This window comes from Picosynechococcus sp. NKBG15041c (assembly GCF_055380235.1).
Genome location: NZ_AP040363.1, coordinates 2,696,433 through 2,753,456 on the forward strand (window position 1 = coordinate 2,696,433; position 57,024 = coordinate 2,753,456).

54 protein-coding genes and 1 tRNA gene (2 of these 55 running past the window's edge) are annotated in these 57,024 nt (G+C 49.6%); 35 read left to right on the forward strand and 20 right to left on the reverse strand.

The annotated features are described in order from the left end of the window. The 10 genes from nuoF to hypF all read left to right on the forward strand — a co-directional run. Positions 1 to 1,208 carry the 3' portion of an NADH-quinone oxidoreductase subunit NuoF gene (gene nuoF / locus ACZ45B_RS12950; RefSeq protein WP_464674881.1) on the forward strand. Its footprint begins 397 nt before the window's first position, so 1,208 of the gene's 1,605 nt are visible here — the last part of the coding sequence; its start codon lies off the left edge, out of view; its stop codon occupies positions 1,206 to 1,208. 74 nt (positions 1,209 to 1,282) lie between these two features. Next, a complete protein-coding gene (hoxU, locus tag ACZ45B_RS12955; RefSeq protein WP_024546836.1) occupies positions 1,283 to 1,999 on the forward strand; it encodes a bidirectional hydrogenase complex protein HoxU in 717 nt (238 codons plus the stop codon). Continuing rightward, the gene (locus ACZ45B_RS12960) at positions 1,999 to 2,565 is read left to right on the forward strand and encodes an NADH-quinone oxidoreductase subunit B family protein (RefSeq protein WP_464674882.1); all 567 of its coding nucleotides are present in this window, start codon (positions 1,999 to 2,001) and stop codon (positions 2,563 to 2,565) included. Before hoxU ends, ACZ45B_RS12960 begins: the two co-directional genes overlap by 1 nt. Positions 2,566 to 2,571: 6 nt before the next feature. Beyond that, positions 2,572 to 3,216 (forward strand): CP12 domain-containing protein, encoded by a 645-nt coding sequence (locus ACZ45B_RS12965; RefSeq protein ID WP_236612444.1) that lies wholly within the window; start codon positions 2,572 to 2,574, stop codon positions 3,214 to 3,216. Positions 3,217 to 3,300: 84 nt separating this feature from the next. Then, positions 3,301 to 4,725 (forward strand): Ni/Fe hydrogenase subunit alpha, encoded by a 1,425-nt coding sequence (locus tag ACZ45B_RS12970; RefSeq protein WP_024545803.1) that lies wholly within the window; start codon positions 3,301 to 3,303, stop codon positions 4,723 to 4,725. A gap of 4 nt (positions 4,726 to 4,729) precedes the next feature. Further along, positions 4,730 to 5,161, forward strand: coding sequence for a hydrogenase maturation protease (locus ACZ45B_RS12975; RefSeq protein WP_024545802.1), 432 nt, complete (start codon positions 4,730 to 4,732; stop codon positions 5,159 to 5,161). 70 nt (positions 5,162 to 5,231) lie between these two features. After that, positions 5,232 to 5,870 carry a Uma2 family endonuclease gene (locus ACZ45B_RS12980; RefSeq protein ID WP_024545801.1) on the forward strand — a complete coding sequence of 213 codons (639 nt, stop codon included), beginning with the start codon at positions 5,232 to 5,234 and terminating at the stop codon, positions 5,868 to 5,870. 5 nt (positions 5,871 to 5,875) lie between these two features. Continuing rightward, positions 5,876 to 6,217: a hydrogenase maturation nickel metallochaperone HypA gene (gene hypA / locus ACZ45B_RS12985; RefSeq protein ID WP_024545800.1), complete on the forward strand. Its 342-nt coding sequence runs from the start codon at positions 5,876 to 5,878 to the stop codon at positions 6,215 to 6,217. Positions 6,218 to 6,219: 2 nt separating this feature from the next. Continuing rightward, entirely contained in the window at positions 6,220 to 7,032 is an 813-nt protein-coding gene (hypB, locus tag ACZ45B_RS12990; RefSeq protein WP_024545799.1) for a hydrogenase nickel incorporation protein HypB, read from the forward strand. Between the two features lie 20 nt (positions 7,033 to 7,052). Further along, entirely contained in the window at positions 7,053 to 9,332 is a 2,280-nt protein-coding gene (hypF, locus tag ACZ45B_RS12995) for a carbamoyltransferase HypF (RefSeq protein WP_024545798.1), read from the forward strand. A 9-nt stretch (positions 9,333 to 9,341) separates the two neighbouring features. Here hypF and ACZ45B_RS13000 read toward each other — a convergent pair whose 3' ends face one another. Continuing rightward, complete coding sequence (locus ACZ45B_RS13000) at positions 9,342 to 9,923, reverse strand: Uma2 family endonuclease (RefSeq protein WP_024545797.1); 582 nt, start codon at positions 9,921 to 9,923, stop codon at positions 9,342 to 9,344. Between the two features lie 117 nt (positions 9,924 to 10,040). Between ACZ45B_RS13000 and ACZ45B_RS13005 the strand changes: the two genes are divergently transcribed. Together ACZ45B_RS13005 and hypD are read left to right on the forward strand one after the other, a co-directional pair. After that, positions 10,041 to 10,286, forward strand: a complete 246-nt coding sequence (locus tag ACZ45B_RS13005; protein WP_024545796.1) for a HypC/HybG/HupF family hydrogenase formation chaperone — start codon at positions 10,041 to 10,043, stop codon at positions 10,284 to 10,286. Then, positions 10,286 to 11,389, forward strand: coding sequence for a hydrogenase formation protein HypD (gene hypD, locus ACZ45B_RS13010; protein WP_024545795.1), 1,104 nt, complete (start codon positions 10,286 to 10,288; stop codon positions 11,387 to 11,389). The genes ACZ45B_RS13005 and hypD overlap by 1 nt, the downstream gene beginning before the upstream one ends. Here hypD and ACZ45B_RS13015 read toward each other — a convergent pair. Together ACZ45B_RS13015 and ACZ45B_RS13020 are read right to left on the reverse strand one after the other, a co-directional pair. Continuing rightward, positions 11,386 to 11,760 carry a DUF948 domain-containing protein gene (locus ACZ45B_RS13015; protein WP_236612443.1) on the reverse strand — a complete coding sequence of 125 codons (375 nt, stop codon included), beginning with the start codon at positions 11,758 to 11,760 and terminating at the stop codon, positions 11,386 to 11,388. The two genes, hypD and ACZ45B_RS13015, sit on opposite strands and share 4 nt — an antisense overlap. Positions 11,761 to 11,817: 57 nt before the next feature. Next, positions 11,818 to 12,174, reverse strand: a complete 357-nt coding sequence (locus ACZ45B_RS13020; RefSeq protein WP_024545793.1) for a YtxH domain-containing protein — start codon at positions 12,172 to 12,174, stop codon at positions 11,818 to 11,820. Between the two features lie 72 nt (positions 12,175 to 12,246). Between ACZ45B_RS13020 and dtd the strand changes: the two genes are divergently transcribed. Together dtd and ACZ45B_RS13030 are read left to right on the forward strand one after the other, a co-directional pair. After that, the gene (gene dtd, locus ACZ45B_RS13025) at positions 12,247 to 12,696 is read left to right on the forward strand and encodes a D-aminoacyl-tRNA deacylase (RefSeq protein ID WP_024545792.1); all 450 of its coding nucleotides are present in this window, start codon (positions 12,247 to 12,249) and stop codon (positions 12,694 to 12,696) included. 283 nt (positions 12,697 to 12,979) lie between these two features. Further along, entirely contained in the window at positions 12,980 to 13,948 is a 969-nt protein-coding gene (locus ACZ45B_RS13030; RefSeq protein ID WP_024545791.1) for a protochlorophyllide reductase, read from the forward strand. A 134-nt stretch (positions 13,949 to 14,082) separates the two neighbouring features. Here ACZ45B_RS13030 and ACZ45B_RS13035 read toward each other — a convergent pair whose 3' ends face one another. Together ACZ45B_RS13035 and ACZ45B_RS13040 are read right to left on the reverse strand one after the other, a co-directional pair. Beyond that, positions 14,083 to 14,970 carry an acyl-CoA desaturase gene (locus ACZ45B_RS13035; protein ID WP_024545790.1) on the reverse strand — a complete coding sequence of 296 codons (888 nt, stop codon included), beginning with the start codon at positions 14,968 to 14,970 and terminating at the stop codon, positions 14,083 to 14,085. A 219-nt stretch (positions 14,971 to 15,189) separates the two neighbouring features. Further along, entirely contained in the window at positions 15,190 to 15,690 is a 501-nt protein-coding gene (locus ACZ45B_RS13040; RefSeq protein ID WP_038027871.1) for a TolB-like translocation protein, read from the reverse strand. Positions 15,691 to 15,918: 228 nt separating this feature from the next. Between ACZ45B_RS13040 and ACZ45B_RS13045 the strand changes: the two genes are divergently transcribed. The 5 genes from ACZ45B_RS13045 (at position 15,919) to ACZ45B_RS13065 (ending at position 22,222) form a co-directional block, all read left to right on the forward strand. Continuing rightward, complete coding sequence (locus ACZ45B_RS13045) at positions 15,919 to 16,854, forward strand: LysR family transcriptional regulator (protein ID WP_024545788.1); 936 nt, start codon at positions 15,919 to 15,921, stop codon at positions 16,852 to 16,854. Positions 16,855 to 16,971: 117 nt separating this feature from the next. Next, the gene (locus ACZ45B_RS13050) at positions 16,972 to 18,822 is read left to right on the forward strand and encodes an NAD(P)H-quinone oxidoreductase subunit F (protein ID WP_024545787.1); all 1,851 of its coding nucleotides are present in this window, start codon (positions 16,972 to 16,974) and stop codon (positions 18,820 to 18,822) included. Between the two features lie 55 nt (positions 18,823 to 18,877). Then, positions 18,878 to 20,368 (forward strand): NADH-quinone oxidoreductase subunit M, encoded by a 1,491-nt coding sequence (locus tag ACZ45B_RS13055; RefSeq protein WP_024545786.1) that lies wholly within the window; start codon positions 18,878 to 18,880, stop codon positions 20,366 to 20,368. A gap of 60 nt (positions 20,369 to 20,428) precedes the next feature. Next, positions 20,429 to 21,712 carry a CO2 hydration protein gene (locus ACZ45B_RS13060; protein WP_029681786.1) on the forward strand — a complete coding sequence of 428 codons (1,284 nt, stop codon included), beginning with the start codon at positions 20,429 to 20,431 and terminating at the stop codon, positions 21,710 to 21,712. Positions 21,713 to 21,820: 108 nt separating this feature from the next. Beyond that, on the forward strand, positions 21,821 to 22,222 hold the full coding sequence (locus tag ACZ45B_RS13065; RefSeq protein ID WP_024545784.1) for a fasciclin domain-containing protein: 402 nt from the start codon (positions 21,821 to 21,823) through the stop codon (positions 22,220 to 22,222). Positions 22,223 to 22,347: 125 nt separating this feature from the next. On the opposite strand, the gene ACZ45B_RS13070 is transcribed toward ACZ45B_RS13065, so the two are convergent. The 3 genes from ACZ45B_RS13070 to mutS form a co-directional block, all read right to left on the reverse strand. Continuing rightward, positions 22,348 to 23,151, reverse strand: a complete 804-nt coding sequence (locus tag ACZ45B_RS13070; protein WP_096415433.1) for a DsbA family protein — start codon at positions 23,149 to 23,151, stop codon at positions 22,348 to 22,350. Between the two features lie 36 nt (positions 23,152 to 23,187). Further along, on the reverse strand, positions 23,188 to 24,336 hold the full coding sequence (locus ACZ45B_RS13075) for a pyridoxal-phosphate-dependent aminotransferase family protein (protein ID WP_024545782.1): 1,149 nt from the start codon (positions 24,334 to 24,336) through the stop codon (positions 23,188 to 23,190). A 106-nt stretch (positions 24,337 to 24,442) separates the two neighbouring features. After that, on the reverse strand, positions 24,443 to 27,088 hold the full coding sequence (gene mutS, locus ACZ45B_RS13080) for a DNA mismatch repair protein MutS (RefSeq protein WP_024545781.1): 2,646 nt from the start codon (positions 27,086 to 27,088) through the stop codon (positions 24,443 to 24,445). A gap of 167 nt (positions 27,089 to 27,255) precedes the next feature. On the opposite strand from mutS, the gene ACZ45B_RS13085 reads away from it, so the two are divergent. Continuing rightward, a complete protein-coding gene (locus tag ACZ45B_RS13085; protein WP_236612442.1) occupies positions 27,256 to 28,506 on the forward strand; it encodes a DNA cytosine methyltransferase in 1,251 nt (416 codons plus the stop codon). Here the strand turns inward: ACZ45B_RS13085 and ACZ45B_RS13090 are convergent. Together ACZ45B_RS13090 and ACZ45B_RS13095 are read right to left on the reverse strand one after the other, a co-directional pair. Continuing rightward, positions 28,503 to 28,766: a glutaredoxin family protein gene (locus ACZ45B_RS13090; RefSeq protein WP_024545779.1), complete on the reverse strand. Its 264-nt coding sequence runs from the start codon at positions 28,764 to 28,766 to the stop codon at positions 28,503 to 28,505. The genes ACZ45B_RS13085 and ACZ45B_RS13090 overlap by 4 nt on opposite strands. A gap of 134 nt (positions 28,767 to 28,900) precedes the next feature. After that, complete coding sequence (locus ACZ45B_RS13095; RefSeq protein WP_024545778.1) at positions 28,901 to 29,446, reverse strand: tetratricopeptide repeat protein; 546 nt, start codon at positions 29,444 to 29,446, stop codon at positions 28,901 to 28,903. Between the two features lie 79 nt (positions 29,447 to 29,525). On the opposite strand from ACZ45B_RS13095, the gene ACZ45B_RS13100 reads away from it, so the two are divergent. The 8 genes from ACZ45B_RS13100 to ACZ45B_RS13135 all read left to right on the forward strand — a co-directional run bounded on the left by ACZ45B_RS13100 (position 29,526) and on the right by ACZ45B_RS13135 (position 38,566). Continuing rightward, complete coding sequence (locus tag ACZ45B_RS13100) at positions 29,526 to 29,663, forward strand: hypothetical protein (RefSeq protein ID WP_158505984.1); 138 nt, start codon at positions 29,526 to 29,528, stop codon at positions 29,661 to 29,663. A gap of 364 nt (positions 29,664 to 30,027) precedes the next feature. Further along, positions 30,028 to 30,501 (forward strand): Hsp20/alpha crystallin family protein, encoded by a 474-nt coding sequence (locus tag ACZ45B_RS13105; RefSeq protein ID WP_464674883.1) that lies wholly within the window; start codon positions 30,028 to 30,030, stop codon positions 30,499 to 30,501. Positions 30,502 to 30,859: 358 nt separating this feature from the next. Further along, positions 30,860 to 32,104: a hypothetical protein gene (locus tag ACZ45B_RS13110; protein ID WP_148293426.1), complete on the forward strand. Its 1,245-nt coding sequence runs from the start codon at positions 30,860 to 30,862 to the stop codon at positions 32,102 to 32,104. 86 nt (positions 32,105 to 32,190) lie between these two features. After that, entirely contained in the window at positions 32,191 to 33,876 is a 1,686-nt protein-coding gene (ilvD, locus tag ACZ45B_RS13115) for a dihydroxy-acid dehydratase (protein WP_024545776.1), read from the forward strand. 273 nt (positions 33,877 to 34,149) lie between these two features. Continuing rightward, positions 34,150 to 34,449 carry a hypothetical protein gene (locus ACZ45B_RS13120; protein WP_038027867.1) on the forward strand — a complete coding sequence of 100 codons (300 nt, stop codon included), beginning with the start codon at positions 34,150 to 34,152 and terminating at the stop codon, positions 34,447 to 34,449. Positions 34,450 to 34,589: 140 nt separating this feature from the next. Further along, positions 34,590 to 35,153, forward strand: a complete 564-nt coding sequence (locus ACZ45B_RS13125) for a Uma2 family endonuclease (RefSeq protein ID WP_024545775.1) — start codon at positions 34,590 to 34,592, stop codon at positions 35,151 to 35,153. A 162-nt stretch (positions 35,154 to 35,315) separates the two neighbouring features. Beyond that, positions 35,316 to 37,013 carry a DNA mismatch repair endonuclease MutL gene (gene mutL / locus ACZ45B_RS13130; protein ID WP_024545774.1) on the forward strand — a complete coding sequence of 566 codons (1,698 nt, stop codon included), beginning with the start codon at positions 35,316 to 35,318 and terminating at the stop codon, positions 37,011 to 37,013. Between the two features lie 26 nt (positions 37,014 to 37,039). Next, on the forward strand, positions 37,040 to 38,566 hold the full coding sequence (locus tag ACZ45B_RS13135; RefSeq protein WP_024545773.1) for a bifunctional ADP-dependent NAD(P)H-hydrate dehydratase/NAD(P)H-hydrate epimerase: 1,527 nt from the start codon (positions 37,040 to 37,042) through the stop codon (positions 38,564 to 38,566). Positions 38,567 to 38,752: 186 nt separating this feature from the next. Here the strand turns inward: ACZ45B_RS13135 and ACZ45B_RS13140 are convergent, their stop codons facing one another. Further along, positions 38,753 to 40,981, reverse strand: coding sequence for a glycoside hydrolase (locus tag ACZ45B_RS13140; protein WP_024545772.1), 2,229 nt, complete (start codon positions 40,979 to 40,981; stop codon positions 38,753 to 38,755). A 155-nt stretch (positions 40,982 to 41,136) separates the two neighbouring features. Next, the gene (locus tag ACZ45B_RS13145; RefSeq protein WP_024545771.1) at positions 41,137 to 41,712 is read right to left on the reverse strand and encodes a TFIIB-type zinc ribbon-containing protein; all 576 of its coding nucleotides are present in this window, start codon (positions 41,710 to 41,712) and stop codon (positions 41,137 to 41,139) included. A gap of 117 nt (positions 41,713 to 41,829) precedes the next feature. Here ACZ45B_RS13145 and ACZ45B_RS13150 point away from each other — a divergent pair, with 117 nt between their 5' ends. Continuing rightward, positions 41,830 to 42,528 carry a sirohydrochlorin chelatase gene (locus tag ACZ45B_RS13150; protein WP_029681782.1) on the forward strand — a complete coding sequence of 233 codons (699 nt, stop codon included), beginning with the start codon at positions 41,830 to 41,832 and terminating at the stop codon, positions 42,526 to 42,528. Positions 42,529 to 42,766: 238 nt separating this feature from the next. Then, positions 42,767 to 43,279 carry a photosystem II cytochrome c-550 gene (psbV, locus tag ACZ45B_RS13155; RefSeq protein ID WP_024545769.1) on the forward strand — a complete coding sequence of 171 codons (513 nt, stop codon included), beginning with the start codon at positions 42,767 to 42,769 and terminating at the stop codon, positions 43,277 to 43,279. Positions 43,280 to 43,581: 302 nt separating this feature from the next. Here psbV and ACZ45B_RS13160 read toward each other — a convergent pair whose 3' ends face one another. Both ACZ45B_RS13160 and ACZ45B_RS13165 read right to left on the reverse strand, forming a co-directional pair. Beyond that, positions 43,582 to 44,895 (reverse strand): dihydrolipoamide acetyltransferase family protein, encoded by a 1,314-nt coding sequence (locus ACZ45B_RS13160; RefSeq protein WP_024545768.1) that lies wholly within the window; start codon positions 44,893 to 44,895, stop codon positions 43,582 to 43,584. Between the two features lie 123 nt (positions 44,896 to 45,018). Further along, a complete protein-coding gene (locus tag ACZ45B_RS13165; RefSeq protein WP_024545767.1) occupies positions 45,019 to 45,573 on the reverse strand; it encodes a peroxiredoxin in 555 nt (184 codons plus the stop codon). 71 nt (positions 45,574 to 45,644) lie between these two features. Here ACZ45B_RS13165 and ACZ45B_RS13170 point away from each other — a divergent pair, with 71 nt between their 5' ends. Both ACZ45B_RS13170 and ACZ45B_RS13175 read left to right on the forward strand, forming a co-directional pair. After that, positions 45,645 to 46,517: an S-methyl-5'-thioadenosine phosphorylase gene (locus ACZ45B_RS13170; protein ID WP_024545766.1), complete on the forward strand. Its 873-nt coding sequence runs from the start codon at positions 45,645 to 45,647 to the stop codon at positions 46,515 to 46,517. A gap of 229 nt (positions 46,518 to 46,746) precedes the next feature. Next, on the forward strand, positions 46,747 to 47,091 hold the full coding sequence (locus ACZ45B_RS13175) for a hypothetical protein (protein ID WP_024545765.1): 345 nt from the start codon (positions 46,747 to 46,749) through the stop codon (positions 47,089 to 47,091). 127 nt (positions 47,092 to 47,218) lie between these two features. Here ACZ45B_RS13175 and ACZ45B_RS13180 read toward each other — a convergent pair whose 3' ends face one another. Next, entirely contained in the window at positions 47,219 to 48,235 is a 1,017-nt protein-coding gene (locus ACZ45B_RS13180; RefSeq protein ID WP_024545764.1) for a type I glyceraldehyde-3-phosphate dehydrogenase, read from the reverse strand. A gap of 289 nt (positions 48,236 to 48,524) precedes the next feature. On the opposite strand from ACZ45B_RS13180, the gene murC reads away from it, so the two are divergent. From murC to ACZ45B_RS13195, 3 genes are all read left to right on the forward strand, one after another. After that, entirely contained in the window at positions 48,525 to 49,985 is a 1,461-nt protein-coding gene (gene murC / locus ACZ45B_RS13185; RefSeq protein ID WP_024545763.1) for a UDP-N-acetylmuramate--L-alanine ligase, read from the forward strand. 40 nt (positions 49,986 to 50,025) lie between these two features. After that, positions 50,026 to 50,970 carry a UDP-N-acetylmuramate dehydrogenase gene (murB, locus tag ACZ45B_RS13190; protein WP_024545762.1) on the forward strand — a complete coding sequence of 315 codons (945 nt, stop codon included), beginning with the start codon at positions 50,026 to 50,028 and terminating at the stop codon, positions 50,968 to 50,970. Between the two features lie 140 nt (positions 50,971 to 51,110). Continuing rightward, positions 51,111 to 51,443, forward strand: a complete 333-nt coding sequence (locus tag ACZ45B_RS13195) for a YbaB/EbfC family nucleoid-associated protein (protein WP_024545761.1) — start codon at positions 51,111 to 51,113, stop codon at positions 51,441 to 51,443. A gap of 145 nt (positions 51,444 to 51,588) precedes the next feature. On the opposite strand, the gene ACZ45B_RS13200 is transcribed toward ACZ45B_RS13195, so the two are convergent. From ACZ45B_RS13200 to lysA, 5 genes are all read right to left on the reverse strand, one after another. Beyond that, positions 51,589 to 53,484 (reverse strand): caspase family protein, encoded by a 1,896-nt coding sequence (locus ACZ45B_RS13200; protein ID WP_024545760.1) that lies wholly within the window; start codon positions 53,482 to 53,484, stop codon positions 51,589 to 51,591. 209 nt (positions 53,485 to 53,693) lie between these two features. Next, positions 53,694 to 53,767, reverse strand: a tRNA-Asp gene (locus ACZ45B_RS13205). 90 nt (positions 53,768 to 53,857) lie between these two features. After that, positions 53,858 to 54,595: an isoprenyl transferase gene (locus ACZ45B_RS13210; RefSeq protein ID WP_024545759.1), complete on the reverse strand. Its 738-nt coding sequence runs from the start codon at positions 54,593 to 54,595 to the stop codon at positions 53,858 to 53,860. A gap of 15 nt (positions 54,596 to 54,610) precedes the next feature. Then, complete coding sequence (gene cdaA / locus ACZ45B_RS13215) at positions 54,611 to 55,492, reverse strand: diadenylate cyclase CdaA (protein WP_024545758.1); 882 nt, start codon at positions 55,490 to 55,492, stop codon at positions 54,611 to 54,613. Positions 55,493 to 55,653: 161 nt separating this feature from the next. Then, positions 55,654 to 57,024 carry the 3' portion of a diaminopimelate decarboxylase gene (lysA, locus tag ACZ45B_RS13220; RefSeq protein ID WP_024545757.1) on the reverse strand. It continues 18 nt past the right edge of the window, so the window shows 1,371 of its 1,389 coding nt (coding positions 19-1,389); the start codon falls outside the window, past its right edge; the stop codon is at positions 55,654 to 55,656.

The window sequence follows — 57,024 nt, forward strand, 5'->3', positions numbered from 1 at the left end:
GGATCGAAGCCTACATTGCCCGGGGTGGCTATCGGCAGTTACACCAAGTGCTCGAAGACATGACGCCCACGGAGGTGGTGGCAGAAATCACCCAGAGCGGCCTGCGGGGACGGGGGGGCGGTGGCTATCCTACGGGCCTGAAGTGGGCGACGGTCGCGAAGATGCCCGGCGACCAAAAATATATTATTTGCAACGCTGACGAAGGGGATCCAGGCGCTTTTATGGACCGGGCTGTGCTCGAAAGTGACCCCCACCGCATCCTCGAAGGGATGGCGATCGCCGGTTACGCAGTCGGGGCGAACCACGGTTATATCTATATTCGAGCGGAATATCCCCTGGCGATCGCCCGCCTCGAAAAAGCAATTAAACAGGCCAAAAGCAAAGGACTCCTCGGTAGCCAAATTTTTAACTGTCCCTTCAATTTCACCATCGACATCCGCATCGGGGCCGGGGCTTTTGTCTGCGGTGAAGAAACCGCCCTGATCGCCTCCATCGAAGGAAAACGGGGCACTCCCAAACCCAGGCCACCCTACCCGGCCCAGTCCGGTCTCTGGGGTCATCCCACCCTGATTAACAATGTGGAAACCTACGCCAATATCGTGCCGATCATCCGGGAGGGGGCAGACTGGTTTAGCAGTATTGGCACAGAAAAAAGCAAAGGCACTAAGGTTTTCGCTCTCACCGGCAAGGTTAAAAATAACGGCCTGATCGAAGTGCCCATGGGAACCCCCGTCCGGCAGATCGTCGAACAAATGGGCGGTGGCATTCCTGACGGCGGCACGGTCAAATCGGTACAAACCGGCGGTCCTTCGGGGGGTTGCATTCCCGCGGCGTTTCTCGATACTCCCATCGAATATGATTCTTTGCTCAAGCTAGGCACCATGATGGGTTCTGGGGGCATGATCGTCATGGATGAAAGCACCAGCATGGTGGATGTGGCGAAATTCTACATGGAGTTTTGCCAATGTGAATCCTGCGGTAAATGTATCCCTTGCCGGGCGGGGACAGTGCAAATGTCGGGCCTCCTCAGCAAACTCCTCAAGGGAGAAGCAGAACCCCAAGATATCGAACTGCTGGAAAGTCTTTGCTATATGGTCAAAGAAGCCAGCCTCTGCGGTCTGGGCCAGAGTGCCCCCAATCCGATTCTCAGTACCCTGCGCTATTTCCGACCGGAATATGAAGCGCTTTTGGGGAGGAGTCACCGTTAAATTTTCTAGGCGATCGCCTGACCTCCAACCCACCCAATTTTCCACAAGCCCTTTTCCAATAACCAGCAAAGTCCATGGCCGTTCATACCCTCACGATAAATGACCAATTGATCAGCGCCCGCGCCGGCGAAACGATCCTTGATGCGGCCCGGGATGCCGGCATTCATATTCCCACCCTCTGCCACCTAGAGGGAGTCAGTGACGTGGGGGCTTGTCGCCTCTGCCTCGTGGAAATCGACGGGAGTAATAAGTTACAACCAGCCTGTGTGACGGAAGCAGCGGAGGGGATGGTCGTTCACACCCACACCGAAAAGCTCGCCGATTACCGCCGCATCACAGTGGAGCTGCTTTTTGCCGAGGGTAATCATGTCTGCGCCGTCTGTGTGGCCAATGACCACTGCGAGCTCCAGGATATGGCCGTGGAGGTGGGCATGGATCATGTGCGTTTCCCTTATCAGCATCCAGAACGGGAGGTGGATATTTCTCACCCGCAATTTGGCATTGACCATAACCGCTGCATCCTTTGTACCCGCTGCGTCCGGGTTTGTGACGAGATCGAAGGGGCCCATGTGTGGGATGTGGCTAACCGGGGCAGTGACACCAAAATTATCTCAGGATTAAATCAGTCCTGGGGCGAAGTGGAAGCCTGCACCAGTTGCGGTAAATGTGTGGATGCTTGTCCGACAGGTTCCATCTTTCATAAAGGGGCCACGGTCGGCAGTAAACAAGGCGATCGCCAAAAACTCGAATTTTTAATTAACGCCCGTACCAAAGGGGAATGGACAAGATAATGGCACAAGAAACCCAAGGGAAAATCAGATTGGCCACCATTTGGTTGGCGGGCTGCTCCGGCTGTCACATGTCATTTTTAGACCTGGATGAATTTCTCATCGACCTGGCCCAAAAAGTCGAGGTGGTCTTTAGTCCCGTTGGCTCTGATATCAAGGACTATCCCGAAAATGTTGATGTCTGCCTGGTAGAAGGGGCCGTCGCCAATGAGGAAAACTTAGCGCTACTTAGGCAGGTGCGAGAAAATACCAAGCTTGTGATCGCCTTCGGGGACTGCGCTGTGACCACCAATGTCACCGGGATTCGCAACCAAAAAGGGGATCAAAATGAAATTCTCCAGCGGGGCTACGGGGAACTTACAGACGAGCACCAATGGCCCCAGCAAATTCCCGGTGGGATTCTCCCTCCCCTTTTACCCAAGGTTTTACCCATCAGTGCCGTTGTGCCTATTGATATTTACTTGCCTGGTTGTCCCCCCAGTGCTGAACGGATCAAAGCGGCGATCGCCCCGCTACTAGAGGGAAAATTACCCGCAATGGTCGGGCGCGAAATGATCAAATTTGGTTAAATTTCTATGTCCCAAAGTCTCACGATGCTTACCGCTGCCGCCATCATGAACCCTAAGGTGATCACCGTCAAAGGGTTGGCTACCGTCGCCAGCGCGACCCAATCTATGCGCGCTCACCACACCCAGACTCTCATTGTCGATCGCCGCCATCCCCACGATGCCTACGGTATTGTGACGGCCACTGATATCAGCAGTAAGGTGCTCGCCTATGGCCGCGACCCCCGCACGATCCGCGTCTACGAAATTATGACGAAGCCTTGCATCTCGGTGAATCCAGACCTCGCCGTAGAATATGTGGCCCGTCTTTTTGGCCAGTGGCAGATCCACAGTGCCCCGGTGATTAAAGACGCACTGCTAGGAATCATCACTGTCACGGATCTGATCACAAAGAGCGATTTTTTAGAAAATCCCAAGGCGATCGCCCTCACGGCGGAAATGCAGAAAGCGATTCACCGGGCGAAATTAATCTGCCAAACCCAGGGTCATGATTCCAGCGCTTGTGCTCAAGCCTGGGCAGCGGTCGAGGAGTTAGAAGCAGAGGTTGCCTACCAACAGGCCACCAAAGTTCCTAAAACCGCCCTGGAGGAATACCTCGAAGAAAATCCCAAGGCGATGGACCATCTGCTCATTGACAATTGGTGTAGTGGCTAGTTGAGCTGGATCCAAAAACCTTTTTTCACCTCTATGTTTTTCAATTTCCCCAATAACATTTCGTCTTAATTGCTGAGGCCCCAAATGTCCAAAACCATCGTTATTGAACCCGTTACCCGCATTGAGGGCCACGCTAAAATTTCGATTTTTCTCGATGACCAAGGGGAAGTGGCCGAAGCGCGCTTTCATGTGGGGGAATTTCGCGGCTTTGAGAAATTTTGTGAAGGTCGCCCCTTTTGGGAAATGCCCGCTTTGACATCGCGGATCTGTGGCATTTGCCCGGTGAGTCACTTGATTGCTTCCTCGAAAACGGGCGATCAATTATTGGCAGTAAAAATTCCCCCTGGAGCCGAGAAGCTGCGGCGGCTACTCAATCTCGCCCAAATTACCCAATCCCATGCCCTGAGCTTCTTTCATCTCAGTAGCCCGGATCTGATTTTTGGCTGGGATGGGGACCCGCAAACCCGCAATATTTTTGGACTGATTGCCGCTGATCCAGACCTGGCCCGGGGAGGGATTCGCCTACGCAAATTTGGCCAAGATATTATCAAAATCCTCGGGAGCCAAAAGGTTCACCCCGCCTGGTCTATTCCTGGGGGCGTGCGATCGCCTTTAACCCAAGCAGGGCATACCTATATCTGTGAGGGCTTACCGGAGGCGAAAAATACGGTGAGAAATGCCTTGGCATTATTTAAAACGATTCTCGATTCTCACCAGGAAGAAGTTGAAGTTTTTGGTAATTTTCCAAGTTTATACCTCGGTCTTGTGGGGGAATTTGGCACTTGGGAGCATTACGACGGCAGTTTAAGGATGATCGACAGCCACGGCAATATCGTCGGCGATAACCTCGACCCCAACCAGTACCGCGAATTTCTCGGGGAAAAACTGCAAACAGATTCTTACCTCAAATCCCCCTATTACAAACTCTTTGGGGAAACAGGCATCTATCGAGTCGGCCCCCTAGCCCGAGTGAATATCTGCGATCATTTCGGTACGCCCTTAGCGGATGAGGAGCTGTTGGAATATCGTCAACGGCATGGACGCATCGTTCATTCTTCGTTTCTCTATCACCATGCCCGCTTACTCGAAATCCTCGCTTCCCTCGAAAGAATTGAAAATATGCTCGATGATCCGGATTTATTTTCCTCGCGTTTAAAGGCTGAGGCGGGGGTCAATCAAACGGAAGCGGTAGGCGTTAGTGAAGCGCCGCGGGGAACCCTCTTTCACCATTACCAAGTGGATGAAAATGGCCTATTGCAAAAAATCAACTTGGTGATCGCGACGGGGCAAAATAATTTCGCCATTAACCGCACTGTCACCCAAATCGCCCAACATTATATCCATGGGGAGAATGTCGCCGAGGGCATTTTAAATCGGGTCGAGGCGGGGGTGAGAAATTATGATCCCTGCCTGAGCTGCTCTACCCATGCGGCCGGACAAATGCCGATGATCCTCAAGTTAATCGCGCCTGATGGGGCCGTCATTCGGGAAATTCGCCGGGATAGTTAACGTGATGGCTCCTATTCTTGTAATCGGCTATGGCAACACCCTCCGCTCCGATGATGGGGCCGGGCCAAAGGTGGCAGAAGCGTTTTCGGCACAGGAAAATGTGCGGGCGATCGCCACTCACCAGCTCACCCCAGAATTGGCTGAAGATCTCATCCAGGCAAAGCAAGTTTATTTTGTCGATGCGGCCCCTGTAAAGCAAGTCACTTTGCAGCGGATTCACCTCCAAGATTACCAAGAAACCTTTAGCCATTTTGTGACGCCCCAGGGCTTGCTAAAACTGATCAAACACCTCTACCAGCGGCCATTACCAGAAGCCTATTTTCTCTTGATTCCTGCCGAGAATTTCACCATTGGAGAAACTTTTTCTGACTTGACCCAAGCGGGGGTATTAAAGGCGATCGCTCTTCTGCAAGCTAGAATTAAACTGTGTGGGTAATCTATGGCGTAAATAAAGGCGATCGCCTATGTTTTCTTTTTCAACCAAATATAATTACTGATTTAAAATAATGCTTTTAGCACTAGATCGCATCCAAATCCCCCCAGGCCAGCATGTTATTTTGCGAGATGTTAGCTGGCAAGAATTTGAGCAAATCTTGGTAGAACTAGGAGACCGCCGTGCTGCCCGCATTGCCTATCAAAACGGCTATTTAGAAATCATGACACCATTAGCAGAACATGAAGACAACAAAGAAATAGTCAGTGACTTAGTGAAAATTCTCCTAGAAGAAGCCAATGTAGAATTTCGCAGTCTAGGATCTACTACTTTTAGAAAACAAACCTCTCAAGGCTTAGAGCCTGACCAGTGTTTTTATATTGAAAATGAAGCAAAAATTCGCGGCAAAAAACGGATTGATTTAGCTATTGATCCACCGCCAGACTTAGCTATTGAGATTGACATTACTTCTCGCACTTATCCTGAGATTTATGCGGCCCTCGGCGTACCTGAGCTATGGCGCTTTGAAAATAACCAATTGCAAATCAATGTTCTTTTGGACGGAATATATCAAGAAGTGCAGGAGAGCCCTCATTTTCCTGGGATGAAGCTCACCCAGGTGATTCCCCAGTATTTAGCAGACAGCAAAGTTCAGGGACGAACAGCAATACTGCGGCAATTCCGGCAATGGGTTCAAGTACAGCAACCATAGTTACCATGCATGAAGTTGCAATTATGGAAGAAACAGTGGCGATCGCCTGCCAAGCGGCTCAACGGCAAAACGCCCATAAAATTCTCAGCTTAACCATGCGCATCGGCGACCTCAGTGGGGTTGTGCCCGAGGCCTTAGAATTTGCCTTTGCTGCTGTAACCCAGGGAACTCCCGCTAAACAAGCGACCCTGAAAATTGAGCGCGTCCCCATCGTTTGTCATTGTGACCCGTGCGATCGCCCCTTTAGTCCTGCAGATCTGTATTGTGAATGTCCGCAGTGTGGCCACTTCAGTCAACATATTATCAGTGGCAAAGAAGTTGAATTAAAATCTTTGGAGGTTATTTAAATATGTGTGGAAATTGCGGCTGTAGCGTCACTGAAAAAGAAGTAGAGATTCATACCCATACTCATGATCATAATGGGTATACCCATGCTCACATTCATGACCATGAACATCATCACCATGATCATAATGGGCATCCCCACAGTCATTCCATTGAGATTAAACAGTCGATTTTTGCCAAAAATGATCAACTAGCAGAACGTAATCGGGGTTATTTTCTCGCAAAAGATTTATTTGTGATCAATGTTGTTTCCAGTCCAGGTTCCGGAAAAACTGCATTACTTGAAAAGACAATTGATCAGCTACAAACTCAACTTAATTTAGCAATAATTGTTGGCGATCTAGAGACCGACAATGATGCTCAAAGATTACGCAAAAATGGTATTTCTGTCGCTCAGATTACAACGGGAACGCTTTGTCATCTTGATGCGGCAATGGTGTTACAGGCAGCCCGTAAACTCCCCCTTGATGCAGTTAATTTATTGATTATTGAAAATGTTGGTAATTTAGTTTGTCCAGCAGCCTATGACCTTGGTGAACATAAAAGAATTGTGCTCCTGTCTACCACTGAAGGGGAAGACAAGCCACTAAAATATCCGACGATGTTTAAATCTGCGGATGTGGTCATTATCAATAAAATTGATATTGCTGAAGTTGTGGACTTCAATCGAGCATTAGCTCTGGAAAATATTAAAAAAATGTGTCCCCAAGCAGAAATTTTTGAGCTTTCAGCTCGCACAGGAGCAGGAATGAAGGCTTGGTTAAACTATCTACAAAACCAGCATCAAACAACCATTGCTCAAGCAGTTGAAAATTAGGTTTAATCGAGAAAATAGTAGTGCAACAACGGCGACGATTGACGATTACAGGGACCGTCCAAGGTGTCGGTTTTCGTCCCTTTGTCTACCAAGTAGCCCAGGAATTGGGGTTAACAGGTTGGGTCAGTAATTCTGCCGCAGGCGTGGTGATTGAGATCGAAGGTGGGCGATCGCCTTTAGATTCGTTTTTCGAAAGACTCCAGACAGCATTACCCGTCAATGCCCGCATTGATACTTTGACCAGTCAAACGATAGAGCCCGTTGGCGATCGCACCTTTTCAATCCGCACCAGTCAAACGGGGGAAAAAACAGCGCTGATTTTACCGGATTTGGCCACCTGTAGCGCCTGTCTTAGGGAAATTTTTGATCCAAACAATCGCCGCTATCAATATCCTTTCACGAACTGCACCCACTGCGGCCCCCGCTACAGCATCATTGAAACCCTACCCTATGATCGCCCCCGCACGGCCATGGCTCAGTTTCCGATGTGTACTGCCTGCCAACAGGAATATGAAAATCCAGGCGATCGCCGTTTCCATGCTCAACCGAACGCCTGTCCTGACTGCGGTCCTCAACTGACATTTTGCGGCAATGATGGCGTGGTCATTGCCAGAAAAAATGAAGCTCTCCAGGCAGCAGTTGAGGCTCTAAAACAGGGAAAAATCGTTGCTCTTAAAGGGTTAGGGGGCTTTCAGTTATTGGTAGATGCCCGAAATTTTCAGGCAGTACAAATCCTACGCGATCGCAAAGGCCGACCGCATAAGCCTTTTGCCGTCATGTATCCAGATTTAAACAAGCTCAAACAAGATTGCTTAGTTTCGGAAGTAGCAAAAACAATATTAGTATCTGCCGCTAGTCCGATTGTTTTATTACCCAAAAAAGAAACCATTTTATTGGCTCAAAATGTTGCTCCCGATAATCCTTATTTGGGCGTGATTTTGCCCTACACCCCGCTCCATCATTTATTGCTAAAAAAGCTTGATTTTCCTGTGGTGGCCACTAGCGGAAATCTTAGTAATGAACCCATTTGTATTGATAATCAAGCGGTCATGGAGCGCTTACAGAATATTGCTGACTACTTTTTATCGCACAATCGACCTATTTTGCGGGCTGTAGATGATTCCGTTATCCAAATCATTCATCAAACCCCAGTTATTCTGCGGCGAGCAAGAGGGTATGCCCCAGAACCAATCTATCTTAAAAAGTCCTTGCCGAAAAAGATATTGGCAGTAGGTGCTCACCTGAAAAATACCGTTGCCATTGGTCAGGATCGGCATATTTTCTTGAGTCAGCATATCGGTGATTTATCAAACCCGATTACTTTAGAGACTGCGGTACAAACCCTGCAGAAACTCAGTCAGATTTACGATTTTCAGCCGGATATTATTGCCTGCGATCGCCATCCCGATTATCTCTCTACCCATTACGCAAAAAACCTAGCTGAAAGCCTTAGTCTTCCTTTGATTCAAGTGCAACACCACGAGGCCCATCTCTATGCCTGTATTGCGGAGTATCAACTAGAGCCCCCAATATTAGGCATCGCCTGGGATGGTACTGGTTATGGCACAGATGGAAGCATTTGGGGTGGTGAATTTTTCCGGGTAACTGCCCAGGGCTGCGATCGCCTGGCTCATTTCAAACCTTTCCCCTTACCGGGGGGCGATCGCGCAACTCGTGAACCCCGTCGCAGTGCCTTGGGGTTTTTATCCCAGGGGTTTAATTTACCAGAATTAAAAAGCTTAAAGTTATCCACTCTCCAAGCTTTTACTGAGACAGAATTAAATGTCCTCTGGTCAATGCTGGAGAAAAAAATCAATAGCCCATTAACCTCAAGTGCAGGACGAATATTTGATGCGATCGCCTCTATTCTAGACGTGCATCAATGCATTACTTTTGAGGGGCAAGCGGCCATGGCCCTAGAATTTCTTGCTCAAACAATCAGAATAAATGAAGCCTATAATTTCACAATTGATAATCAAAATTTTCCCAGAGAGATTAGTCTTGAAATAACCATTCGAGAAATTCTCCAAGACTTCACCCAAGGCATTTCTAAGACAGTAATCACTGCCAAGTTTCACAATACCCTAACTGAAATAATTCTTACCCTTGCCCAACAAACCAGAATAGAGCAAATTGTTTTAACAGGGGGCTGTTTTCAAAATAAATATCTTTTAGAACGGACAATTCAAAAATTAGAACAGACGCAGTTCAAAGTTTACTATCCTCAGAAAATCCCGCCCAATGATGGCGCGATCGCCCTAGGGCAAATCATCGCAGTGGCCCGGGGTTTACCGGATTGAGATTCGAGATTAAACCTTGGCCCGTCTAAACAGTTCCGTCATCGTGAAAGTCAGTTGGGGAAATAAATCATCTGCGATCGCCTGGTCACCGCGATAGGTCATGGGGGGTAAATCCGGCGCAAAAACCGTTAAACTGCGCTCCCGGTCACTGACGAGCCAGACCCGCGCCACCCCCGCCGCCAGATAATCGAGGGCTTTATGAGTCATTTCCTCGAAAGATTGCCCAGGGGAAAGGATCTCCACCACCAACTCCGGCGCCACAGGACAGGCCTCATTGCCCAGGTCTAAATCAGCTAACTTGCTATCGGACACATAGCTCACATCGGGCACTGGACACCAATCTGCACCATTTCGTTTAAGGGCGATCGCCCACTCAGGGTAAGCATCTCCCACCAAGGGCGACTGATCATCATTGCCCCATTCCGATAACGTGATCAAAATAGTGCGTTGTAAGCAGGAGTGAATACGTTTGGGTGACATTTTTAGAATCGCTTGACCATCTTGGAGTTCATAGGGCCGCTCTCCTTCTGGTAAGGCGAAAAACTCTTGCAATGAGAGAGAGGAGGTTGATGTTGTTAGGCTGGCAACCATAGGAAAACCTCAAGTCTGTAGCTCTAGTGTAGGCAATTTTTCGGCAAACCAAGTGGTTTTCGCTACGATCAAAATAGGTGAAATTGACCGATAAAAAATACCTCAACAAAGAACTTCATGTGTCTTGCAGTACCCGGAAAAATTTTAGCAATCACTGGTGATGATCCTCTCCTAACCATGGGCCGCATTAGCTTCGGTGGCGTGGTGCGAGAGGTGAGTCTGGCCTATGTGCCCGAGGCCCAAGTAGGCGATTACGTGATTGTTCATGCCGGATTTGCTTTGAACCTCATCGATGAAGCTGCTGCTACAGAGACCCTAGCGACCTTCGCCGAAATTGCAGCATTTTCTGAGGGGGAGTCCTGATGAAATTCGTTGATGAATTTCGCGACCCAAAGGCAGTCCATCGCTACATCCAGGCGATCGCCCAAACGGTCACCCAACCCTGGACGATTATGGAGATCTGTGGCGGTCAGACCCACAGCATTATGAAATATGGCCTCAACCAACTGCTCCCTCCAGAGATTCAGCTGATCCATGGCCCTGGTTGCCCCGTCTGTGTCACCCCCGCTGAGTTAATTGATCAGGCGATCGCCCTCGCCCAGTTACCCGGTGTGATTCTCTGCTCCTTTGGGGATATGCTGCGCGTGCCAGGGACAACCTCAGATCTGCTCTCGGTCAAGGCCCAGGGGGCGGATGTGCGGATGGTCTATTCTCCCCTCGACGCGCTGCAATTGGCCCAGGCGAATCCAGCCAAAGAAATTATCTTTTTTGCGGTGGGTTTTGAAACCACAGCTCCCACCACAGCGATGGCTGTCTACCAAGCAGATAGATTGGGCCTCAAAAATTTCTCTCTACTAGTAGCCCATGTCTTAGTGCCGCCGGCGATAGAAGCAATTCTCGCTGCCCTTAATTGTCAGATCCAGGGCTTTTTGCTCGCTGGTCATGTGTGTACTGTGATGGGCTACGGGGAATATCAGGCGATCGCCCAAACCTATCAAATCCCCCTAGTGGTGACGGGGTTCGAGCCCCTGGATATCGTCCAGGGCATTTATCTCTGTGTGCAGCAACTAGAGGCCGGCCAGGCAGAAATCAAAAACCAATATCAGCGGGTCGTCCAGGCCCAAGGGAACCCCACAGCAAAAAAAATTGTGGCGGAAGTCTTTACCACCGTCCCAAGAATGTGGCGCGGTATCGCCGAAATTCCGCGCAGTGGTCTGGGTTTGCGAGAAAAATACCAAGCCTTTGATGCCAGTCGTAAATTTAAACTCGATTCAGGATTGTCCCAGCCCCAAGAACCCTCCCCCTGCATCAGCGGCGCAATTCTCCAGGGCCAGAAAAAACCCCATCACTGCCCCGCCTTTGGTAATGCCTGCACCCCAGAGCATCCCCTAGGTGCACCGATGGTCTCCTCCGAAGGGGCCTGCGCCGCCTATTATCGCTATGGAAAATTTCTTGCCATGGCCTAGCGATCGCCCCGAGAACGAAGATGACGACCCTTGGGCGTTTTCCGGGAACTTTGGGATTTTTGTTGAAATGTCTGCCAAGCAGCCTGAATGCCAGTCCAAGTGATATGACTGCGTCGCTGTACCCGCTGAATTTGGTGCTGGGTCTGCTTCAACCCTTTTTCTGTTTGCTGAAGGATCCCCCGGGCACTCTTAAAGCTCGCTTCTAGTTCATCGGTTAGCTCAGTAATATCGCCCCCAGTACGGCGGAGGGCAGCGAGGGTGCGGGGGATTTCTCGGTTGAGAGTGTCGAGGAGTTTTTCGGCGCTACGGGCAGCACGGCCTAGTTCTAGAAACGCGGGGAAGGCTGCCGCTAAAACAGCAGTCAGACTCACGGCAACCAGGAGAAATGATAAGAGTAACCAAAATAACGGATTTTGCACGGGGATGGACTAGTTTTGGGCGGCGTTACTATCTGGCATGGAACGTAAATCTAGATCGTCTGGATCTTCCGTTTCGAGGCGTTGGGCTTCGGTTTGGCTAGCTTCAATGCCGGCGGCGATCGCCTCCCGCAACCGTTGCAGGGTATCGGCCCAATTATGGCGAGCGGTTTCCGACAGTTGGTCGGTGTGGAGCTGTAAGCTGTCGGCCAGATCCTCAGCTAATTCCGGTAGCGCTTCGAGGGATTTTTTTAAAATTTTGCGGGTATCTCTACCAGAGCGGGGGGCCAACAGGAGCGCGGCGATCGCCCCGACCGTTCCCCCCAGGAGTAAGCCCCCCACAAAGGCGCCTTCTTTTCGTTCAGCCATGGTTCTAATGCTCCTCGCCGTGACACAAATCGCCTCTATTGTAGTATTCATCCCCACTTCTACCGAAATCCGATGAAAATTGTCCTCCAACGGGTTAACCATTCCCAAGTCCTGGTCGCGGGCCAGATTGTGGGCCAAATTCAGCAGGGCTACACGCTCCTCGTGGGCTTTACCCCCAGTGATACCCAGGCCGAATTACAATGGCTCGCCCGGAAATGCCTCGATCTACGACTTTTTCCGGACAGTGCAGGCAACCCCTGGCAATGTTCAATTCAAGACATCCAGGGAGAAATCCTGGTGGTCAGCCAATTCACTCTCTATGGCGACTGTCGCAAGGGGCGGCGGCCTTCCTTTAGTGCGGCGGCGGCCCCGGAACAGGCCGAGATTCTCTATGAACAATTTGTGACATTGTTGCGCGAGAGTGGCCTCAAGATTCAAACGGGCAGATTTGGTTCGATGATGCAGGTGGAAATTAGCAACGATGGCCCCGTTACCCTCGTGCTGGAGCGAGAAGCTCTGTGACGTTTTTTCGGGATTTTTTGCGGAAAATGGGTTTTTGTAAAGCAATAGGCAACATTGAGACACAAATATTAAAAGTTAAGCCCCCCAGGGAAACGCTTGGGTTCATCCTGGGCGATCGCCCCACCGCATAAGCTTTTTCCTGAGTTGGAAGATAAGTCACTGGGGAAGAAAAATTCAGCCAAATTCCCCTAGACGGACTCCCCCGAAATTAACACTGGGGAACAATAGTAAGATTTTCAACGAGCAGTTTTTAAGTGATAAACTTCCGCCAAAGCATAGAACCATGACAGATCAACAGAAAACCGCGATTATTACTGGGGCCTCATCGGGGGTCGGCTTGTACGGGGCCAAAGCCCTTGCTGCGAAAGGTTGGCACGTGATCATGGCCTGCCGTAATCTGGAAAAGGCCGAACGGGTCGCCAAAGAAGTGGGCATCCCTGCAGAAAGCCGCACAATCATGCACCTGGATCTGGCCGATTTCGACAGCGTCCGCAAATTTGTGGCAGACTTCCGCGCCACTGGCAGAACGCTCTATTCCCTCGTCTGCAATGCGGCGGTTTATCTCCCCCTCGCCAAGGAACCCCAGCGCAACAAAGACGGCTACGAAATTTGTGTGGCCACCAACCATCTGGGTCATTTCCTTCTTTGTAACCTGATGCTGGAGGATTTAAAAAATTCCCCCGCTGAAGATAAGCGCCTGGTGATTCTCGGCACAGTCACCGCCAACCCGAAGGAAGTGGGTGGCAAGATTCCCATTCCTGCGCCCCCAGATTTGGGCGATCTCCAAGGGATGGCCGCTGGCTTTAAGCCCCCGGTGGCGATGATCGACGGCAAAGTCTTTAAGCCAGGTAAAGCCTACAAGGACAGCAAACTGTGCAACATCCTCACCATGCGGGAGCTGCACAACCGCTACCACAAGGAAACGGGCATTGTCTTTAACTCCTTTTACCCCGGCTGTGTTGCAGAAACGGGCCTGTTCCGCAATCACTATGGGCTGTTCCGCACGATTTTCCCCTGGTTCCAGAAAAATATCACCAAGGGTTATGTGACCGAAGAAGTGGCAGGCGATCGCCTGGCAAAAGTTGTTGCCGATCCAGGCTTTGATGTGTCTGGTGTGTATTGGAGCTGGGGTAACCGCCAACAGCAGGGTCGTGAAGCTTTCATGCAAGAGGTTTCTGATGAGGCTCTCGATGATAACAAAGCGGATGTACTCTGGGATCTCAGTGCAAAATTAGTCGGTCTGAGCGCCTAATTCCCAAGGGTTATCTTGCTAAAAAAACGGGGGCGGTCAGTGAAAAAATTCATTGACCGCCCCCTTGGCGTTTTTGAACCGTATTCTACCTAGAGGCAAGGTTGTTGGGGGTTCTCTGGAAAGTTGCTAATTACTTAGCGATTGGCTGCAGCCTGGAGTGCATCTTTGCTGGGCTGTTTCAACTTACTAGCCAAGCCCCACCGTTCTAGCAGACAGATAAAACTATAGGTAAAGTCAGGTAGATATCTCACTTGGCCCCGATCAAAAGTAATACCATGACGCACTGACCAGCCAAAGGCATGGTGCAGATTATGCCACCCTTCTCCTAAAGCTAGAACAGCCACTAGTACATTGTTGCGACTGTGGTCTGTGGTGATAAAGGGTTGACTGCCCCACTTGTGACAGACAGAGTTCACTAGGGCGACCCCATGGAATAGTAAGGTAGTACTCACGAAAAAGGCAGCTAGGTACTCTAGGCCACCAACACCATAGGAGAAGACTCCCAGGGCTATGAGGGGGACAAAATGAAGGCGATCGCACAACTTCATCACCAGATCACGCTCGATGTCAGCGGGGAGTTTCGTCGGAAAGGTATTTGGTGAGATCAGCCAGCGGTAATGGGCCCACCAAAATCCTTTCACGGAGCTATGGGGATCTGCGGGTTGATCGCTGAAGCGATGGTGCGCTTCATGGTGTGCTTTCCACCAGCTCGGCCCCATCTGGCCAGCGGAGGCAGTGATCAAGCTACCAATCCACTTCACCCAGCGGTTCGCCTGGTAGGATTTGTGCGTTAAAAGGCGGTGATAGATAGCCGTCGTACCAAGCATGCGTAGCCAGTACCAAAAGGCCACCCAAAGCCAAGCGCCCCAACTAAGACCCGTAAAAAAAGCAAGAATCACACCAAAATGACACAAAATGATCCAAAAAGGGCCAGTTGCATAACTAAGTTGGGTGAGCTTGCCATAGTTCCGAGTCGGCGGTGTTGTGGTTAGCGGCTTGGGAAGAGTAATGTGGTCAATCAAAACTTTTGTCTTTTTGTAAAGAGTAACCCCTCCATGAAAGCGTATTTTTGTGTATCGGGGGTTTATTGGGGGTTGCCTCTAAGCCATCCTCCCTTGGAGAGCTGCTGAAAAGCCCAAAAAAAGTGATGCCAATTAGCACAACGAACTCCCCTGATCACTCCCTTCGGGACAAGATTCTGAGAATTTTGCTGGGTTCGACTACGGCGATCGCCTAATTGCCTAAAACGTCACTTCCACTAGCATTAAATTCCACTGGCCCTGTTCATTGCTCTGGAATGCCACTTGTTGCCCATTGCCGCTAATGGTCGGGTTTTGGACAGAGCCGCGTAAATTGACCGTAAGGAGCTGCGATCGCCCCCGCTCACGGTCATAGACAAACACGTCTTGGCGGCCCCGCTCGGTGGAAATATAGGCAATAAAACGGCCAGTTTCACTAAGATCCGGTTGGTCTTGGCTCGAATCACGCCGATTCAAGTTGGGTAAATTAACCAACTGGTTGGTCTGTAAATCGTAGAGAAAAATATTGCGGCGGCCATCCCGCTCTGAGGCAAAGGCGAGGTAGCGTCCATCACCGCTATAGCTGGGAAATTCTTCGGCAAAGTTGCTGTTAATGCCCCCTGTGGCGATTTGGGGTTGATAAAATAGCGCCTGTCCACAGCCCCCCAGACTGAGGGTTAAAGCAATCAATGCTAAGGAAAACAGCGTATTCATCGTCGTCATCTGTGGGGATCGGGTGAGCAAAAAAAAGGCGATCGCGCCCGCGCAAAAAAATGCCCTTTAACTGTAGGGCATTCTTTGGGTCGTAACACTTTCTCACAGAGGCCTAGGACGGGAATTATAAAATTTCCCTATATAGCATTGAAGCTATGACAATATTTTGATGTATTGACTGTAGTCTATGAGCATTGCTAAACTCAGGCATAACATCACAACTTCAGGAGTAGACCCTTGATCCCTGCGACCCTCCATCAATTGAAGGTGTTTGAAACAACCGCCCGGCACGGTAGTTTTACCAAGGCGGCGGAGGAATTGTCGATCACCCAACCGACGGTTTCTGGGCAAGTCAAACAGCTCACCCAAACCATTGGGATGCCTCTATTTGAACATATTGGCAGAAAGCTATACCTCACGGAAGCGGGAGAAGAATTACTAGCTACCTGTCAAGAAATTTTTGAACGGTTAGACAATTTCGAAATGAAATTGTCGGCGTTGCAGGGGGCGAAGCGGGGGCAACTCCGCTTGGGTGTCATTACAACGACCAAATATTTTGTGCCGCGTATCTTGGGAGAATTTTGCCAAGATTACCCAGATATTGATGTGTCATTGCAGGTGATTAACCACCAGCAACTCCATGACCGGATGGCAGACAACCAGGATGATCTGTATATCTTGAGTAATTTGCCGGACGATCTCGAAGTACACGCAGAGGCATTTTTAGATAATCCGCTGGTGGTGGTGGCCCGAGCTGACCATCCCCTCGCCCAGCGCAAAAAGATTGCTCTTTCTGCTTTGCAAGGGGCAGATTTTATTACGCGGGAAGTGGGTTCTGGGACCAGGCGGGCTGCAGAAAAATTACTGGCAGACCATGGGGTTTCGGTACAGGTGCGTCTAGAACTGGGCTCGAACGAGGCGATCAAACAGGCGATCGCCGGCGGCCTTGGGATCTCTGTGCTATCGCGCCATACCTTAATCACAGAACCGCCCAACGGGGAACTGACAGTTTTGGATGTGGAACATTTTCCGATTCGTCGCCATTGGTATGTGGCCCACCTCGCGGGCAAACAGTTGTCGGTGATTGCCCAGGCTTTTCTGGCATTTATGCTCAAATCTAGTCAGAAAACCCTGGAAAATTCGGCGCGGCGATCGCTTGCTTTACAACCCTAAAGGCGGCATCTTTCTAGCTTTTTCCTTTGCCCAAGGGCATTAATTGCGATCAACTCAAACAGGTGATCACCACTGACCTTCTTTTAACTCAGTCAATCATTTCAGCGTCATCGTCCTATGCATACTTTTTTTAGTCAGAGTGTCTGGCTTGTTCCTTGCTATCCCCTACTGGGTATGGGGTTATCGGCTCTATGGATGCCCGGTATCACCCGCAAGACTGGCCCCCGCCCCGCTGGATACGTCAATATTTTTTTAACGTTCACTGCCTTGGTGCACAGTTGTTTGGCTTTTCTTGAAACTTGGCAGCAACCGGCCCTTAAGCCTTCTTTCACTTGGCTCCAGGCGGCGGATCTGACCCTCGCCATTGACCTGGATATTTCGAGTATTACGATTGGGGCGTTGATCCTCATTGCTGGGATTAATTTTCTGTCACAAATTTATGCGATCGCCTACCTGGAGATGGATTGGGGTTGGGCGAGATTTTTCGCGACGATGAGCCTATTTGAGGCGGGGATGTGTGCCCTGGTGCTGTGCAATTCCCTATTTTTTAGTTATGTGGTGCTAGAAATTCTCACCCTGGGGACCTATCTGTTGATTGGCTATTGGTTTAACCAATCCCTGGTGGTAACTGGCGCCAGGGATGCCTTTTTGACAAAACGGGTGGGGGATCTTTTCTTGCTCATGGGCGTGGTTGCGCTGTTACCCCTGGCGGGCACTTGGAATTTTGATGGTTTGGCTCAGTGGGCCGCCACGACCGATCTCGACCCTACCTGGGCCACCTTACTTTGTTTAGGGTTAATTGCCGGGCCCCTGGGAAAATGTGCCCAGTTCCCTCTGCACCTCTGGCTCGATGAGGCGATGGAAAGTCCCGTCCCCGCAACGATTGTCCGTAATAGTTTGGTCGTTGGTACGGGGGCTTGGGTGTTGATTAAATTGCAGCCGATTTTTGCCCTCTCGGATTTTGCGTCCCTGTTTATGGTCGCCATCGGCGCCACGACGGCCTTGGGGGCGGCAATGGTGGCGATCGCCCAGATTGATATCAAGCGCTCCCTGTCCTATTCCGTCAGTGCTTACATGGGCATGGTGTTTATGGCAGTGGGTTCCCAGCAAGATCAGACGACCCTGATTTTGTTGCTCACCTATGGGGTGGCGATGGCAATTTTGGTGATGGCGATCGGCGGTGTTGTGCTGACAAATATCACCCAAGATTTAACGAAATATGGCGGTCTTTGGTCCCGGCGGCCCGTTACGGGGATTTGTTATCTGGTGGGCGCTGCTTCCCTCGTTGCCCTGCCTCCCTTCGGTGGTTTCTGGAGTTTGGCCCAGCTCACCAGCAATTTTTGGAAGACCAGCCCGCTGCTCGCCGTGGTTTTGATTGTGGTCAATGCTCTTACTTCCTTCAGTATCATGCGGGAGTTTAGTTTGATCTTTGGCGGCAAACCCAAGCAAATGATGGTGCGATCGCCCGAAGGATTATGGGCCTTGGTCTTACCGATGGTAATTCTCACGGGGTTTGCCCTCCATAGCCCCTTTATCCTCGCAGAACTAGACTTTTTACCCGATTGGCACCAACTCAATTTAGCCGTGGCAGCGGTATTGATCAGCTCAACGATTCTTGGCGGCGGGTCAGCGATGTATCTCTACCTCAATGACAAGATTAACAAGCCGATCCACGTATTACCGAGCCCGATTCGTGACTTTTTTGCCAAGGATTTGTATACCGCAGAACTCTACAAGAATACGGTTATTTTTGCTGTTGCTTTAGTGGCGAAAGTCATCGATTGGCTCGATCGTTTCTTTGTCGATGGGGTCATCAACTTTTTAGGTTTAGCAACCCTATTTGGGGGGCAAAGCTTGAAATATAACAACTCCGGCCAAAGTCAGTCCTATGCCCTTTCGATTATGGCGGGGATTCTGTTGCTCATTGCCGCTCTGTCCTATCCGATCCTGCAACATTGGCAATTCTAAGCGGTGATTCGATTACCGACTTGCTCGCAAATCCCAAGACTTTTCTGAAATGATTATGTTGACTCTTCTTTTGTTTTTACCGCTAGTCGGGATTGGGGCGATCGCCCTGCTGCCGAGACCTATCACCCGCATTGTCGCGACGGTTTTTACGATTATCACCCTGGGCATCAGTAGTGGGTTATTGCTTAACCTCAACCTGCAAGATGCCCAGATGCAATATGTCGAATTTCACAATTGGCTCAGTATTCTGGGGTTAAACTATAACCTTGGTGTTGACGGCCTTTCTTTGCCCTTGATTGTCCTAAACAGCTTGCTGACTTTAGTGGCAATCTACAGCATTGGCGAAAGTAACCACCGACCAAAGCTCTATTATTCGTTGATTTTGTTAATCAATAGCGGCATCACTGGGGCGTTGGTGGCGAATAATCTCCTTTTATTCTTCCTGTTTTATGAAATCGAGTTGATTCCCTTTTATCTGATGATCGCCATTTGGGGCGGCGAGAAAAAAGGCTATGCTTCCACAAAATTTTTGATTTATACGGCCATTTCTGGCTTGTTTGTGTTGGCGGCTTTCCTGGGCATCGTCTGGCTGAGTCAATCTCCGACCTTTGACTTTGAAAAATTAACCCTCGAAAATCTTTCGTTCAACGCCAAAATTGTTCTCCTCACGATTCTGCTCATTGGCTTTGGGATCAAAATTCCTTTAGTGCCCCTCCATACCTGGTTACCCGATGCCTATGTGGAAGCAAACCCGGCAGTGACGGTCCTCCTCGGCGGTGTTTTTGCAAAATTGGGTACCTACGGTTTGGTGCGCTTCGGTTTACAACTGTTCCCTGAGGTGTGGTCTACCGTTGCTCCAGCTCTGGCGATTATTGGAACGGTCAGTGTGATGTATGGTTCCTTGGCGGCGATCGCCCAACGGGATCTCAAGCGAATGGTGGCCTATAGCTCCATCGGTCACATGGGCTATATCCTCGTCGCCACCGCCGCCGGCACGGAGTTGAGCATCCTCGGGGCTGTGGCCCAGATGATTAGCCATAGTCTAATTCTGGCGCTACTGTTCCATCTGGTGGGAATTATCGAGCGCAAAGTGGGTACTCGGGATCTCGATGTTCTCAATGGGTTAATGAATCCGGTGCGGGGTTTACCCCTCACCAGTAGTCTGCTGATTTTGGCAGGGATGGCCAGTGCCGGAATTCCCGGTCTGGTGGGCTTTGTCGCAGAATTTCTCGTATTCCAAGGGAGCTTTAGCCGTTTCCCAATCCCGACTCTGTTTTGCATTATTGCCTCCGGGTTAACGGCTGTTTACTTCGTGATTTTGCTTAATCGCACCTGTTTTGGGCGCCTCGATAGCCATAGCGCCTATTACCCAAAAGTCTTTGCCAGTGAAAAAATTCCGGCGATCGCCCTCACCGTGCTCATTCTCTTTTTAGGGTTACAACCAGCTTGGCTTACCCGTTGGATCGAACCGACCACCAGTCAATTGAGCACAACGCTCCCCTCCCCGGCGATCGCCCTCAATGCCCCCGTCTTTCCTGACCACTAACCCCCAAAAAGTCTCCCCAAAGGAGGACTTCTCTACCCTACTCAACTGACCAAAAGCTCTATGATCACCACGAAACTTCCCCCATCAACCCACCCCTATGCCGATGTCATTCATCGCCTCGAATCGGGGGGCTCCATGCTACCCGACACCCCCGAAAACCTGATGCAAATCATCGGCATTTATAAAGCCTATGCCGTCCCGATGGACTTCTACTGGCGGGATTTACTCTATATTGCCGAGCAGGTTTTTCTTGAACCACTGCCCTTCTTCAAATACTTTATTTCCCCAGAATATTTAGATCGCCAAAACCATTACGCCGGTGATAGAGCCGATCTCAGAATTTGGCGCGGTACGGGTTCGGCTCACCCAGAACTCCTGGAGTTTATGAAAAAGGGAGAAACATTTAAAGCATCTAAACTTTTTCATCACCTTTTCCATGACCGCATTAACATGGAATTTGCCGAAGCTTGTATGCGTGCAATGTTTTGGCATGGGCGCGATATGGGCATGGGGCAATTTGATGCCTACCTCGATTCAGATGAATACAGAGCCAACGCAGATCGAGCAATCAAGGCCTATTTCAAAAAGAACCCGGTCATGTTGGGGCTTTATAAATTATTCCCCGAAATGTTCCTCGAAAAAGTACGCGAACTGTCCTACTACGCCAACCTTGGCTTGTTTTGGGAAGTGATGGCGCCTGTTTTCTTTGAAATGTCTGATATCTACGATGAAGGTGGTTTTAAAGGCGTCCCCGATGCGATGAATTTTTTGGTGAATGGGATTTTTGCGATCGCCGGCCGTCCTATTTATCATCACGTCTACATCGATGGAGAATGCTTTGAGATTATCCCCAAATCCAAGGGATTCACTTGGCTCTATGAAGCTGCCTTACCCTATGTAGAAGCAGTGTTCTACCGCACTTCACCATTCCGGGGCACAAAATCCTACAATGCCCAAGCCCATGAAGTGCCCGATGAACAAAAAGATTTTCACTACGGCATTTTGTACGCGGATGTATTTCCCGTGGGTACAGCTGGCATTCCCCCCACATTGCTGATGGATGACATGTATCATTTCTTGCCCCAATACCTAAAGGACTATTACAAAGCCCATTGCCGGGGCGAGGATGATGAACTGATCCAATTAGGAATCACTTTCCAGCGTTCTATGTACAACGTGACTTCTGCGGTGATCCAAGCCCTACGGACAGCCTTACTCTATCCTCTCGATGATCCGAATCCAAGGCATTTACAAAAAAACCGCGAATTTTTTGAAGCGCAAATGGATCGATTTCTTCGTCCAGAAGCTCGTCTCAATGATATTCAAAATCAAGAATATCGTTAACCTACGACAGCCAAAGATGAGTCTGTAATTTATAGATTTTTCTTGTGATTACAAAATCACCTAGATTGTCTCGATTTATATCAATTATTTCATCACCAAACAATTACCATGCCAGACATTGTTGATATTGCTGTGGGAAATGAAGATTTTTCGACCCTTGTTGCTGCCGTCCAAGCCGCAGGATTAGTCGAAACCCTCAAAAGTCCAGGGCCATTTACTGTCTTTGCTCCCAATAATGCGGCCTTCGCAAAATTACCCCCAGGAACCATCACTACCCTATTGCAAAATATTCCTCAGCTGACCCGAATACTCTGCTATCACGTTGTTCCTGGTAAGCTAACGCAAAGTGATTTGGCAAAACTAGAGATTGTTAATTCTGTTGAAGGTTCGCCAATTCGGATTGATTGTAGTGAAAGTTTTGAAGTGAAAAACGCCACTGTTCTTGCTGCTGATATCGAAGCAGACAATGGTATTATTCATGTTCTTGATACAGTGATTTTAATGGGATAAATTGATTGTAAATTGTGCGGCTTGATCGCCCTATTTTATAATCCTAATTTCATGTTCAATTTGCCTAATAAAAAAACAACTTTTCCCAGAGAAAAGTTGTTTTTTTATTGAATGAAGTCGAAAAATTAAGGTGTGATCACCGCGGCTAATTTTGCTTCATATTCTTGTAAGTCTAAGGCTCCAGAAAAGGTTTCGACGTTTCCTGTTTCCGTAGAGGCCAAAATAAAGAAAGGTGTGCCGTTGAGTCCAAGGCTTTGGGCTAAGGTTAGATCTTCATCGATCGCTGGTCTTGCCCGTTGGCGATCTGCTTCAAATTGCTCTAGATCTAAGCCCAGATCTTGGGCAATGCGTTGGTAAAGTTCCTCGTTAAATTGGCCCTGATTTTCAAAAAGTTGATCATGGTACTCCCAAAATTTTCCCTGCTGCTGGGCGGCCCAAGACGCTTCAGCGGCGGCGATCGCCTGGGGGTGAATCTGCACGAGTGGTAGGTGTTTATAGGCAAGCGTTACCGTGTCAGCATTTTGTTCGATAAAGGTTTTCAGGGTTTCGCTGGCCCGGGCACAGAAAGGACATTCAAAGTCTGAAAATTCGATCAATACTACGTTGAATTCCTCAGAACCCAAGGTGGGCGAGTCCCCGATTACCGCTTCGGGATTGCTGGTAAGCTGCGCTTGAAAATCCGTGGCTGTCTGTTGTTGAGCTTGTTGCTGAGACAGTTGATAAGCCTGCACCGAATCAATGAGCACCTGGGGATTATCACGAATCACCTGGAGAATTTGGGCTTCTAATTCCGCATCAACACTGACATCTGCCTGGGCTTGTTCTTGGTCACCACTACAACTCCAGAGGCTGAAGCTCAACATGAGGACAGAAAAAAAGGCAAGCGTTCTTTTGGGGAGACGTTGCCGAGTCAAGGAAAAAAATGTCATCGGGTTCGAGATAAAAAGAATTTGTTTCTAGTCTAACTAAAAGAGCACTTTTTTCAGGGCAGCCAACAGTAAGGTGACGTTTTCGGTGCGGGCGTTATACCCCATCAGACCAATTCGCCATACTTTTCCGGCGAGATCTCCTAGACCCCCGGCGATTTCGATGTTGTACTCCTTCATCAATTGGCTGGCCACAGCAGCGCCATCGACCCCATCGGGAATGCAAACCGTGGTGAGGGTCGGTAGGCGAATTTCACGGTCCACATGACACTGGAGGCCCAGATCTTCGAGACCAGCCCAAAGAAGATCCGCTGCTTCTTGGTGGCGCTGCCAACGGGCTTCTAAGCCTTCTTCGGCTACGAGCATCAAGGCTTCCCGGAGGGCATAGTTCATATTAATCGGCGCGGTGTGGTGATAAACCCGCTTCCCAGTGCCCCAATATTTACTGACCATGGACATGTCCAAATACCAGTTTTTCACCGGTGTTTTGCGATTATTCAGGACATCCAGAGCACGGGGACTGAGGGTCAGGGGGCCAAGGCCAGGGGGACAGGCGAGGGCTTTTTGGGTGCCGCTATAGGCCAGATCCACACCCCATTCATCGAGAAATAAGGGCACACCACTCAAGCTGGTGACGGTATCGATTAAGAGCATTGTGCCATGCTTTTCACAGATTTCCTTGACACCTTCGAGGGGCTGTCTGGCCCCTGTGGAAGTTTCAGCATGAACCAGGGCGAGAATTTTTGGCTCATGTTGGGCGACGGCGGTGGTAATTTCTTCGAGGGTAAAGGCTTTTCCCCAAGCGGTCGAGAAGGTATGGACCTCGGCATCATAGCGGTTGGCCATATCCACCAAGCGGTGGCCGAAGTAGCCATTGATGCCGATCAGCACTTTGTCACCAGGTTCGACCATATTTGCCAGGGTTGCTTCCATGGCAGCGCTGCCAGTGCCACTGACAGAAATGGTAAAGGGATTTGCGGTCTGCCAGGTGTAGCGGAGGAGGTCTTTCACTTCCTCCATGATTTCAAGATATTTGGGGTCAAGGTGACCGATAGGGGGCATCGCTAGGGCGCCAAGGACCCTAGGGTGAGCATTAGAAGGGCCGGGACCGAGGAGCAGTCTGGGGGGAAGATCAAGTTGTTTGACGGCTTTGCGGTAGGTGTTTTGGACAGTGGGGCGATCGCTCATGGAAAATAAAACCTTGGGGGGTGTTCTGGGAAAATTTTTTTATCGCGTTTAATTTTCCCACATTGCCGGAGGGGGCAAACGCGATGGGGGAATTTGTTAAAGGAATTTAAACTTTAAAGATATTTAATTGTTCCGAGGCAGATTGGCTTTTTTGCGATTCAGTGATGACGGACTTTTGGGGGATGCCTTTGCGCAGACCGACAGCGATTTTACTGTGCTTTTCAATTTGGGTCATTACCTGTTTTGCCCGCTGAATCACTCCCTTTGGCAAGCCGGCTAAACGGCCCGCTTCGATGCCATAGGAGCGGTCTGCACCACCGGGCTGGACTTGATGCAAGAAAATAATTTCTTCGGGCATTTCTTGGACCGTTACTTGGTAATTGGCAACATTATCCAAGAGGGAAGCTAATTCATTTAACTCGTGATAATGGGTGGCAAAAATTGTTTTTGCTTTGATTTCTGTGGCGAGATATTCTGATACGGACCAGGCGATCGAAAGACCGTCAAAAGTGGCGGTACCCCGGCCAATTTCATCGATTAAAACCAATGATTTCTCCGTGGCGTGATTTAAAATATTCGCGGTTTCATTCATTTCCACCATAAACGTGGATTGGCCCGTGGCCAGGTCATCGACGGCACCGACCCTGGTAAAAATGCGATCGCAGATGGGAATGACTGCCCTTTGGGCGGGGACAAAGCTCCCCACCTGGGCCATTAGTTGAATCAGCCCCGTTTGCCGCAGGTAGCAGCTTTTGCCGCTGGCGTTGGGGCCAGTGAGAATAATCAAATCAGGATAGGTATTGTTGGCACGGCCCAGATAAGTGGAATTGGGCACAAAGAGGCCCATGCCCAGGGATTTTTCGACGACGGGGTGACGACCCGCTTCAATTTCGAGGGTTTTTGCGGTGGTAATCTCAGGGCGACAATAGCCCTGGTAAATGGCGGTTTCAGCAAAGCTTGTGAGGACATCCAGGGCGGCGATCGCCTGGGCGGTGGTCCGAATTTGTTCTGTGTGCTCGGCCACCTTGGTCCGGAGGGTGGTGAAAATTTCGTATTCCAGGCTGCAAATGTCGTCCTTGGCGGTGAGGATGCGACTTTCTCGCTCCTTTAATTCTGGGGTGATGTAGCGTTCCTCGTTGGCAAGGGTCTGTTTGCGCAGATATTCGTCGGGGGCCTTATCCGCCTGGGAACGGGGCAAACTGATGTAATAGCCAAAGGTCTTGTTATAACCGACCTTGAGCTTGCTGACCCCCGTCCGTTCCCGTTCAGTGACTTCCAGGTTCGCCAGCCATTCCCGGTCTTCTACCTGGGCGCGGCGCAGAAAATCTAGGGCTGCATCGACGCCATCGCGGATTAAGCCTCCCTCTTTGATGTGAATCGGCGGTGAATCCACCAGATATTGCAAAACATGTTTTCCCAAGTCTTCCAATGCTGTGGGAAAGTCTTTGACGGCCTGGAGGTAGGGCGATCGCCCCTCAGTGGCCAGGTCTGCCAGGTAGGTTAATTTCGTTAAGGATTCGGCTAAGGCATACAAATCTCGGGCATTGGCACTACCAGAGCCAATTCTCCCGGCAATGCGCTCTAAATCATAGATTTGCTTGAGCAACTGCCGGATATCTTGGCGGAGATTTGTATTTTCTACCAGTTCCGTCACGGAATCTAACCGCTTGGCGATCGCCTGGGGATCTAATAGCGGTTGCAGTAACCAGCGGCGCAGGGCGCGGCCCCCCATATTGGTGCAGGTCACATCCAGGGCCCAGAGCAGAGAACCGTAAAAACTGCCATCCCGCACTGTCTGGGTAATTTCCAGGTTGCGCCGGGTCTGGTAGTCCAGTTGTAAAAAGGCATCGATGCTATAGGTTTTCAGGCTTTCAAAGGGCACTTTGTAGGACTGTTGGGTTTCCTCCACATAGGCCAGCAATCCCCCCGCCGCCCGCACCGCCAGGGGCAAATGTTCGCAGCCGACCCCCTCTAGAGAGCGCCATTGGAAGGTCATCAGGAGCCGGGGTTTCGCTTCATTGAGGTCAAATTCCCTGGGCGATCGCAGCGCATAACAAAACTCCGACGGCAGGCAAGCGGGCAAATGATTTTGTAATAATTTTTGGCGATCGCCTGGGCGCATTAAACGGTTTAAATCCGGTGCATCAGTGGGATAAAGCACTTCCGAGGGTTGAAGCCGTAGTAATTCCAAGTTCAACGCCGCCAGATCCTGGGCCTGGGTGGTGCAAAATTCTCCGGTAGAAATGTCTGCATAGGCCAAACCCCAATGGTTGCCGGCGATCACCACCGCCGCCAGATAATTATTCTGCCGCGCCCGCAACATCCCATCATCGGTGAGGGTACCCGGCGTCAAAACCTTTTGTACTTCCCGTCGTACCATGCGCTTTTCGGCGTGGGCGGTGGCGGCATCCTCCACCTGGTCGCAAATAACGACCCCATAGCCTTTTTCTAGAAGCTGGGTGCTGTAACGCTCCAGGGCGTGGTGGGGGACCCCCGTCATCGGCACCCGGCCAATCCCTTTACCCGATTCCTTGCTGGTGCAGACCAATTCTAGTTCCCGGGAAACGGCGATCGCATCCATAAAAAAGCATTCAAAAAAATCCCCGACCCGGTAGAGCAAAATATTGTTGGGATACTTGTCTTTCAGTTCTGCATAATGCTGCATCATTGGTGTGAGGAGTTCCCGATTCAGCTGGCGATAATCTGCGTTGGGAATTACTTCGGCGATCGGGTTACGGTTAGCAGCGGGCATGAAACTTTGCTTTAGGTCACGGACAGGTATTCTATCTTAACGGCAATGACGCTGAAACTAAACAATGATGGGCCTCGACTCTCCCCCCAAATCACTAAAATTTCAGGGCTCGTAAATTTGGGTACTGCGTGCAACTAAGGAAGAAAATGTATTCAATCAAAAGACCAATGGCCATTGATTTATTTGCCGGGGCAGGGGGCCTCAGCCTAGGTTTAGAACAGGCAGGTTTTGATGTGGTCGCCGCCGTAGAAATCGACCCAATTCATGCCTGTGTACATCAATATAATTTTCCCCAGTGCCATGTGTTAGCACAACCCATCGAAAAAGTATCTGGCAAAGATATTCGTACCCTGGTCGGTTTGACGTCGGAACAATCGATTGAATTAGTAGCAGGTGGCGCTCCTTGTCAGGGTTTTTCCTTGATTGGACAACGTCTTTTAGATGACCCAAGAAATCATTTGGTTAAAGAATATCTCCGGTTGATCAAAGAATTAGAACCGACCTATTTTTTGTTTGAAAATGTTAAAGGTTTAACCGCGGGAAAACATCGACAATTTCTCGAAGAATTAATTCGAAGTTTAGAAACACTGGGTTATCGGGTTGTGCAACCCTGGCAAGTGCTTAATGCCAAATTTTTTGGTGTACCCCAGAGCCGGGAACGTTTATTTCTGATGGGGGCCAAAGAAGGAGAAGCACTACCGCATTATCCTGTCCCGACAACGTCCCAACCGATCACTTGTGGGGAAGCCTTGGGGGACTTGCCGGATGCCGAACTTTTTAGAGAGCTGATCGATAGTGATGAAGTCGATTTTATCTACCCACAGCCCCTGGGTAACTATGGGGCGATGCTCCGTTGCCTTTCCCGGGAGGCTTGGCAATGGGGCTATCAGCGGCAATGGGATCGCGAAAAATTAACCAATAGTATTCGGACAAACCATAGCGATCGCGCAAGGCAGCGTTTTTTAGAGACAGCGCCTGGAAGCATCGAGAAGGTCTCGCGTTTCCTGAAATTATCGCGCCATGGCATTGCAAATACCCTCAGGGCTGGGACAGATGCGGCGCGGGGTGCTTTTACCAGCCCTCGGCCAATACATTATCAGTTTCCTCGGTGTATTACTGTGCGCGAAATGGCGCGCTTGCATGGTTTCCCCGACTGGTTTCGCCTCCACCGAACGAAATGGCATGGGGCAAGGCAGATCGGGAATTCGGTGCCGCCACCTTTGGCCTATGCGATCGCCAGCGCAATCATGGCTGCCTCGCGCTACACTCCGCAGCGACCCAATCAGGTGCTTACGTTGGGGGATCCGCAGCTACTAAAAACAACAATGTCTACGGCTTCCCATTACTGGGGCATAGAGCCACCGATCCAAAAACGTAACCGCAGAAATCGAGATCTGCCCGCCCACCGATCTGCTTAGGCGAGGTACTGGGCTAATTTTTCTTCAAGTTTGGCAACAGCCAGGCGGGGGGCAAATCGGGGTAATTCTTTTTCGATGCCATTTTCTAGGAGGCAAAGCACAGGAATTTCATACTGATATCGCGCAAACCATTCGGAATTTGTGGTGATATCCCGCATCTCTAGTTGGTAGGGGAGGCTACTCACCTGGGCTAGTTTTTCGGCCAGACCTTCGCAGAGGTGACAGCCGGGTTTGCTATAAAAAATCAGGGTTTTCGGCATGGTCCAACAAAGCGGGAGGGGATCAAGATTTTTTTGGGAAGGGGCGATCGCCACTACAAAAATGTTTTAGGAGAATCATTGATCTTGGCCAAAACAGTTTTTTGCCGCAGCGATCCATTCCCTGGGGAGATTGATTAGAACTGAGGCCGGGTAAACTCGTTGGTCACAAAACCGATCTCCAAAAGCTGCTGATAGGCTCTTTCCCCAAGATCACTTGTGGGTGTTTGGGAGCGGATCACCTGGATCAGCAGAGGCACGGCTAATTCTGGTTTTTCCTGAGCCCGGTGCACCAAAGCCAAGCGATAGGTGGCAGTATCGCGCATTTCCCCAGCGGCGATCGCTGCCCGACGTTCAGCATTGTGGACGGTGTTATCTAGGCCCTGAAAACTGTTGGCGAGATCGAGGTGGAAATTAGAAAGCTGGTTGTAGACCTGGCGAGCTTCCTGGAGTTTTGTTACGGCCACATCATAATCTTGGGCAGAAATGGCGGCGATCGCCTCATCCATCACTCTAGAAGCCCCAGCCATGCTGAGAATACTACTGCCTTGGAGGGGGCGGAGGTCACTGATGTTGTCTTGGATTGCTTCTGGCTGTGCTGAAACTGGCGGCATCATGGCCAAGGAACACCCCATTGCCAAACTAGCGAGTGGAATCAAACGATGGCTGTCAATAAATTTCATAGTGCTTCGTCAAGGTTTGTTTTGACACGATAACGGTACTGATTATGTTTTCCATCTCGATTCCCCAACGGGAACGGATATGGAGAGCTTTGGCCTATGGCAAGTCCAAGGGAGTACCACAGCAACAAGGTTTTATTCTACAACGGGGACATCCGGAACTTGGGCATCTACCCATGAGATCATCCCGGCGGCCCGGTCTGTTGCCGCTCTGATGTAGATCTTGCCAAGATTGTTCCAAGGCGACGGGCACCGGTGTTTTTTTGCCTCAGGGCGACCCAATTGTGACTGGACCAATGACCTGCTTGTGGCCATGAGTGCCTAGCGCCCGAAAATATATCGCTGACCTTCCAGTCACAAAAATAGATCCATGTCCATATTTAACGATGATTCTCGAGCGGAAAATTTTTTTCTTACTTGTTTAGCTTATTTCCTCTCTTTCCAGCCTTCACTTTTATGAAAATGCTTCAAGAATTTGCGGAAATCTCGCCTTAAAGATACGGTTTCTGGCATTTATAGATTCCCAAGAAAAAATCCATAATAAAAATGTCTCTGAAAAGTGCATAAATTTAGGAGGTTGCGTGATGTCATTAATACGCTTTTCTCCCTTTTCTGAACTGGAAACTGTACAAACCCAAATGAACCGTTTCCTGGACGAACTGGCCGCCTGGCCAGGGGAACATCGCTTTCCCTGGCGTCCCTCGATTGAACTGTTGAATGGCGACAATATCCTCACCCTAAAAGCGGCGCTGCCAGGAATTACAGTAGAAGATATTGATGTACAGTTGACCCGCGAATCAGTTCATCTCACTGGCGAATATAAATATGAAACAGAACGAGAAGATGCTGGTTGCTACCATTCTGAATTCCGCTATGGCAAGTTTGAACGCACCGTTGCTCTTCCTGTCGCCATTGACCCCGAAAATGTTACAGCGGAATTTAAAGATGGCATTCTGACTCTCACAATGCCGAAAGCTTCACCGGTTACCCAAAAAACCGTAAAACTTCAATTGGGTAAATCTACAACCGAAAAAGCTCCGGAAAAAGACTCTGAATAAAGCAGCTCATCAAGGGGGATTTAGAGAATCCCGACTAAAACAACTTACGACTTACTAAAAAAGAATTGTAAAGACTTTTCTGGTATCAGAAAAGTCTTTTTTTCTTGTATAAAGCATCATTGATCGACCTCAAAATTGACATAATGTTTTTGAGACAAGTGTAGATTATAAAGTTTTCCTGCGAATTTTTGATCTATTGTTTTCCCCGATTTTAGGAGGCATAAAATAAAAGGTGTCACTGTTAGGGAAGTCAATGGTGGGACGTATAATTGCAGCCTCAAAAACAAAGATGCGCCAAATAGTCGGCCCTGGGAATGGAAGCTCTGCCGTTCAATCAATGCATAATTGGCAAGAGCCAATGGATATGTCCCTGGAAACAAATCAGGCGATCGCTACCGCTGACATGGAGCCATCGGGAGAACTAGAAGTCTTAGAGCAACAGATTTTTGATTTTTTTGCCCAGGAGCTTCAAGCAAAATCCTTAGGGGCCTTTTTATCGCTTTTTCAAGCCTTTTTCATTGACCATAACGAAGCCCAGCTTCCTGAACGCCTCAGGGAACTAGGGGCACAAATGATGCTTGAAAACCAGCACGCCGGGTTTATTCGAGTCCTCAAGCGATGTTGCTATTTATTTATCGAGGCTTGTTTCCTAGAGGATAAACCGGAGCAAATTCGGCAAATTGTCCAGTTGTTGATGCTGCCCCCAGAACAGACAGGGGCTGCCTCTGCTTCCATTACCCATGCACGGTTTCGGGACTGGCTGCGGGGATGTGTCTATAGTGGGGAATGCCGTGTGTTTAGAGCTCTCGCTCCCTCCAGTGAGACAAATCCCTATGCCTGGGGCGATCGCTACATTATGTTTACCCTGTTCGCCCAATCTATCGACCCAGATGTTTCCCCAGAACAGCAGCGGGCTTCGGGGATGCTTTATCAATTTTTTCGAGCCCGTTATCGCTTTCAATTGGCCATGTACCTGTCTACCCAGGGCAACATGACCCCCAGTGGCGTGGTCACAAAAAATCCCACCCTCATCGAAGACGTGACCTTAAATCTAATTCGTCGCCTGGTACTGAGAAAAAAGCCGAGTTATCCGGAGCTTGCAACCCAGTTCACTGCCCAGATAACAAACCAGACCCTCGCCAGTTGGCAGACCCAATTCATAGATTATCTATTTTCTGGAATGACTTCTCCTCGGCGCCTCAAATGGTTGCCGGAAAAATTTACGCAATATCTCAAACAACGCTATCCCCATGGGGAGATGATTCACCTCGAACCAGCGGTGGTGAACCATATTTCGATGAATCTCATTGATTACCTGCTTGATCCCAGTTGCCTACAAGATTTGTCTCACCCCCTGCCAGTATTGATGATTCAGCGGGAATATTTGACCCTCAGTATCCTGTTACTGAAGTTGGTGCTCTTGGCCCCAGAAAACCATGGCCGACTTTTGTGGCGCTTAAATATTCTCCTAGAGCAATATCGTGAACATCCGAAGGCGGAGTGTCAGTGGTTGAGAGGTTTTTTTGAAACGATTCAAGTGGTCTTAGTTTTGGTATTACCGAGCCCAAGATCTTGCCCGATGGTCACTGCCTCTGGGTTATAAACTTTGCTTGGTTTCTCTATCCAAAAGCTCGAAAACAAAGGACAATAGACAGGTTAGTTTGATGTAAATCTTGATTTCTATTTGTTATGAGCGACAATCGACGTAGCCGAGTGGTCACTGAAGGTCATCAGCGGAGTCCAAACCGGGCCATGCTCCGGGCAGTGGGCTTTGGGGATGATGATTTTACGAAACCCATTGTGGGTTTGGCGAATGGGTACAGCACGATTACGCCATGCAACATGGGGATCAATGACCTCGCCCAGCGGGCGGATAAGGCGATCCGGGAAGCGGGCGCGATGCCGCAGATGTTTGGGACGATCACGATCAGTGATGGGATCTCCATGGGGACAGAGGGAATGAAGTATTCTCTAGTGTCGCGCGATGTGATCGCTGACTCCATCGAAACAGCCTGTAATGGTCAAAGCATGGATGCGGTACTGGCCATCGGGGGTTGTGACAAGAATATGCCAGGGGCAGTGTTGGCGATCGCCCGGATGAATATCCCCGCAATTTTTGTCTATGGTGGCACGATCAAGCCCGGCCATCTAGATGGCGAAGACCTCACCGTTGTGAGCGCCTTTGAAGCTGTCGGTGAATTTAGCGCCGGTAAGATCGACGAAGAAAGATTATTGGCCGTTGAGAAAAATGCCTGTCCAGGGGCCGGTTCCTGTGGCGGTATGTTTACGGCAAATACCATGTCCTCTGCTTTTGAAGCGATGGGAATTAGTTTGCCCTACTCTTCCACCATGGCCGCTGAGGATGAAGAAAAAGCCCTTAGTGCAGAAGAGTCGGCCCGGGTCTTGGTTAATGCAATTAAGAAGCAAATCCTGCCCAAGGACATCCTCACCCGCAAGGCTTTTGAAAATGCGATTTCTGTGATTATGGCGGTGGGCGGCTCCACAAACTCGGTGCTGCACCTGTTGGCGATCGCCAATACCATCGGCGTTGATCTCTCTATCGACGACTTTGAAACCATCCGCCAGCGAGTTCCCGTCATCTGCGACCTCAAACCTTCCGGCCGCTATGTAGCTACCGATCTCCACAAAGTAGGCGGCATTCCCCAAGTGATGAAGATCCTCCTGGAGCATGGTCTGCTCCACGGCGATTGCCTCACCATCACAGGCAAAACCATTGCCGAAACCCTCGCTGATGTTCCCAGTGAGCCCTCCCCTGATCAAGATGTGATCCGCCAGTGGGACAACCCCATGTACAAACAGGGTCACCTCGCTGTCCTCAAAGGAAACCTCGCCGAAGAAGGCTCCGTTGCTAAAATTAGCGGCGTGAAAAATCCTCGCATTACTGGCCCTGCCCGAGTTTTTGAGTCCGAAGAGGAATGTCTCGATGCGATCCTCGCCGGAAAAATTGTTGCGGGGGATGTGGTGATCGTTCGCTATGAAGGCCCGAAAGGTGGCCCTGGAATGCGGGAAATGCTCGCCCCCACCTCGGCGATCATTGGTGCTGGCCTTGGGGATAAAGTTGGCCTAATTACAGATGGTCGTTTTTCTGGCGGTTCCTACGGCTTAGTTGTCGGTCACGTGGCCCCGGAAGCGTTTGTGGGCGGTAATATTGCCCTCGTAGAAGAAGGGGATAGCATCACCATTGATGCCCACGAAAAACTGCTACAAATCAATGTTTCTGATGAGGAACTGGCAAAACGTCGCACCGCTTGGAAACCCCGTGAACCCCGTTATAAGCGTGGTGTCCTTGGGAAGTATGCCAAGATTGTTTCTAGCAGCAGTAAAGGCGCGGTAACAGATATTGACCTTTTCTAAGCTCAAAAAATAAATGAATTTGATCTCCGTGTTGTTTTTTCAACCGGAGATTTTTTATTGAACATTATTGATAAAAAATTACAAAATCTCCAAGATTCTTTAAGGTGTATGGACGAAGAATAATACATCGTACTTACAACATAAAGGGGGTTTATTTTTATTGGTGTGGTAAGCAGAACTCTAAAAGATCGGTTTTCAGTACATTTATAGTCAAAAAAGCTTTTACAGCATAGAGTACGATGGTAAGTACAAAAATATTAGCTCAGCAATCAAATGTATAACCTTCAGAAATATTTAGAGGAAGCAAAACAACATAGTCTTCAGGAGCGTTTAGAAGAATTACGACGAAAATTAGGTAATGGTTTTGAATATCGACACACTGCGCAAGATTTTGGACGGCACTTAATTATTGAGATTTCAAAAGAGAATTTTCTAGACCATAGTACAACTAGAGTAAAGTTAAGATTCAACGAGCGCTCTGTGCGAAATACAGTCCCTTTTGATAAAATTGAAGAATGTAGAATATTTCTCAACTCAGGAGTTGATTTAAGTAGAGAAATTACTATTAATTGACAAGATAAAAACTTTGGCTTTTTACATCTGTTGATTATGCATTATTAGAACGCACTATCTTAACTTGGCTAGGGAATCACTGTTTCAAGACAGAGAATAAACGATGTTAAACTGTGAATATATTTGACATGGGGCAAAAGATGACGGCGTTAACTTCTCCAGAGATATCATTACAAGATTTTTTAGCACGTCTTGAAACAAAACCTGCAAGCGAATATATCAATGGTGCCATCTATCAAAAGCCGATGCCAAAGGGAAAACATAGCCGTCTTCAATTAAAGCTCTGCAATCAAATTAACGCCACCACCGAAGCGAATCAGATTGCCTATGCTTTCCCAGAGTTGCGCTGCAGTTTTGGCGATCGCTCTATTGTTCCTGATATTGCAGTGTTCCAGTGGTCGCGGATTCCTTTGGAAGTAGATGGTGAAGTCCCAGATAATTTCCTGCTATGTCCAGATTGGACAATCGAAATTCTTTCTCCCGAACAAAGCCCGAATCGAGTCACCGGCAACATTTTGTACTGCTTAGAGCACGGTTGTCAGTTGGGATGGTTGGTTGATCCAGGCGATCGCTCGATTTTGATCTTTCAGCCTAATCAACAACCCCGACTGTTCACACAAAGAGATGTACTCACGGTTTTGCCTAATATTTCTTTATCCTTAACAGCCACCGAGGTGTTTAGTTGGCTAAAAATGGGGTCATAATCATTCTCTAGTGTTTAATTTGCAGACAAAATAATTTTCCGTAAAAATTTTCAATCTTCATAAAAATCAATTATTCAGTTATTAAAGTAAAGCCTTGGCATTGAACTGTCGGGAGCTTAGTTATAAATTCATTGCAAAAAACAAATGATTACTCAGCACTAAATGGCCAATATCAAACAACTCCCTAGTGATGTCATCCAATTGATTGCGGCTGGTGAAGTGATTGATTCCCTGGCGGCGGTGGTGCGGGAGTTGGCGGAAAATGCCATTGATGCGGGGGCAACTCGAATCGGGATTGAGATTAATCCGAAACTTTGGAAAATTCGCGTTACTGATAATGGTCATGGCATGGATCGGGCGGATTTATTGCTTTGTGCTACGCCCCACAGTACGAGCAAAATTGGCGATCGCCTAGATTTAGCCCAGATCAAAAGCCTCGGGTTTCGGGGAGAAGCACTCCATAGTATTGCCCAGGTAGCCACGTTAACTATCGCCAGTTGCGTGTCAGGGCAACCGGGCTACCAAATTACCATTACCCAAGACCGTTTATCAGAGCCAATCTTGCAGCCGATGGCGGCGGGGACGAGGGTAATGGTGACAGATATTTTTCAAAATTTTCCGGTGCGGCGACGGGCTTTACCAGCCATGGCCCAACAACTAAAAACCATCCAGCAGATTATCTATGATCTGGCTTTATGCCACCCAGAAATCACCTGGCAAGTTCATCAAAATCAACAAACTTGGTTTTATATTAGCCCTGGTAAAAATGCTCAGACAATTTTGCCCCAATTAATCAAAACAATCGTCCCTCAAGATTTAATTTATCGCCATTATCAAGCCAATCAATTCACCCCTAATCCGATCGAATCCTTAACGAATAGCAAACTGGAAATAACCTTGGGTTTGCCAGACCGCTGTCATCGCCATCAAGCCGACTGGCTAAAGCTTGGAATCAATGGCCGGATTGTCAAATTTCCAGTCCTTGAACAGTCAATTAATAAAGCATTTCATCGCACTCTGCCCCGCGATCGCCATCCCGTTTGCTTTGTTCACCTGCATTTGCCACCAGAACAGATCGACTGGAATCGTCACCCAGCCAAAAGTGAAATTTATTTGCAAGACCAATCAGTTTGGTCAGACATTATTTATCAGGCGATCGCCCAGAGTTTAAACCTCAGTGAAATTCATTTACCAGGATATGAAAATCAGCGGGTAACAAATTTAATTCAAGCCGCCGAAAAACAAGAGTTTTACTCAGTTGATGTGCCGTCTGAAAATGCTGAAATTAAATCTAAAATTCCAGATCAAAAGAAGCTCGTTGTCATTGGGCAAGCACGCAACACTTATATTCTTGTTGAGCATCCCGATGGTATTTGGCTTGTGGAGCAACATATTGCTGATGAGCGGGCAATTTACGAAGAATTACAAAAAAACTGGCAACTAATCCCCTTAGAAAAACCCCTTTTACTTAACAATTTATCCCCAAAACAAGTTGCGCAGCTAGTAGACCATCTTGGCCTTGAGCTGGAGGCCTTTGGTGATAATCTTTGGCGGGTCAATACTCTACCCAAAGCGTTAATCAGTAATGCTGATCCAGCGGCAGTTTTACTGGATTTGAGTCGGGGGGGTGATCTAGATGCAGCTCAGGTGGCGATCGCCTGTCGCACCGCAGTGCGTAATGGTACACCCCTCACCTTAAATCAAATGCAGACGATTATTGATCGCTGGCAAAATACCCAAAACCCAGGAACCTGTCCCCATGGCCGCCCCATTTATCTGGCCCTTGAAGAAACTTCGTTGTATCGTTTTTTCCGTCGCCATTGGGTCTTGGGCAAAAGTCATGGTATTACTGAATCATAACTTATGTTTATATTGACTCTTAATCCATGCTAAATCTTGAAAATATTTTTGTCAGTGCAGCACAAATGCAACAGATTGAAACAGAAATTTTCAAGCAGGGAATGCCCGTGGCTGCGTTGATGGAAAAAGCAGCTGGCTTAATTAGTCAATATCTTCAAAAAAATTACCCAAAGCAAAATTACAAAAAAATCAGTATTTTAGTGGGGTCTGGTCACAATGGTGGTGATGCTTTAGTCGTTGCTAGAGAATTATATTTTTTGGGTTATCAAGTACTACTATGGCGGCCTTCAGGAAAACTCAAATCTCTCACCCAAAACCATTGGGATTATGCACAATTTCTGGGTATCACCCACACCAAAGATTTAGACATCTTTCTGGATTGCGATTTAATTGTTGATGGCTTATTTGGCTTTGGCTTAACGCGACCAATTACGGGAGATTTTGCCCTACTTATTGATGAGGTCAATGAGTCTGCTCGACCGATTGTCAGTATTGATCTTCCTTCTGGGCTACACACAGATACAGGCGCAGTGCTAGGGGCGGCAATTCAAGCAACAGAAAGCCTTTGTTTGGGGCTCTGGAAACGAGCCTATGGCCAAGAACAAGCTTTACCTTATCTAGGAAAAATTTGTCGTTTAGATTTTGGTATTCCGCCTCAAATTGTGGCGGACAATCTGTCTATTAAACAGATGATTCAGGGGGTTTCCCAAGACATCCTACAGCACTATCTACCCCTGGAGCGATCGCCTTTGACCCATAAATATCAGCAGGGTCATTTATTACTGATTGGCGGCTCCCAAACTTACTTAGGGAGTATCCTACTGGCCGCTTTGGGGGCGCGGGCTACTGGGGTGGGAATGTTGACTGTGGCCGTGCCAGAATCTTTAAAATTGCTTATTGTCGCCCAGCTGCCAGAAGCGCTCGTGATTGGCTGCCCAGAAGATGACACCGGGGCGATCGCCCAGCTACCAAGCTTGGATTTTTCTTGTTACCAGGCGGTGGCCTGTGGCTGCGGTCTCACCCTGGCGGGGGCCGCTAACCTGATGCCCGATCTAATGCCGAGGGAAGTTCCCCTTGTCCTTGATGCCGATGCCCTCAATTGGCTGGCAGAAGAGGATCTAGAAGTGATCCAGAGCCGTAATTTGCCCACGATTTTAACCCCCCACCTCGGTGAATTTAAACGATTGTTTCTCGATCAAATTCCCATCACCCCAGACCGTATCCAGATGGCCCAGGCTGCGGCCCAACTCACGGGGGCGATCGCCCTACTCAAAGGGGCGAAAACAATCATCGCGCGGCCTGATAGCACCACCTACTGCATCGCAGAAAGTACCCCAGCCCTAGCCCGTGGTGGGAGTGGTGATGTACTGCTCGGAATTATTGGCGGTCTTCTCGCCCAACAACCCGGACATCCCCTAGAGGTGGCCGCCGCCGCCGCTTGGTGGCATGCCCAAGCTGGTATTTTGGCGGCCCAACAACGAACGATCGCTGGTGTTGACGGAGTTACCCTTGCCAAATTTCTCCCCAAAGTTTTGCACAAACTCCCCCTGTAGCATCTTCCCTTGAGGACAATGCCAAAAGCCTGACAATTGCGTAGATCTTGGGTGAATTTCTCCCCCGAACCTTTTGAGGGGAGTTAGGGGAGGATTTATCCCAAGAGAGAACATCGAAAAGGGAGAGTACCTTGGTAGGGAGCTGACAAAGGCGGAATGCCCTTGGCCTTGATCCCAAATAGGCGATTAAGGCACTTGGAAAGAAATAAATTGATTTTCCGGGACGAAGCTATGGTACTCTCCATCATCGGCCAGAATCGCAATTAAATTGAGGGTATAGTCCGGCTTTACCTGGAGTACATCCCAGGGTACAGACAGCTCCAAACAATCCCGATAAGCCATTTTTGAGTGGGTCATCCGGGGCCGCCACTGGCCATAGTCGATCGCCTCCTCAAACCAAATCGACTGGGTCACGAGGTTAATGCCGATGTGATGGCGGAATAAATAATTTAAAGGCGCCTGGTCTGGCATGCTGGCGATCGGTGCTGGACTAATAGCGCAGTTAACCCCAGGGTAAAACCACAGGAGGTGCAATTCAGCCGGCAGTTCTTCCCCCCACTTGATGCCCCGCTTGAGATCAAAGCGGAGATAAAAATTAAGGTGATCCCAACCATAAAACAGCCGTTGGAGGGCGCTGCTTTGGTGCATCGTTCCCCGGGCACCGCCAATCTCGACACAACCGGCTTTGTCCCAATCCTGTTCGTCACCAACCCCATCGATGATGGGGTGAATAAAGCTTTCTGGATGATGTTCCCGTTGTCTTGTATGGTCTTCAATCGGTTGTAAAACCTCTGGGGGGATGGGCTCATTGAGGGCTTTATAGATGCCAGCGACATGCTCCCGGAAGAGCTGGTCAAACATCGCATCTTGGTTGGAAGAGTGACCTTCTCCAAACCACCAAAACCAGTCGGAGCCTTCGGCTGCATAAAGAGATTCCCAAGCTTCGGGGTTGGTGATTTCGGTCGCTTCGGGGTGATCGGCTAACATTTGCCGGGCTTTGGTGAGCATGTCCCAGGCACGATTTTTCGCCGGATCGCCAATCCAAGTGGTAAAGCTACCGTCGACCCAGGAGCCGCTATGGAGCTGATGACTGGGGATGGTCGCAGTCGGTGGAAACTGCTCGATGTATTCAGAAACAGTGACCAATTCTAGCTGGCGGTTGGCACTGAGTTTTTCATAAAGAGAGGTGAGGAAGGGAATGCCATCTTTTTCATAAAATTCCCAACAGTTTTCGCCATCGAGGGCAATGGTGACGAGATAGGGCTCTTGGAGGGCGGCATGTTCTTCTTTTTGGTGGTGGCGCAGATTTCGGGCGATCGCCTCCAGGTGACCGACCAAATCGCTGGCGGCGGCTTCTGGATCCATACCGCTGTAGGTAAAGCCCACGAGGTCAGAAAGGCGGTGATCCCGAAAAACGATCGCCAAATCTCCATGGTCGGTTTCTAGGCGATAGGGCTGGTACATTTTTTCAGGTTCGTAGACGTTGCCCACTTCATCCCGGTGAAAGAAATGCTTCAGGCTCCACCCCAGCACCGCCTCATCGGAGCAGATCCACTTAAACCCAGCGGCGGCGATCGGGTTGAGCACCTCTGGGCTTACAGATTGCTCTGAGGGCCAGAGGCCACGTACTTCCCGGCCAAAACGCTCCCGGTACATTTCCTTAGCGCGGTTGAGGTGGCGGGGGATATCTTCGCCCCACTGGAAGCGTTCTTGGGGCAATTCCATCTTGGGCACGGCGACCCGCCCGGAATTAGTATCAGCAAGGAGCGGCAGAATTGGGTGGGTATAAGGAGTCGTCGTTACCTCCAGCTGGCCGTTATCCTGCATTTCTTTGTGCTTCGGGATAATCCGCTGGATAATTTCCCGCTGCTTGGAATAGATCCGTTGGCGATCGCCTAAAGTAAAACCCCGGTCTTTTTCGAGCCAGGCAGCAATTTCGGGGTCATCCCAAAAGAGCGGATCAATCCAGGCTAAATTGTGCCAGGCCAGGAGATCGCTGAAATGCTGTTCATCCCAATTTTCTAAACACCAAGCCTTGCCTTTTTCCTGGCGATCGCCATAGAGCTCCCGATAGCGGGGGTGGGGATCGACGAGGGTGCGGTGGTTACCATCAAAAAAATGCTCAAGAATGTACCATTTCTGGTCGCTGTTGAGGTTCACAACGGGGGTGAGGGCCAACTTCAAATAAGGGTCTAAGGCCGTCCCCGCCGCATAGTCTTCCAACTGCATCATCAAAGAAGGGACGAGGTTGACCGTCTGGTGGAGACGCGGATATTTTTCCAGCAGGAGAATCAAATCTAAATAATCTTTAGTGCCATGGAGCCGCACCCAGGGGAGATGGTATTGGCCGTCCGGGGCTTTGTAGAGGGGTTGATGCTGGTGCCAAATAAACGCAACATGGAGAGGATAAGACATAGAGTGTGGGAATGTTTGCCGCTGTGGAGTCCTAAAAAGCCCTGGATACGATGGGCTCTCTGTTTTTAAATCATAACGATCGCCTTTCCCTTACCTTGGCCCCCCTTAACGAATTGCAAGGATGCAATGGGGCCATGACATTCAAAAAAACTTGGCTATTGGGGGAGATTGTCTTGGTTTTCTGCCACTTGGCGTGCAAGGTAGGCGACGGCAAAATCGCCATTTTCATGGGCGGTGAGCTTGTCTCCTAGGTGGAAAACTTCAGTGGCCAGTTGCTCCCCCAGCTTTTGGATGAGGGCTTGCCGTTCGCTAATGCTGTGCTGTTGCTCCCGGATTTTGTGTTGCCACTCGGCGGTAAAAAGATACTCTAGGCTCGTGTGGAGTTGGAGTTTTTGCAAAATGTCCCACTCCTGGCGATCGCACCAGAAACCGTTACATCCAGGGCAGCGTTCCAGGTAAAAGGGCTGATCGACAGGAACTTTGACCCGCGATAGATAGCGACGACATTCTGGACAAAGGGCGGCTTTGTTGTCTGTGGGGCCAGGGATAACGGTTTCAGCTAGGGTGAGCTGGGTATTGATCTGCTTCGGTTTGTGTTGGCTATTTTGCCAAGTCTGGTAGCGATCGCCCGAAAGCCAATCCCCTTCACATTTTTCGCAATGGTAGCTGGAGAGCTCTCCCCCGAGAACATGATCGACTAAATCGACATCACGACATTTTGGACATTGCACAGCGCTATTTCTCCCTCATTTTTCCTTCGTTTCATCCTACGCTGAAGCCGATCTTGCCACAACTGAGCCGTACAAATTTTGCCATAATCCCCTTAGAGCAAATCTATGGGGAAATGTATGACGCGATTATCAGTGGTGGTGGTCCATGGCAGCTTTAGTGACATTTATCAGCAGGAATTTCAAGGGCTTCTGGCCCAGGTAAAAGCCCAAATAAATCATCCGGTGCTGGGGGCTTATTTGGAATGTAGTGATGTATCGTTGGCCGGGGCGATCGCCCAATTTCTCCAGAGTCAAAGCTGCCCGCCTGATCAGGTGCAAATTTTGCCGCTCTTTCTCCTCCCCGGCGTCCACGTGCGGGAGGATATTCCGGAGGCGATCGCCCAACTGAGGGCGCAATTTCCCCAGGTGACGTTTAATTTACTCGACTATCTCGGCAAAGATGGCCGTTTGGCCCCTTTTCTCGCGCCGCAATTTTCTCCTAATTCTGCTGCCCAACGGATTCTCATCGCCCACGGTAGCCGGCGCACTGGGGCCAACCCAGAGATCGAGAAGCTCGCCCAAGCCCTAGATGCCCACACCGCTTACTGGGCCACAGAACCATCTCTGGTACAAACCCTGGAGCGCTGCCAAAGGGAATCAATCAATACCTTCTCCTGCGTGCCCTACTTTCTTTTTTCCGGGAAAATTCCCGGGGCGATCGCCCAGCAGATTACAACGCTAACCGAGGCTGATCCCCACTTGAGCATCCACCTTGGTCAACCCTTTGGTACAAATCCCCAATGTGTCCAGGCGATCGCTCAGATTCTCAATACCTAAGCCAGCACCGGAGAAATATTGCTGTTCTTTACGGATTTATAAGAAAAATTCAGCCCAATGGCATTATATTGATGGACTAGTCGCCCTCGGCGACGAACGCCCTTAGTAATACAAATTTAAATAAGCAACCTAAGCATATCTACTTACAGCCTTGACAAATCCTTGCCTGTAGGTCTGCCTTCACAGTTAAATAAGTGGAGATATACCGATTTACTTTATTGCTGTATTGAGGAAAAACATGAATAAAATTCTGGGGATCGACCCACTCAAAAAATTTATTTTCGGGATTAGCGCCTTTGTTTTACTATTCTGGCAACTCAATGTCGGCGCTGCCAATGCTACCGCTCTCCGAGAAGTAGACCGCACCGTCAACCTCAATGAAACCGAAACGGTCGTCCTCAGTGACCAACAGGTTGCCCAGGGAGAGCGCATCTTTATCAATACCTGTTCCACCTGTCACAACAGCGGTCGGACCAAGAGTAACCCCAACGTTTCCCTTTCCCTTGAGGATCTCGAAGGGGCAGAACCCCGCCGCGACAATATCTTGGCGATGGTCGATTACTTAAAAAATCCTACCTCCTATGACGGTGAGCTAGATCTTGCTCAATTGCACCCCAATACTACCCGTGCCGACATCTGGAGTAGCATGCGGAACCTCAATGAAGAGGATCTCCAAAATGTTTCTGGTTATGTCCTTGTTCAAGCCCAGGTACGGGGCGTTGCTTGGGGCGGCGGTAAGACCGTTAACTAAGATTTATGCCATTTAATTGATGTGGGCGAGATCAAGCTCTTGATCGCAAACTCACGAAAAATAATGCACAAAAGACAGCCTAAGTGATGGTTGTCTTTTTTATTGGGGATTGTTTGGCTCAATTCTTCAAGGGTTTTTGGAGGAGTCTAGATCTGTGTTAGGCTGCTCCCCGGGTTTTCTACCATGGATTACTGATCAATTAGGTTGCTTTTATTTGCCAGAAAAAAACTCCCCAGGGTGGGGAGTAAAAGAGCATCACAGATATTACTGCTTGGGGGAGGGGAGTTGAGAGAGGCGATCGCCTACAGGGTGAGGCTGTGGGTGTTGTTTTCGATCAAGTCTGCCAAATCCTTGAGGAAGGCAGCGGCATCGGCCCCGTAGATGACCCGGTGGTCACAGGTGATGTTCACCGTCATTTGTTTCTTCACCCCGAATAAGCCATCGGCGGTGGCGACAACTTTCGGTTGGGCGGCGGCGATCGCCAAAATAGAACCTTGGCCAGGGGGTAAGATCGCATCAAAGCTGCTGACCCCAAACATCCCCAAGTTAGAGAGGGTAAAAGTGCCAGTGCTATATTCATCGGGCTGTAGCTGCTTGAGGCGAGCCCGGTCAACAAGATCTTTCCATTTGCGGGAGAGAGAATAAATATCCATCTGGTCGGCATTTTGCAGCACAGGCGTAATCAAACCGCCATCAGGCATCGCCACGGCGACAGCAACATTAATGCCACTGCTGTACCGAATCGCATTATCGCCAAAACTGGCGTTAACAACCGGGTGCTTTTGCAATGTCATTGCCACGGCCTTCGCCAATAACCCTGTCATTGTTACACCTTTGCTCTTGATCTGCTTGTAGAGCGCATCGAGGGCATCGGTGGTGATGTCGTAGGACACATGGAAAGTGGGTACGCTCAGGCTGGCGTTCATATTCCGCACTACGGCCTGTTGGAGCGTATTTAAGGGAACTACTTCACCAGGGGTCACTGCTACTGCAACTGGAGCCGGGGCGGCGGCCTTAGCGGCGACCGGGGCGGGAGCGGCGACGGCCATGGGTGCGGGTGCTGCTGCTGGGGCTTTGCCGGCTGCTTTTTCCACATCTTCAGCCACAATGCGACCATGGGGCCCAGACCCAGGAATCGTTTTTAAATCAACACCAAATTCTTTGGCCAGCTTCTTCGCCCTGGGGGAAGCAACAATTCTGCCATCATTGACCACAGGAGCTGGAGCAGGGGGAGCCGCAGGGGCTGGGACGGGAGTTGCAACAACGGGGGCCGATTCCGGGGCTGGAGCTGCAGGGGTTGCGGGTGCTGCTACTGGGGCACTACTACCACCACCTTTGAGGGTTGCGGCCTTTTGTTTGGCTTCTTCAATTTCTGCTTCGGTATCAGCGACGAGGGCGATCGCCGAACCAACGGGTGCTTCTTCACCGGCTTCAACAATAATGGCAGCCAGGAACCCTTCATTAAAGGACTCCACATCCATATCAGCTTTGTCAGATTCCACCACGACAACGGTTTCACCTTTAGCGACTTTATCCCCCGGGGACTTGGTCCAAGAGACGATCTTACCTTCGGTCATCGTGGAACTGAGGGCGGGCATGAAAATATCGTGAATCATGGAGGAATCTTCTTTTAAAACAACGATGTGGACAAACTGTAGAACCGTTGTAGATTCTATCAGGTAACAGTTCTCAGTTAGTAGAGACGCGCTATTGGCCCCTAGACATTTGAGCCAATGGGCTTAGGCCGCAGCAATGAGGCTATCTAAATCTGAGAGGACTTCTTGGCTGTGGATTGCAGGATTAACACCGAGATAAATTTTACGCAAAACCCCATCGGGATCAATCAGATAAGTGTGGCGCAGGGAATAGCCCGTCAAATAGGAGCCATATTGTTTACTGACATCACCAGTACTGTCGGCGAGGAGGGGAAACTTCAGCCCCTCGGCATCGCAAAACGCTTCATGGGAATCGACATCATCGACACTCACCCCCAAAATTTGCACGTTGCGGTCTAAATACTGGGGTAAATCCTGCTGGAAGCGGCGGGCTTCGAGGGTACAGCCGGGGGTGAAATCCTGGGGATAAAAATAAAGCACCACCCATTGACCCCGGTAATCAGCCAGGGAAAATTCTTGGATCTCCCCGTCACCGGCATTTCCTAGCAGGGTAAATTCTGGGGCAGGCTGGTCTAGGGTCGGTTGGGTTCCCCCCAGGGCGATCGCCCCATCCATCGGCAACCATAGACAGGCGATCGCCAGCACCGCGATGAGAGTTGTCCGTAAAAATTTCAACATAGGATAAAAAGCCGGTTTTGATACAAGATAATGTTGTAGCAAATCAAGGCAAATCTAACATCCCACAAACCATGGCAGATATTAAAATCGGCATCATCGGCGGCAGCGGTCTCTACAAAATGGAAGCCCTCCAGAATATCGAAGAAGTCACCGTTGAGACCCCCTTTGGTGCGCCCAGCGACAAGCTCATTACCGGCACTCTCAATGGTATCCCCGTAGTCTTCTTACCCCGCCACGGCCGCAACCATCATCTCTTGCCAACCGAACTGCCCTTCCGTGCCAATATCTATGCCCTCAAATCCCTCGGTGTGGAATACATCATCTCTGCCTCTGCGGTAGGCTCCCTCCAGGCGGCAATCAAACCCGTCGACATGGTGGTCCCTGATCAATTTATTGACCGCACCCGCCACCGCACCGATACCTTTTTTGGTGAAGGCATTGTCGCCCATGTGACCTTTGGAGATCCCGTTTGTCCCCAGTTGGCGCAGATCCTGGGGGATGCCGTGGAATCTTTGAACTTAGAAGGCGTTGACCTGCACCGGGGCGGCACCTACGTCTGCATGGAAGGCCCCGCTTTTTCCACCAAAGCCGAATCGAACCTATACCGTAGTTGGGATGCCAGTATCATCGGCATGACCAACCTCCAGGAAGCGAAATTGGCCCGGGAAGCGGAAATGGCCTATGCCACCCTCGCCCTTGTGACTGATTACGACTGTTGGCACCCAGACCATGAAAGTGTCACCGTCGAAATGGTGATTGCTAATCTCCATAAAAATGCCACCAATGCCCAAAAAGTCATCCAGGCTGTTGTCGAAAAGTTAGCGGCAAATCCCCCCCAATCGGCGGCCCATGATGCCCTCAAATATGCGATCCTCACCCCCCTCGATCAGGTCCCCGCAGCCACTAAAGAAAAGTTGGCTTTACTGCTGAAAAAATATTTGTAAAACCTAAAAAAATTGGCACTCTCAGCGGGAAACTGCTAAATATTGCAAAAAGTTTGTAGATAACCCTTTGAGGGGGGATTTTTCTTAAACTAAAGAGATATCAGTCCCGATTACATTACCGTAGGGATGAGCGCTCTCCTTTTTGTTATTCCTCGTGCCAAAGGAATAAAAAGTTTGGTGACATGGGGAACTGAGTTTTCCAGTTGTCATACATTTGGAGTGTGCAAAAATGACCTACTCTTTTGATCTCCTTGGGGTTACCCCCCTCATTACTTTTTTCAACTATCAGCAGCAAAACGAACAAGACCCCCAGCGCCCTAAGGCTTATCTCGCCGCTTATCGTTGTACCCTCGATAGCTTTATTGATGCCCTAGACATGATTCCGAAAAGACCCCATTGGAATTGGGATGAGGTGGTGGAGACCATGGTGCATTTTTGGCTAAAGCAGGAAGATATGGTCCGTCGCTGTGAACAGGAACTCCCCAGCAATCCAGAAGAACCTTATCTGGTGGTAGCCCGGGTAGCTAATCTCACGGCCATGCGCCATGAATTTGAGTCTCTCTTTGCCGGTTAGATCCTTATCGTCATCAATGATTTAGTGTGGGGCACTGGGGTAGAAAAAAAGAGGTGGAACTTACACCACCTCTCGGATCTAGCTTGCAAGACTAATGGATAACAGCGGTCTTGCTGTGTTTAATGGCTTAGGCTTCCCACTTCTGGGCAACAATTTCAGCGAGGTCAACTACACGCTGGGAATAGCCCCATTCGTTGTCATACCAAGCGACAACCTTGATCAAGTCGCCATCGAGAGCGAGGGTGAGGCTCCCATCGACGGTAGAAGATACATCAGTACCCCGGAAATCACAGGAAACGAGGGGCTCTTCGGTGTAGGCGAGGATGCCTTTCATGGAACCTTCTGCTGCTTCCTTGAGAACTTGGTTGACTTCTTCGGCGATCGTTTTCTTTTCGATGTTGGCGACAAGGTCAACTACGGAAACGTTGGGGGTGGGGACACGCATTGCAATCCCGGTGAGCTTACCTTTCATTTCGGGGATGACCAGAGCAACGGCTTGGGCCGCACCAGTGGAGGTGGGCACAATATTTTCTGCGGCAGCCCGAGCCCGACGGAGGTCACGGTGGCTATTGTCGAGGATCCGTTGGTCTCCGGTATAGCTGTGGACAGTGGTCATCGTACCTTTGACGATACCAAAGCGTTCGTGGAGAACTTTAACAACGGGAGCAAGACAGTTGGTAGTACAGCTTGCGTTACTGAGAATATCGTATTTATCGTGGGAATATTGGTCAGCGTTTACACCAACAACGTAGGTGCCTACACCTGCGCCTTTACCAGGGGCAGTGAGGACAACTTTCTTGGCGCCGGCTGTGAGGTGCTTAGATGCGCCTTCGTCGGAGTTGAACACACCGGTCGATTCAATGACTAGGTCAACACCCCATTCTTTCCAAGGCAGATTGAGGGGGTTTCTGTCGGAACAACACTTGATCACTTGGCCGTTGACTGTCAAGGAGTTGGCGTCATAACCGATTTCGCCATCGAATTTACCCAACATCGTATCGTAACGAAGCATATGGGCATTGCTTTTGGTATCGGTAGTCGCGTTGATCCCAACGACTTGGAGTTGGCTGTTTTCGCGACCAGCCCAACATCTCAAGAAGTTGCGTCCAATACGTCCAAATCCGTTAATCGCTACTCTAATCACCGCGTCTTGCCCTCTATTAAAGATTAAATTGCAATAAAAGTTTTCATTTGATGACCCCAATCATATCAAAGACTGCACAATTCGATCCCCGAATTTCAGGAAACCCATGAACTGATTTGCTGACTAAACTCTGGCTACTCTGCTTCTGGGAGGAGAAAAGGCGATCGCCAAAAGAAGTTTGCCGAGAAAGCACCTTGCTTGTAAAAGTCCGGTAATATTGCATACTTAAATGTGTTCTGTCCCCTATCGTCGCCATAGCCAACGATAGGATGTGTGAGGGGAAAAATCGTTGAAAACTGTAGATCTAAGCGGAAAACCATTTCACTTCATCGGAATTGGAGGGATTGGAATGTCTGCCCTCGCCTATGTTTTGACTAACAAAAATATTCCTGTGTCTGGTTCTGACCAACGGGCGAGCCACATCACAGAGCGATTGGCGGCAGTGGGAGCGCATATTTTCAATCAACAGGTTCCAGAAAATCTCCAGGCTTTTTCTTCGAGTGATCAATCCCCTAACCAACACAGTCTGCCCCAGGTCATTTGTTCGACGGCAATTGGCCAAGGAAATTCCGAGTTTCAAGCAGCTCAATCCTTAGGCTGCAATATTTTTCACCGCTCTGATGTGCTGTCGGCCTTGGTGAAAGAATATGACAGCATCGCTGTGGGGGGAACCCATGGTAAAACGACCACCAGTAGCTTGATTGGTTATATTTTTTTAGTGGCAGGTCTTGACCCCACAATCATCGTCGGCGGTGAAGTAGATGCCTGGGATGGGAATGCCCGCCTTGGCCAGGGGACTTATTTAGTGGCTGAGGCGGATGAATCTGATGGAACTTTGGTCAAACTCCGACCCCAGCTGGGGGTGGTGACGAATATTGAATTAGACCACCCAGATCATTATCAATCCTTAGACCAAGTGGTGGACATCTTCCAGACCTTTGCGCGCCACTGCGAAACCTTGGTGGCCTGTGTCGATTGCCCGACGATCGCCAAGGGGGTTTTATCCCATCAGATAGGCTATGGCCTAAACAATATCGATCAGGCAGACTATTGGGCCACGGACATTGAATATGGGCCTTTATCGACCCGCGCGGTGATCTGGGAGCGGGGCGATCGCCTCGGAGAAATCAACCTTGCGTTGGTGGGGTCTCACAATCTTACGAATGCCTTGGGGGCGATCGCTGTAGCCCGTAATTATGGCGTTCCTTTTGGCTCCATTGCCAAAGCCTTAGAATCTTTTCAGGGAGCAAAACGACGCTTTGAGATCCGGGGGCAACGTCAGGGCATTACCCTTATTGATGACTATGCCCACCACCCCAGCGAAATTGAAGCGACCCTCGAATCTGCCAGGCTCCGGGCCGGAAGCGAGCAACGGGTGGTCGCTATTTTTCAGCCCCATCGGTACAGTCGTACCTTTGCTTTTTTAGATGAATTTGCAAAAGCTTTCAAAAATGCCGATGTGACCATAATTACTGATATTTATGGCGCAGGGGAGAAGAATGTAGATAACCTTACAGGGGAAGCCCTACAACAGGCGATCGCCAAACAACAAAACAATGTTTTTTACCACCCAGATCTCCAAAGCTTACCCCTTTGGTTAGTGCCTCAACTGCAAACTGGTGATCTGGTGTTGTTTTTGGGGGCCGGGAATCTCAACCAAACCATCCCCACCCTCTTGGCCCAGTGGCCGACTGATGACAGTTCACCCCTTGCCCCCCAACCGTTGACCCAATGTGCTGCCCCAGACTAAGGTGACTTCACCCCCCACCCCCTTACCTCGGATAGAAACCATGGTTTGTTCCCCCTCCCGCTCCGAAACAGCATCTGCGTTGAATGGCGCAGTGGATTTCGATAATCTGATTCAAGCCCATGTCCCCCTGGCCCACTACACTTCTTTTCGTGTCGGGGGCCAGGCTGAATTTTATGCAGAGCCCAGTAATTTAGCCGAAACAGAAGCCTGTTTTGCCTGGTATCTCCAAAATCTAGACGGTTTTCCAATCACAATTTTGGGGGCAGGTTCTAATCTTTTGATCAGCGATCGCGGCATTCCTGGTCTCACGATTAACACCAAAAAAATCCGTTATTACCAAGCCCAAGAAGAGGCAGGTATCTTAATTGCCAGTGCTGGGGAGCCGATCGCCCGTCTGGCTTGGCAGGCAGCGAAGCGGGGTTGGAAGGGGCTGGAGTGGGCCGTGGGCATTCCGGGGAGTGTGGGTGGCAGTGTGGTCATGAATGCGGGGGCACACCAAGGTTGTGTGGCCGATCGCCTGGTGTGGCTAAAGGTTTTGGACCCCGATGGCACGATTCATCAGTTAAGCCCAGCGGATCTCGATTATCGCTACCGCACTTCAAATTTGCAGGGGGGCGATCGCCTCGTGCTAGAAGCCGCTTTTCAGCTAGAGCCTGGTTTTGATAAAGAAGCAGTGCGGGCCGAAACCAACCGTAACTTAAAAATGCGTAAATCTACCCAGCCTTACCATCTCCCCAGTTGTGGCAGTGTTTTTCGCAATCCATACCCCGAAGCAGCGGGTCATTTGATTGAACAAACAGGCCTCAAGGGTTATCAAATCGGAGGTGCTCAGGTGGCCGAACGCCATGCTAACTTCATTGTGAATTGCGGCGGGGCCAAGGCGATGGATATTTTTCGACTGATTCACCATGTCCAGGAACAGGTCGAACAAACCTGGGAAATTTTGCTCAAGCCTGAAGTGAAAATTCTAGGGGATTTTTCCTGACCAATCGTGTGGGGAAATCCCCTGGGGGCAACAAAGGGGAGCACAAGATATTAAGATAGGTTACGGATTAGATTTCCTCGGGGCCCAATTCCGAAGCAATTAATCTGCTAATCATTACTCTGTTTATTTTTTTAACCGCTATGGCACAAGGATTTGGATTAGGAAAAATGAAAGAGCTGGCTGCCGCGTTCCAGCAAGCCCAAAAGGTACAGGAAGGTGCAAAAAAGCTCCAGGAAGAATTGGAAGCGATGAACATTGAAGGGACCAATGGTGACGGTTCTGTCAAAGTCATCCTCAGCGGTAACCAAGAGCCCCGGGGCGTTGAAATTTCTGAAGCGGCGATCGCTAAAGGAGCCACCGAATTGTCCGCAGCGGTTTCTGAAGCTCTGACCGATGCCTACACCAAATCCACCGAAACCATGCGGAGCCGGATGGAAGAACTCACCAGTGGTTTGAACCTCCCTGGTTTTTAAAGTCGTTATTCCCAAGGTTTGACACAAGCCAGTATTTGCCGCCTCATTTGAAAAAAATGAAGGGAAGCACATTACGCAACTCATGCGAAATAACGATCTATAAAAATGTCCCCTGAGCTTTTCTAGGGGATATTTTTATGGCGTATTAACCCGCTTCAACCACAGTATGGCGTAGGTGCAGCCCGGCCCACTGGTTTGTCGCTAAAACATAGGTGTCCTTGGTAGCCTCTGTACCTTCCGGGGAAGTTTGGTGTAGATCACTGAGCAGGGCTTGAATCAGGGGCAGGGGTTTTTCTAATTTCTGAGGTATGGTTTCTAGCTCGCCAAATTGCTGCATTACCTGATTTTGAAAATTACTAAAGGGGCGATCGCCAATAATCCAATAGATAATCCAGGTTCCCAAGGGACGTAGGGCACTGAATTCTAACGTAGTGCCCACTGTGCTCATATTTAGAGCTACTCCCTCTTTTGGAGTTAATAAAAATAGTTCCTGTTTCGGACTTTGGGCAAAACCCAGTGCAAATAGAGGTTGTCCGCTGTTATTTTCTAAGCGGTATAGTCCCTTTTCTGCCAAAGCAAAGATCGCCTGGGGGCTCGTATTTCCCCTAGGCTGGCCCACCCTGAGGGGGGTGTTTTTTTCAGTAACGACCGTCGCGAAACGGTCGAGACGCTGGAGTTGGAGCTTAAGGGATAACTGGGTACTGGTCTCGTTGGCCAACAACCGTAGCCATTTAAGGGCGAGAAGCTGCTCTAGACGCGGCTGTAGACGCGCTACAGAAGACTGGATCGCTTCATTGGCATCACTGACGGGCACAATCCCCGCAACGTTTTTCCCGGTGATGGTACTCAACTGATAGCCGTCTTCAAAAACATAGTCCACCCAATCCTGGGGGCCACTAACGGTAGCAAGATGGGCAATATTGGCAAAGGCACTGGTGGCATCAACCCGTTCAATGCGACTGAGCTCCTCGGCAAAGGCAATTTTTAGGGACAGGCTGTGGGGTAAATGGCGCTTAACTTCCTGAAGAATTGTGCCAGGACTGGGGTCTTGGGAACTGGCTTTACCCTGACCAAACACGCCTGTTTTACTAGTGAGGAGAATTTTTTGGCTACTTTCCCCAAGGGCAATAAATTCGCTCCCAGGGGCGATCGCCTGGAGAATTTCTGGCCCCAGACCTCCGAGGTACAACCCAATGCCTGTCGCGCTTTGGGCCATGATATTACCCGGAGCAGGCGTCGTAACTTCCGGTGCCACACCATATAGAGCTGCGGACTTGGTCCCCAAAAGTTGCACCGTGGCTGGTTGGGCTTCATCACGGGGCAAGTGAATTGCAAAGTTACTTTGGCCACTGGTGACCGTTCCTAGGGGGTCAAAGGCAGAAAGATATTCCCCGAGGGTGGCGGTAAATAAGCCCACGGCCACCCCATTGATTTGTATCTCTGGGGTCACCCCCTGGGCCGCCGCCAAGAGCTGGATCAAAGGTGATCGCCCAAGGCCAAAGCCAGATTGAGCATCTTCTTCTAGAGTTACTAAGGCTGGTGTCGGTTGACTCTTGGGATAGGTGCGGCTATGCCAATAGGCCCCCAGAGAGTAGGGCGTATTATCAAAGCTCGTATCCAAGACCAAGACTGCCTGGGCCGGGTTCAATGTTTGCAGGAGCCGTTGAACTGTACTGAGGGCGATCGCCTCCGGTCCCTTTGTCCCTGGCAAAACAAGCGCTGGGATAGCACCTATGTCTGACTGTAAGCGTATGCCATAGCCACTAAAATGCACAAAAATCAGATCATCCGACTGGACTCGGTTCTGAAGTACCGTTTGAAACGCCGCTAAAAAACCAGAAACTGTCGCCTGCTCATCCTGCAGAGTCAAAATATTTTCGGCCGCAAACCCAAAGCGATTTTCTAGTAAGTTTCTTTGAATTTTAAGATCCTGCGGGGCTCCCCCTAGGTTGATCCCCGGGCCATAGTGATTAATGCCGACCAACAATGCCAACTTCCGACCCCGAAATTGCCCCAAAGCTAAGGCCGATTGGGAAAACATGGACGGCTGTACATACCCAGAAAAGCCTAGGGCACCCCATGCTACCCCCAGAGTTCGCAAAAAATCACGCCGACGCCATGTCATTGGTTACTGCCCTTGAAATCCTCATATCAGACTACCAGTACACCACAGTTCCTGGCTAGAGCCATTTCTTTCGGTTGCACTGACGCCAGAAGCCAGGATGTCTAGGTTGGTTTGTCTTTTTTCTACGGGACTGACGGGACTCGAACCCGCGACCTCCTGCGTGACAGGCAGGCATTCTAACCAGCTGAACTACAGTCCCAAGCGATTTAGGTCACTTTTAATAATATAAAATCACCAATGGAAAATGTCAACTCCTTCTCTAAAAAAAATTTCCTTCCCCTGGGCTCTTTTAGACGGTTGCTTTGCCAAAGCGCCGTTCCCGCTGCTGGAAAGCCAAAAGAGCTTGGTGGAGTTCTGTTTTATCAAAATCAGGCCAAAGGGTAGGCGTCACGTAAATTTCGCTGTAGGCCATCTGCCAGAGTAAAAAATTACTCAGGCGCATTTCGCCGCTGGTGCGAATTAATAGGTCTGGATCTGGGATGCCATGGGTATAGAGATGGTTGTTAATTAGGGTTTCGTCGATGTCGCTTGGTTTGAGTTCGCCGGCTGCAACTTTTGTGGCGATCGCCCGGCAAGCCTGGACTAATTCTTGGCGACCACCATAATTCGTGGCGACGGTGAATTGGATACCACTATTGTGCCGGGTTTGAATGACAGACCGTTGAATCTCTTCTTGGAGGGAATAGGGGAGAGAAGTGAGATCTCCCACAAAGCGAATTTGGATGCCCTTCGCTGCCCAGATTTTAATTTCCCGTCGGAGCACCTTCTCAAAGAGGGTCATGAGAAATTCTACTTCCGTGGGGGGGCGGCGCCAATTTTCTGTGGAAAAAGCATAGACTGTCAGGGCTTGGATCCCCCAATCTTGGCAGTAAGTCAGAATATTGCGGATCGTATCGACCCCTTTTTGGTGTCCCATGATTCTGGGTAAGCCGCGCTGTTGTCCCCAACGACCGTTGCCATCCATGATTACGGCGATATGTTTTGGAAGCCTCTGGGGGTCGAGGTCAGCAGGTAAAGGATGAACCATAGTTGCAGGGGAAGGTTAATCTTTTTTGATAAAGGGGAGTTTTAGATGCGCTAAGGATGTTAACAAATCTTTCCCTTGCGATTTTAGCCGACGGCTGAAGTCACTGAGGGACGTCGTTACAGATTCGCGATCGCCTGATTTGAAATAATCAGCGAGGAGCTCTCGGAGTTCACTACTGGTGAGGGGCCGGTTGAGCTCTCCCCTTTTTGCCAATGAAATGGAGCCTGTTTCTTCTGAAACAATGACACAAACGCAATTGTCTAATTGTGCGGTCACACTGCGGGCGGCAAGGTGACGGGTTCCCAACTGCCGAAATCCTGTTTTTTCTGAAAGATGAAACAAAATACGCGCAGCAATAACTCGGGTGTCGCGGATTAAGACAGCACCATCATGGAGAGGATTCTTATCATAAAAAATAGATTTGAGAAGTTCTTTTGAGACCTCTGCATCGATGGGAACCCCAGGGCGCAGAAAATCTTTTTGGTCAATGGGGGTAGAGGTGGTCTCAATTAAAATCAGTGCCCCTGTCCGGGATTGGGACAAATCCTTAACGGAGTCAACAATGCGATCGAGGACCTCATTTTCTGGGTTAATGCCCCGGGCCTCACTGGGAGTGAGGAGGTCGATAAATTCACCCCGGCCTAATTTTTCGAGGATACGCCGCACCTGGGATTGATAAAGGGTGGCGATCCCGACGGCAGAGACCAAAATTAATTTATCTAGTAGGGCAGAAAGGTATGGTAAACCATAAAGAGCTGCTAATTGGTGGGCAAGAACCAAAAGTAGAAAGCCCCGCATCAGGCGGACAGCCACTCGGTCTCGAACCACAAAAAGTACTAAATAAACTAAAAACAGTGTGAGTGCGATATCCGCAATCTTAAAAAGCCAGTCTGGCATCCTCTCCTACCACTACTTCAGCACAACTGACAACCTGCCATCAGACTCTATCATGTCACGATGGGGCTAATTTTCGACAAGAAAAAACGGGGTGATGGCGATCGCCCATAATAGGCATTTCCCTTGACCCCGTCCTTAAATTTTCACCCAATGAAAAAAAACTAATCTTGACGTAGCCGTTCCGGCAAGCAGTCTTGACGAACTAAATCTTCAAAAGTTTCACGACGGATAATGATCTGGGCTTCTCCTTTGTTGACAAGCACCGCCGCTGGCCGGCCAATGCGATTGTAATTGGAGGCCATACTGTAGTTATAGGCCCCCGTCGCCAGCACCACGAGAATGTCACCGGGCTGGGGTGTAGGCAGTTGGGCATCTTTAATCACCACATCCCCAGATTCACAGTGCTTACCCGCAATGGTGACCGTTTCTTCGCAGGGATCAGAAAGACGGTTGGCGATCGCCGCCCGGTAAACGGACTGGTAAGTGATCGGGCGGGGGTTATCGGACATGCCCCCATCAACAGAAATATAGGTGCGGATTTCGGGCACCACTTTACGGCTACCGACGGTGTAGGCGGTGATGCAGGCACTACCGACGAGGGAACGGCCCGGCTCAACAATGAGTTTTGGTAGGGCGATGCCATGGCTGCGGCAGGCAGCTTCCAGGGATTGGGCCACATTTTGGGACCAGGCTTCGATGCTTGGGGGATCATCGGATTCGGTGTAACGGATCCCTAAGCCACCGCCCAGGTTCAGAATTTCTGGCTGAAGGCCGTATTCAGCGGCTTTTTTATACCAGCCGGCCAGTACATCGCCTAGGTCTTTGTGGGGTTGCTGTTCAAAGATTTGGGAGCCGATATGGGCGTGGAGACCGACACAATTTAAGAATTCAGCCTCTTTCACCAGGGCAAAAACCGCTTCGATTTGGTTCGGGTCAAAGCCAAATTTACTGTCCAGGTGACCGGTGCGGATATATTCGTGGGTGTGGCACTCAATCCCTGGGGTCAGACGCAGGATGACATTGGCAACGGCTTGGCGATCGCCTGTCAGGTCCTTGAGCCATTCCAACTCCAGGAAGTTATCAACGATGATCGTGACGCCTTGGTCGAGGGCAAAGGCCAATTCTTCGCGGGATTTGTTGTTGCCGTGGAAGTAGATTTTTTTCGGGCTAACCCCAGCTTTGAGGGTGGTGTAGAGCTCTCCCCCAGAAACCACATCGAAGCCCAACCCTTCACTGTCGACAATGGCGGCGATCGCCATGCAGCTCCAAGCCTTGGACGCGTAGATCACCAAAGACTCCCCAGAGTAATATTTCTGGAAACTGTCGCGGTATTGGCGACAGGTGGTGCGCAAGGTCTGTTCATCGAGGATGTACAACGGGGAGCCATACTGTTTCACCAGATCAACAACATCACAACCACCGATGACCAGGTGATCGAGGCTATTCACCGTGGCCGTTAGGGGCGTCAAGCTTTGGTTGGGGGATAAGTTTTCTGGATTTTCGGGCAAATATTGGCGTCCAGAATTCTGGGT

Excerpts from the sequence above, each read along its gene's own strand:
- hoxU (WP_024546836.1), top strand. The coding sequence starts at position 1,283 with ATGGCCGTTCATACCCTCACGATAAATGACCAATTGATCAGCGCCCGC.
- ACZ45B_RS12960 (WP_464674882.1), top strand. The coding sequence starts at position 1,999 with ATGGCACAAGAAACCCAAGGGAAAATCAGATTGGCCACCATTTGGTTG.
- ACZ45B_RS12965 (WP_236612444.1), top strand. The coding sequence starts at position 2,572 with ATGTCCCAAAGTCTCACGATGCTTACCGCTGCCGCCATCATGAACCCT.
- ACZ45B_RS12970 (WP_024545803.1), top strand. The coding sequence starts at position 3,301 with ATGTCCAAAACCATCGTTATTGAACCCGTTACCCGCATTGAGGGCCAC.
- ACZ45B_RS12975 (WP_024545802.1), top strand. The coding sequence starts at position 4,730 with ATGGCTCCTATTCTTGTAATCGGCTATGGCAACACCCTCCGCTCCGAT.
- ACZ45B_RS12980 (WP_024545801.1), top strand. The coding sequence starts at position 5,232 with ATGCTTTTAGCACTAGATCGCATCCAAATCCCCCCAGGCCAGCATGTT.
- hypA (WP_024545800.1), top strand. The coding sequence starts at position 5,876 with ATGCATGAAGTTGCAATTATGGAAGAAACAGTGGCGATCGCCTGCCAA.
- hypB (WP_024545799.1), top strand. The coding sequence starts at position 6,220 with ATGTGTGGAAATTGCGGCTGTAGCGTCACTGAAAAAGAAGTAGAGATT.
- ACZ45B_RS13000 (WP_024545797.1), bottom strand. The coding sequence starts at position 9,923 with ATGGTTGCCAGCCTAACAACATCAACCTCCTCTCTCTCATTGCAAGAG.
- ACZ45B_RS13005 (WP_024545796.1), top strand. The coding sequence starts at position 10,041 with ATGTGTCTTGCAGTACCCGGAAAAATTTTAGCAATCACTGGTGATGAT.
- hypD (WP_024545795.1), top strand. The coding sequence starts at position 10,286 with ATGAAATTCGTTGATGAATTTCGCGACCCAAAGGCAGTCCATCGCTAC.
- ACZ45B_RS13020 (WP_024545793.1), bottom strand. The coding sequence starts at position 12,174 with ATGGCTGAACGAAAAGAAGGCGCCTTTGTGGGGGGCTTACTCCTGGGG.
- dtd (WP_024545792.1), top strand. The coding sequence starts at position 12,247 with ATGAAAATTGTCCTCCAACGGGTTAACCATTCCCAAGTCCTGGTCGCG.
- ACZ45B_RS13030 (WP_024545791.1), top strand. The coding sequence starts at position 12,980 with ATGACAGATCAACAGAAAACCGCGATTATTACTGGGGCCTCATCGGGG.
- ACZ45B_RS13040 (WP_038027871.1), bottom strand. The coding sequence starts at position 15,690 with ATGACGACGATGAATACGCTGTTTTCCTTAGCATTGATTGCTTTAACC.
- ACZ45B_RS13050 (WP_024545787.1), top strand. The coding sequence starts at position 16,972 with ATGCATACTTTTTTTAGTCAGAGTGTCTGGCTTGTTCCTTGCTATCCC.
- ACZ45B_RS13055 (WP_024545786.1), top strand. The coding sequence starts at position 18,878 with ATGTTGACTCTTCTTTTGTTTTTACCGCTAGTCGGGATTGGGGCGATC.
- ACZ45B_RS13060 (WP_029681786.1), top strand. The coding sequence starts at position 20,429 with ATGATCACCACGAAACTTCCCCCATCAACCCACCCCTATGCCGATGTC.
- ACZ45B_RS13065 (WP_024545784.1), top strand. The coding sequence starts at position 21,821 with ATGCCAGACATTGTTGATATTGCTGTGGGAAATGAAGATTTTTCGACC.
- ACZ45B_RS13070 (WP_096415433.1), bottom strand. The coding sequence starts at position 23,151 with ATGACATTTTTTTCCTTGACTCGGCAACGTCTCCCCAAAAGAACGCTT.
- ACZ45B_RS13075 (WP_024545782.1), bottom strand. The coding sequence starts at position 24,336 with ATGAGCGATCGCCCCACTGTCCAAAACACCTACCGCAAAGCCGTCAAA.
- mutS (WP_024545781.1), bottom strand. The coding sequence starts at position 27,088 with ATGCCCGCTGCTAACCGTAACCCGATCGCCGAAGTAATTCCCAACGCA.
- ACZ45B_RS13085 (WP_236612442.1), top strand. The coding sequence starts at position 27,256 with ATGGCCATTGATTTATTTGCCGGGGCAGGGGGCCTCAGCCTAGGTTTA.
- ACZ45B_RS13090 (WP_024545779.1), bottom strand. The coding sequence starts at position 28,766 with ATGCCGAAAACCCTGATTTTTTATAGCAAACCCGGCTGTCACCTCTGC.
- ACZ45B_RS13095 (WP_024545778.1), bottom strand. The coding sequence starts at position 29,446 with ATGAAATTTATTGACAGCCATCGTTTGATTCCACTCGCTAGTTTGGCA.
- ACZ45B_RS13100 (WP_158505984.1), top strand. The coding sequence starts at position 29,526 with ATGGAGAGCTTTGGCCTATGGCAAGTCCAAGGGAGTACCACAGCAACA.
- ACZ45B_RS13105 (WP_464674883.1), top strand. The coding sequence starts at position 30,028 with ATGTCATTAATACGCTTTTCTCCCTTTTCTGAACTGGAAACTGTACAA.
- ACZ45B_RS13110 (WP_148293426.1), top strand. The coding sequence starts at position 30,860 with ATGGATATGTCCCTGGAAACAAATCAGGCGATCGCTACCGCTGACATG.
- ilvD (WP_024545776.1), top strand. The coding sequence starts at position 32,191 with ATGAGCGACAATCGACGTAGCCGAGTGGTCACTGAAGGTCATCAGCGG.
- ACZ45B_RS13120 (WP_038027867.1), top strand. The coding sequence starts at position 34,150 with ATGTATAACCTTCAGAAATATTTAGAGGAAGCAAAACAACATAGTCTT.
- ACZ45B_RS13125 (WP_024545775.1), top strand. The coding sequence starts at position 34,590 with ATGACGGCGTTAACTTCTCCAGAGATATCATTACAAGATTTTTTAGCA.
- mutL (WP_024545774.1), top strand. The coding sequence starts at position 35,316 with ATGGCCAATATCAAACAACTCCCTAGTGATGTCATCCAATTGATTGCG.
- ACZ45B_RS13135 (WP_024545773.1), top strand. The coding sequence starts at position 37,040 with ATGCTAAATCTTGAAAATATTTTTGTCAGTGCAGCACAAATGCAACAG.
- ACZ45B_RS13140 (WP_024545772.1), bottom strand. The coding sequence starts at position 40,981 with ATGTCTTATCCTCTCCATGTTGCGTTTATTTGGCACCAGCATCAACCC.
- ACZ45B_RS13150 (WP_029681782.1), top strand. The coding sequence starts at position 41,830 with ATGACGCGATTATCAGTGGTGGTGGTCCATGGCAGCTTTAGTGACATT.
- psbV (WP_024545769.1), top strand. The coding sequence starts at position 42,767 with ATGAATAAAATTCTGGGGATCGACCCACTCAAAAAATTTATTTTCGGG.
- ACZ45B_RS13160 (WP_024545768.1), bottom strand. The coding sequence starts at position 44,895 with ATGATTCACGATATTTTCATGCCCGCCCTCAGTTCCACGATGACCGAA.
- ACZ45B_RS13165 (WP_024545767.1), bottom strand. The coding sequence starts at position 45,573 with ATGTTGAAATTTTTACGGACAACTCTCATCGCGGTGCTGGCGATCGCC.
- ACZ45B_RS13170 (WP_024545766.1), top strand. The coding sequence starts at position 45,645 with ATGGCAGATATTAAAATCGGCATCATCGGCGGCAGCGGTCTCTACAAA.
- ACZ45B_RS13175 (WP_024545765.1), top strand. The coding sequence starts at position 46,747 with ATGACCTACTCTTTTGATCTCCTTGGGGTTACCCCCCTCATTACTTTT.
- murB (WP_024545762.1), top strand. The coding sequence starts at position 50,026 with ATGGTTTGTTCCCCCTCCCGCTCCGAAACAGCATCTGCGTTGAATGGC.
- ACZ45B_RS13195 (WP_024545761.1), top strand. The coding sequence starts at position 51,111 with ATGGCACAAGGATTTGGATTAGGAAAAATGAAAGAGCTGGCTGCCGCG.
- ACZ45B_RS13200 (WP_024545760.1), bottom strand. The coding sequence starts at position 53,484 with ATGTTTTCCCAATCGGCCTTAGCTTTGGGGCAATTTCGGGGTCGGAAG.
- ACZ45B_RS13210 (WP_024545759.1), bottom strand. The coding sequence starts at position 54,595 with ATGGTTCATCCTTTACCTGCTGACCTCGACCCCCAGAGGCTTCCAAAA.
- cdaA (WP_024545758.1), bottom strand. The coding sequence starts at position 55,492 with ATGCCAGACTGGCTTTTTAAGATTGCGGATATCGCACTCACACTGTTT.